The organism is Pseudomonas sp. UBA3149 (genome assembly GCF_002364655.1).
GTDB lineage: Bacteria > Pseudomonadota > Gammaproteobacteria > Pseudomonadales > Pseudomonadaceae > Chryseomonas > Chryseomonas luteola.
In genome coordinates this window covers 114,843-171,406 of record NZ_DEYV01000006.1, presented here as the reverse complement: position 1 = coordinate 171,406, position 56,564 = coordinate 114,843, and the positions used below count along the sequence as shown (strand labels likewise).

Genomic DNA, 56,564 nt, shown 5'->3' with positions numbered 1-56,564 from the left:
CTCCGCGAACAACAGTACCGGCAATTCGTAGGGCTGATACTGGATACACGTAAGCAGCTTGAGTCGCTTTATGCTCAGCCGCTTGCAGCCGAGGCGATGCGACAAGCAAAGGGCAAGGTATTCGAGACGATGCGGCGTGACTATGCACAGCTGAGGGATACACAGTGGCGAGGCGATCACCGCTTTGATGCCTGGATGGCGGGTCCGCTAAATAACGCAAAGCTCTTACCGTTCGGGCTATATGAGCAGTGGGTGCCGGCCTTTGCTGCCTTGTATGCCGAGCATCCCGGAAACTGGCCAGCCTTTTATGCACGTGTCCGGACGTTGGCAGCGTTACCAGCCGCCGACCGCCAGGCTCGGTTGAAAGCCCTGGCGGAGCGGCAGGCAGAACAGAACGATTAGAGCGGTTCGCTCCAGAGCGTGGCGCTGATCTGACCGGTCTCGCCGGGAGCCAGCACCATCACATCGTCCATGACACGGGCGGTCTCGATGCACAGCATGCGCTGCCAGGCATCATCGGCGAACGGTGTCAGACGCTTGGATTTTTCGATCCAGGGGTTCCATAGCACAGCAGACGAGGTGTTCTTGGTCTCGATGAAAATACGGCGATTCCACTGAGGGTCACGAATCCCCAGGCGGGAGGGCAGACCTTGATAGACGCGGTCCACTTCCTGGTCGATGACCGGCTCGCCGTTCTGGCGCTTGCGTTCCCAGCCGTCGAGGCAATCGTAGTAGTCAGCGTGGGTAAAGCCCTCGATACCGACCTGACGGGAGTCGCTCACGGCAAAGTAGGTGTGCAGGGCCTGGCTCAGGGTCAGCGTCTGATCACCAATGTTGCGAGTAGTAAGCGCCATGGTGAGACGATCGCTTACCTCAACCGACAGGGTCAAATCGGCGGCGTGGGGCCAGCCGGGCATGTGAGCAGCAGAGGTCTGGTAGTGGAAGTCCAGGCGGACGCGGTCCACATCCACATCCATGTCACCGGTTGCCCACCCGGCCTGACGAACGAGGCCATGCTGCGGGGCGCCTTCTACCTCGGTCAGCATGTGCTGAACGGCCGGCGGGTTGCGCTTGATATCGCCAAACCAGGGCCAGCAGACCGGTACGCCGCCACGAATGGGTTGGCCATGAATGAATTCGGCATCCGGATTATCCCAGATGATCGGCTGCTCGCCATCAAGGCCGAAGCTGAGGATATGGGCGCCCTGGCAGGCAATCACGGCTTCGGCACGGCCGATACGGATACGCCAGCAGGGCAATTCGTCCTTCTGGATCTGTTCAACGAGGGGAGCGGCTTGGGTCATCAATAATTCCTTGGTCGTTATTATCAGTGAGCGCTGGGCCTGTTCGGTTTGGCCGCGTCAATCGGTTCCGGCAGGACATGACAAGACCTGCCGGATAAGGTGAGTAGAGTAGCGCTATCTCGCGCCACGATGTGCGTTTCGAAGGCTACGACTCATGAAGGTCGGGTGGGGTTTCCATTGAAGCTGCGTGCTCGGTCTCATATCCGGATTCCGCCTGCTCCAAGACGCCATAGGCGATACTGCAGAACAGCGAATTGAGACGCTTCATGTCTGATAGTAGGCCAAGGTGCAGCGAGCTGGTCTCGATGCTTTGTACGACCTGATGGTGCAGACGCTCCACATGGGCGTGGGCGTACCGCCGCTCCAGGACGCGAAAGCGCTGCTTGGCACGCCGCAGGCGACGGGCCGAGTCGGCATCGCCAGACAGAAAGACTGATAGGCATAGCCTCAGGTTGGCCATCAGGTGGCCGTGCAATGCGGCGAGTTCTTCAAGGCCTTGCTCGGAAAAGGAGCGATTGGCCGAGATTTTCTTGTTTTCCAAATCACTGGCCATGCGCTCGATGATATCTCCGGCCTGCTCAAGGTTGATGGCCAGTTCGATGATCTGCGCCCAGCGACGGCTGTCCCGATCCCCCAGATCTTCTCGCGGAATACGGGCCAGATAGAGCTTGATGGCGGTGTAGAGCGCATCAACATCATCATCCAGGCGGCGGACTTCCCGTCCCTGGGCCTTGGTGCCACCGCTTATCAAGGCCATCAGCTCCGTGAGCATATGCTCCACCACATCGCCCATGCGCAGCGCCTCACGGGCGGCGTTGGCAAGCGCCAGGGCGGGGGTATCCAGTACGGACGTATCCAGATGACGTGGGTTCATGGTGATGTCTGCCTGCGGCCGATCCGGCAGGACGAGTGTGCAGAAGCGCGCCATCGGACGTGTCAGGGGCAGGAACACCACACAGCGGACGAGGTTGTAGAGTACATGGAAGCCGATCACCAGCTCTGCGGCCGCCAGTTCCCAGTTGTCCATCCAGTCGGCCACGGTGTCGACCCACGGCAGTACCAGCGCGCAGCCGGCCAGCTTGAACAGCAGGCTGCCCAGGGCTACCCGTCGACCGGCCGGTGTCTGGCGAGACGCACTCAGCATGGCCAGAAGACCGCTGCCCAGATTGGCACCCACCACCAGGCAGAGAGCCACTTTCAGCGAAATGACGCCTGAACCGGCCAGCGTTGCCGTCAGCAGGACAGCCGCAAGACTGGAATAGGAAATCATGGCGAACAGAGCCCCGGTCAGGGCGTCGAGCATTTCGTCTCCGGTCAGTGAGGAGAACAGCACCTTGACGCCCGCAGCCTGGGTCATGGGTGTTGCGGCCGCTACGATCAGCTCCAGCGCCAGAATGATCAGTCCCAGCCCGATCGCCACCCGGCCCAATTGTCCGGGGCGGGACTGCTTGTGACCAATGAAAAGAATGACGCCCACCAGGATCAGCAGCGGAGAAAGCCACGACAGATCAAAGGTGAGCACACGGGCCATTAGTGCCGTTCCTACGTCAGCGCCCAACATGATCGCAAGGGCAGGCCTGAGGGTCATAAGCCCCTGGCCTACGAAGGACGTTGCCAGCAGCGCCGTGGCATTGCTGCTTTGCACGAGTGCGGTAACGCCAATGCCAGCGGCAAAGGCTAGCGGGGTGTGACGTACGCTGCGGCTGAGTACGCGACGCAGGTTCGCCCCGTAGACCCGCATGATGCCGGTCCGGACGATGTGCGTTCCCCATACCAGCAGGGCCACCGCAGAAAGAAGGTTCAGTAGTGTCAGCATTCAGGCGCCCTCCCGGCGCAACTGCTTCCCGGCTGCCTGGCCAGGCTGTAACAAAAGTTTCACATTCATATGCCATGCAGGCCGCAGCGGCTGCTGAGACGGCAGGACAGTAGTCGGGGCTATACAGGGTTAGTCGCCTGTAGGGAGGATATGTTCACCCTGCAGTAGAAGCGCTTTGCTTCTCCACAGTGCCTGAAGGCGGCGTAGACGCTCTGGCTCGACAGGCGGAGCGGTCCATGTCGGGAGCGTTTTCGCTGAACATGGCGTCTGACTGATTGTGACTCGACACAAGGTAAGGTGTTCGCGGCAGGGGTGCGTTATAGTCCGCCGCCGCGTTCATATGCCAATTTTTACTGCTGCATTTAGAAAACAAATATTAAGAAGATATAAACAGCCGCGGTAAACTGTGCGTTTATGTGGGCGCTTTGCCAGCGTCATATCGATAAATCAGGAGGCACAGCCGCTTATCAGGGCTGACCACGCCTACAGCAATACCCACAAGGTTTCGCGTTAAGTGATCGAATTTCAGAACGTTCAAAAGACCTACCTCGTTTCAGGTCGCCAGGTGCCGGCGCTCCAGTCGACCAACCTGCGCGTCGAGGCGGGCGAAGTCTTCGGCCTCATCGGCCACTCCGGGGCCGGCAAGAGCACCATGCTGCGCCTGATTAACCGGCTGGAAGCACCCAGCGGCGGCCGGATCATTGTGGATGGCGAAGACGTCACCGCGCTGGACAGCGCCGGTCTACGTGCCTTCCGCCGTCGTGTCGGCATGATCTTTCAGCATTTCAATCTGCTGTCGTCCAAGACCGTGGCGGCCAACATCGCCATGCCGCTTGAGCTGGCAGGCGGACATTCCCGCGCAGAGATCAACGCGCGCGTGGATGAATTGCTGGCCCGTGTTGGCCTGACTGACCATGCCCGCAAATACCCGGCACAGCTCTCGGGCGGCCAGAAACAGCGGGTCGGCATTGCCCGTGCGTTGGCGACGCGGCCAAAGATCCTGCTGTGCGACGAGGCCACCAGTGCTCTCGACCCGCAGACCACTGGACAGGTGCTGCAGCTGCTGGCGGAGATCAACCGTGAACTGGGTCTGACCATTGTGCTCATCACCCATGAAATGGATGTGATCCGTCGCGTCTGTGACCGTGTGGCGGTACTCGATGCCGGCACAGTTGTCGAGCAGGGCACAGTGGCGGATGTCTTCCTGCATCCCAAGCATGCCACCACTCGGCGCTTTGTGTTCGAGGCCGAACACGTGGACGAGGGCGATCTGATGTCGTCCTACAGCCATGTGGAGGGACGTATCTTGCGCCTGACCTTCCGTGGCGAAGCCACCTATGCGCCTCTTCTGGGTCAGGTAGCCCGGGAAACCGGCGTGGATTACAGCATTCTGAGCGGTCGAATCGACCGTATTCGCGAAGAACCCTACGGCCAGCTGACCATTGCCCTCGTGGGAGGGGATCTGGACGCCGCTCTGGCTCGTTTCGACGCCGCTGATGTAACCGTGGAGGTCATTCGTTGATGGACGCTTTTCTCGCCTTTTTTGCCGATATCGACTGGCCTGAAATCTGGCAGGCTACCCTCGACACCCTGCAAATGCTGGGCTGGTCGATGTTGTTTACCGTACTGCTCGGCTTGCCGCTGGGCGTTCTGCTCTTTTTGACCGGCAAGCGCCAGTTGCTGGAACAGCCCATCGTGTATGGCCTGCTGTCGTTCCTGGTGAACGTCCTGCGTTCGATTCCCTTCATTATCCTGTTGATTCTGATGATCCCGATTACCGTATGGCTGATCGGCACCTCGCTGGGCGTCGAGGGTGCTATTCCGCCGCTGGTGGTGGGGGCTGCGCCCTTCCTGGCACGTCTGGTCGAGACGGCGCTGCGCGAAGTGGATCGTGGCATCATCGAGGCAACCCAGGCCATGGGCGCAAGCCTCTGGCAGATCGTGACCCGTACCCTGCTGCCCGAGGCCCTGCCTGGCCTGATCGCCGCTGCAACCGTTACAGCGATTGCGCTGGTGTCCTACACGGCCATGGCGGGCGTGATCGGTGGCGGTGGTTTGGGTGATCTGGCGATCCGCTTCGGATACCAGCGCTTCCAGACCAATGTCATGGTGGTCACCGTCGTACTTCTGCTGATCCTGGTACAGGTGCTGCAGATGGTCGGTGACCGCCTGGTTGTAAAGTTCAGCCGCCGCTAACAGGCTGTCCGCCGGGTCTCAAGGTCCGGCGGAAAACACTAGCATTACACGCTGTTCCCTCTTATTTTCGAAAGGAATCCGCTATGTCTCTGAAACGTACCCTGCTTTCCGTTGCGCTTGGTTTTGGTCTGGTGACAGCGGCTCATGCCGAGACCCTGAAGGTGGCAGCGAGCCCTATTCCCCACGCGGAGATCCTTGAGCTGGTCAAACCCCAGCTGGCAAAGGAAGGTGTAGATCTGGAGATCAAGGTCTTCAACGACTATATCCAGCCGGATCGCCAGACCGACCAGAAGCAGGTCGATGCCAACTATTTCCAGAGCAAGCCCTATTACGAGTCCTACCAGAAGAGCAACAAGGACAGTAATCAGGTGCCGGTCGTAGCCGTACACGTCGAGCCGTTTGGCGCCTATTCCCAGAAGATCAAGTCGGTTTCCGAACTGAAAGACGGCGCGACCATTGCCATCCCCAACGATCCAACCAACTCTGGTCGCGCGCTGCTGCTGATCGCTAAGCAGGGTTTAATCACCCTGAAAGATCCGAACAACATCTCTGCCACCCAGCGCGACATCGTGGATAACCCCAAGCACCTGAAGTTCAAGGAGCTTGAAGCTGCTACGCTGCCGCGTGTACTGAACCAGGTGGACCTGGCGCTGATCAACGCCAACTATGCGCTGCAGGCCAAGCTGGTACCGACCAAGGATGCGCTGTTCATCGAAAGCGCCGAGTCGCCCTACGCCAACTACCTGTACACCCGTGCGGAAAAAGCCAACGATCCAGCCATCCAGAAGCTGGCCAAGGCCCTGACCACGCCTGAAGTGAAGAAATTCATTCAGGAGAAATATCAGGGTGGCGTTGTTCCCGCGTTCTGATCGTAATGACCTGATCGGGTATGAGGAGAGGGGTTGAGGGGTAGACCTTGAACCCCCATCTCCTGGACTGATCCGCGTGTCGTTGACATGCTTTTGAATCTGCCGAGGAGTTTGACCATGAAGAAACTGATTGCCGCTGCTGCCCTGCTGGCTGCCGCCGTCACTGCCCATGCGGCAGAAAAGCTGAGCGTGGCGGCAACGCCTGTTCCGCATGCCGAGATTCTGGAATTCGTAAAGCCCCAGCTGGCGAAGGAAGGCGTGGACCTGGACGTCAAGATTTTCACTGACTACGTTCAGCCCAACCTGCAGGTGGCCCAGAAGCGTCTGGATGCCAACTTCTATCAGCACAAGCCTTACCTGGACGAATTCAACAAGAGCCGCGGAACCGATCTGGTACCGGTCGCTCAAGTGCATGTGGAGCCGTTCGGTATCTACTCCCAGAAGGTCAAAAGCCTGGATGAGGTCAAGGAAGGCGCAACCGTTGCCATTCCCAGCGACGCCACCAATGGCGGCCGTGCCTTGCTGCTCCTGGAAAAAGCCGGTCTGATCACGCTCAAGGATAACTCCAATATCCTGGCGACCCCGCGTGACATCGCCACCAATCCCAAGAAGCTCAAGTTCAAGGAGCTGGAAGCCGCTACGCTGCCGCGTGTGCTGAACCAGGTGGACCTGGCGCTGATCAACACCAACTATGCGCTGGAAGCCAAGCTGAACCCGACCAAGGATGCGCTGCTGCTGGAAGGCAAGGAGTCGCCTTATGCCAACCTGCTGGTTGCCCGCCCGGACAACAAGGACAGCGATGCCATGCAAAAGCTGGCCAAGGCCCTGACCAGCCCGGAAACCAAGAAATTCATCGAAGACAAGTACAACGGTGCGGTTGCTCCGGCGTTCTGATCGCTTCGATAACAAAAAGCCCGCCCTGAACCGGTGGGCTTTTTTATGGGTACGATCCGGATTAGCCGGGCTGCATCAGCTCAACCACAACCTGATCGGGCCCGTGGATCGTCACGACTTGCCAGCCCTCACGGGGACCCTGGGTAATAATCCGGGGCGCTGGCGCCTCATATCCTGCCTTGCGAATGTGCACCAGTCGCGCCTCAAGGTCATGGACCTGAAACAGGAGGGGAACGACCGCAGGGATTTCAGGCTCCGGTAGCTGATGCACAGGAATAGGCTGCTCGATCAGCAGCACACGGTAGTCATGAACTTCCAGCTCGGCAACAGCGGTCGCCTGGGTGCCCGCAAGCGCTTCATCACAGGGGGACTTGCTCTGGCGGATGAGCGTAAAGCCAAGGGCAACCGCCCAAAAATTCAGCGACTCAGCCAGTGACGGAACAACAAGTCTGAGGTGATCGGAACGGCGTAAGACGGTAAGAGGCTCGCTTGAAAACATCAAAAATATCCATGGCTAGTCACCTAAGGGTATCTCGTTGAGCCTGCTAGGCTGAGGCTGGGTAGGTAAAGATTGAGTAAAGCCTGTCTCATTTTGAACCTTCGAAGGACTCAGCTTCGGGCACCGGTAAAGCGCCGCGAATCTGCACGATAATGATCATGACCAGCGCCCCCGCAGCCAGCAGCAAAGGCATGGCGTGGCCGGTCAGCCATTGGCTGGCGGCTCCAGTGGTTAAGGGGCCGAGCAGGCAGCCGAAGCCCCAGAGCTGGGCGATACGGGCATTGGCCTGGACCAGCTCGGCGTCCCGGTAACGTTCGCCAATCAGGATCAGGGCGAGGGTGAAAATACCACCGGCGCTGGCACCAAAGATCACCAGTAACGGCCAGATGTAGGTGGTGTGCAGCAGGAGTGGCATGGCGAGGCTGGTCAGCAGCAGTGTGACACCACATGCCTTGAACAGGCCGGTGCGCGAAACGCGGTCAGCCAGTGCGCCCAGCGGCAGTTGTAGCAGGGCGTCTCCGGTCACGACCGTGCTGGCCATGAGCAGGGCGGTACGCTGGTCAAAGCCCTGGTTCAATGCGTACACCGGCAGCAGTGTCAGCATCATGGCCTCGAAGGCGGCAAATAGCACAACAGCCCAGGCGATGGCGGGGAGTTGCCGGCAAAAGCGCAAAAGGCCGCGGCCAATGGAGCCATGATCGCTGGCTTTGGGCGCACCGCTGCGGCCTACAAGCGCAAGGGAGCCCATGATGAGCAGGGCGGTACTGATCCAGAAGCCGCCGTTGCCTTCAGTGCCAATCAGGGTCAGAACCAGGGGGCCGGTCAGCTGGCTTAGCGCATAGGCGCTGCCATACAACGCCACCAGTTTACCGCGCCACTGTTCAACGATGATCTGGTTGATCCAGCTTTCACCGAGCACGAAGATCATGGTCAGAATAATGCCCAGCAGTAACCGGAGCAGTACCCAGACGCTGTAATAGGGCAGGAGGGACAGCAGCAGTACGGACAGCGCACCCGCCAGAAGGCAGAGCTGCATCAGCCGCGGCGTACCGATACGAGCGGCCAGGCGTCCGGTTATACCGGCCCCCACGAAGATGCCGATGGCCGGCGTGGCCGCCATGAACCCAATGGCGAACGGGCCGTAGCCCCAGTTTTCCAGCCTCAATGATACCAGCGGCATGGTGATGCCCAATGCCAGACCCACACTGATGATGGCGCCCAGCACGGCAAAATAGGTCCCCCAGCGCATGAGCGCTCCTTGTGGTGCAGAGGGTAATAGGACAGCACGTACCGGCGAGAGTTACGCCTTGTTCAGCTTGCCGAAATGCTCGCAGGCGGCATCGCAGAAATGCTCCAGCCGGTCGACGATATCCGGCGTCAGGCTGACCCAGCGCACCCGACGGTCAACATCGCCATTGGTTTCAGTCAGATAGCCCCGGTCGATCAGATGCTGGACATATTTGACGGCGGTGCGCCGGCTGATGCTGGGCATGAAGGCATAGAGATCGGTTTTGCGCAGGGATTGATCCTGCCGCTGCCACATGTTGATGAACAGGTCGGAGTAGCTGAGATCGCTTAGCCCCAAATCGCCGAAATGAGCAATCCAGCTGTTGTCCATGGCCAGAATGGCGTGTGCAACAGCGCGGCGTTTGGTTTGACTGAAGCGACGGGTCATGTTCGTTACCGGTAAGTGCAGACAGGCAGGGCCTGTTTGTTGGCTTTCTTGTCTCGGTGGCTAACGCTTGGCACCCACCGTTTACAGGGCAACACAGGTTAAGCGGCTCGCGGCAGCTGACGAGCACGCGCAGTGTAATGGCTGGACGATATCCGCCGGTAGCGTTTGTATACAGGCGCGCGCCTGTTGTGCGCTAGTGGTCATGCGTGACACGCAGGACAGATGAACTAGAGGAGAAAATACGTTTCCGATAGGCTGAGAAGAACCGGTGACATGTGTGATGCCCAGAGCCTCACCGGATCACCAGCCCTGATGAGTTTTTAAGGACACGATAACGATGCGTAAGTGGCAATGTATTGTCTGCGGTTACATTTATGACGAAGCGGCAGGCTGGCCGGATGATGGTATTGCGCCTGGGACCCGTTGGGAGGATGTTCCGGAAGACTGGATGTGTCCGGATTGCGGCGTCGGCAAATCCGATTTTGAAATGATCGAGATCGCCTGATCCGCTCCTTCCCAAGCGGCCGACCGGTTGCTGTCTTCGTCTCGGGTCTGCGTTGATGACAGGCCCGGTGACACATTCAATAATGCGTGAACCTATCTGAGCGGGGCGCCCGGTGACGCCACGCCTGAACCAACGCAGAGAGAACGTTATGAGCGAAATTTTACCCCTGGTCATCATCGGCACAGGGTTGGCGGGCTACAACCTGGCCAAGGAATGGCGCAAGCTCGATAGCCAGACGCCTCTACTCATGATTACGGCCGATGACGGGCGTTCCTATTCCAAGCCCATGCTGTCCAACGGCTACGCCAAGAACAAGCAGCCGGATGAGCTGGTCATGGCGGAGCCGGGGGCAATGGCTGATCAGTTCAATGCCCGAATCTTTACCAATACCCGCGTCACGGCTATCGACCCTGGCCACAAGCGAATCTGGCTGGGTGAGGAAGAGGTTCGCTACGAAAACCTTGTCCTGGCCTGGGGCGCAGAACCTATTCAGGTGCCCGTTGCAGGAGGGTGCGAGGACGCTTTCTTCCCAATCAACGACCTGCAGGACTACGCCCGTTTTCGTCAGGCAGCTGAAGGCAAGCAGCGCGTGCTGATTCTGGGGGCCGGGTTGATTGGCTGTGAGTTTGCCAATGACCTGCGAAGCGGCGGCTATGACGTGGATGTGGTCGCACCGTGTGAGCAGGTCATGCCCAATCTTGTTCCTGCCCAGGTGGCAGCAGCCGTTCAGAGCGGGTTGGAAAGCATTGGCGCGCGGTTTCACCTGGGGCAGACGGTGACACGGCTGGAGCGCGAAGGGGATGGGTATCTGGCGCACCTTTCCGATGGTGCGACTCTACCCTGCGACGTAGTGGTGTCGGCTGTAGGTCTCAAACCACGGGTTGATCTGGCGCAGGCGGCAGGCCTTGAGGTCGAGCGCGGCATTGTGGTCAATCGCGAGCTGCGTACCTCCCATGAAAACATCTATGCCCTGGGAGACTGCGCCGAAGTGGAAGGGCAAAGCCTGATGTATGTGATGCCGTTGATGGCCTGTGCCCGTGCTCTGGCCCAGACGCTGGCCGGAAAGCCCACGGCAGTTACTTATGGTCCGATGCCAGTAACGGTAAAAACGCCAGCCTGCCCGCTGGTTGTCGCATTGGTCAACAAAGGGGCCAAGGGTGAATGGCGGGTTGAGGGAAGTGGAGCGGATATCAAGGCGTTGTGCATTGATAGTGAAGGTAAATTGCTGGGTTATGCCTTGAGCGGAGCAGCCGTCAGCGAAAAATTGGCGTTAAACAAGCAATTACCACCCGTTCTGGCGTAATGACTGAAATACAGCGTTACATTCAAGACGCGTCAGTCGTATGGAAAAAGCGCTGAATGCGACTGGCGCGCGGGTTTGGGCCGTGCCATGCTCAGAGTGCCTGCTTAAACGCGGCTGCTCCGCTCCAGACAAGGGGTGGAGAGTACGGATACAACAACAATAAACACCTACAAGAGGCATCTTTATGCGCAAACCGGAACTCGCCAGCGCCATCGCTGAAAAAGTCGGTCTTTCCAAGGAACAGGCCAATACCGTTCTCAATGCCGTGCTTGATGAAATTGCCAATGCATTGCACCGCAAGGATAACGTCACGTTGGTAGGCTTCGGTACTTTCCTTCCCCGCCATCGCGGAGCCCGTACAGGCAAGAACCCGCAAACCGGTGAACCGGTCAAGATTCGCGCTAGCAATACCGTGGCTTTCAAGCCCGGCAAGGCCTTGCGCGACAGCATCAGCTGATCCCTTGCGCACTGCCTGTATCGGCGTGCTGGGTATGAACTGTCTGGCCCTCTCCCGCCTTCCAGACCGCCATACCCGAACCTCACCGCTACAGGGCATCTGCGCCTAACTATCCGGCGGGCACCTCTGTACCCGCCGGACACACAGGCTAGGCGGCCGTCTGCACGGCGCCTGTCGAGGGTGATCCGCCCAGCGAAGCCGCTTTATGGTAGCGACCTTCCAGACGACGCTTGAGCGCGCGAGGCTCAATGATCAGCTTGACGCCATTGGACTCGTTGGTCCGTTCCCAGTCTGCCAGCAGCTCCATGCAGGCATGATCGATATAGCTCACGCGATCCAGTGGTACATGCAGGGTCGTGCCCGGCTTAACGCCTTCCAGCACCTGGGTGATCTTGGGCACCTTCAGGAAGGTGGCCGAACCACTCATGCGCAGTTCTGCCTGGGTCTCGTCTTCCTTGTCATAGACCAGAGCCACTTTAAGGCGTGAGGCCTTGAACGCTAGGGTGGCTACCGACAGGGCAAAGCCTAGAACGACACCCGTGAGCAGGTCGGTAAAGACAATGGTCAGCGCCGTCACGGCATAGATCAGGATAGGCGTACGTCCATACTGCTTCAGGCCTTGCAACGCCGAAGGACTGGCCAGTTTTACACCGGTATAGACCAGGACGCCTGCCAGGCTGGCAATCGGGATTTGCTTGAGCACGAAGGGGAGCGCGGCGACGAACGCCAGCAGCCATGCGCCATGCATAATGGCCGATGCACGTGTTTTAGCGCCGGCCTGGACATTGGCCGAGCTACGAACGATTACCCCGGTCATAGGCAGCGCACCGACGATACCGCACAGCAGGTTACCGACGCCCTGGGCTGACAGCTCACGATCGAACTGGGAACGGGGCCCCTGGTGCATCCGGTCAACCGCTGCGGCGGACAGCAGCGTTTCGGCACTGGCAATAAACGCCATGGCAACCGCTGCCATGAACAGTGTCGGGTTGGTCAGCATGCCCATGTCGGCAAAGGTGATCCAGTCAATGGCATCGCCGAGGTTGTCCGGCACGTTGACCCGGTTGACGTCCAGATTCATCCACAGGCTGGCCATCGTAGCTGCCGTTACGGCGATCAGCGCGCCTGGCAAAAAGCGTAGCGAATGTGGCCGTTTCTTCTCCCAAAGCCACATGATGGCGATGGTGGCGATACCCAGCATGGCCGCATAGGCACCGCTGCCCTCGTGTCCGCCCCATTCACTGGCTGCCTGTACGGCCGCCTTCGGAAAACCGACCAGGTTGGAGAGGCCCGACGCTTGCGGTGAGGCGTCGAGCATCACATGGACTTGGGACAAGACAATCAGAATACCGATACCGGCCAACATGCCATACACCACGGCAGGCGAGGTGACGCGGAACCAGGCGCCCAGCCGGGCAAAGCCCGCTGCGACCTGAATGATCCCGGCCAGGATCAGCACCGGCCCGAGGGCCTTCATGCCATGCTGGTTGACCAGTTCAAATACCAGTACGGCAAGCCCTGCGGCCGGGCCGCTGACCTGCAAGGGGGAGCCGGCCAGAAAGCCGACGATGAGGCCACCAATGATGCCGGTCACCAAGCCCTTGGCTGGCGGCATTCCAGAGGCGATGGCGATGCCCATGCACAAGGGCAGGGCAACGAGAAAGACTACCAGCGAGGCCAAGGCATCGCGTGGAAAGGTCTGCTTGAGTGATGCTGCAGAAGTGTTTCCGAGCATGGTCCTATCCTCCGTAAAAACGCATAGCAACCTGTGCCAGAGCCCTCCCTAACCGGATCTGGCAAAGTCGTTTACCCACACGAAGACGGACAGCGCCCATAACTGCAGGCAGCCATGGGCCTCGTCTGAAAATGACCAGCTATGTTGTTTTTATTGAGTTGCTGGCGACTTCGGCGCGCAAGGCGCGCCGAAGGCTTGGATCAGTTTGAGTTCAAACGGGGACGTGGCGTGGCGATTGGCATCGGACCTTCTCCATCCAGGGGACGGAAGCGGCCTTCGATAGCGTCGTATGCCTTGATTTCACTGGTTTCGATCGAGTAGACCCAGCCGTGAATGAACAATTGTCCACTTGCCAGACGCGAAGCCACGGATGGATGCGTTTGCAGGTGAGTCAACTGCGCCACAACGTTTTCCTCGGTGAGGAAGTTCAGCTCTCCATCATGAGTGTGTTCACACATCTGGTGGTCGGCAACAACCGTTCTGGCAATTTCAGCATGGCGTAGCCAAGCTCTCACAGTAGGCATTTTTTCCAGCGAGGCCGGATTCAACACCGCTTTCATGGCGCCGCAGTCGGAGTGACCGCAGACAATGATGTGCTGGACACCCAGTGCCGATACGGCGTATTCGATCGCCGTCGAAACACCGCCGTTCATTTGCCCATAGGGCGGAACGACGTTGCCAACGTTACGGGTAACGAACAGATCGCCTGGGGAGCTCTGGGTGATCAGCTCAGGCACGATGCGCGAGTCGGCACACGTAATGAACATGGCGCGTGGCGATTGTGCATTGGCCAGCTTTTTAAATAACTCCTCCTGTTCTGGAAACACTTCCTTTCGGAAGCGCTTGAAGCCATCGACAATTTGTTGCAAGGCGTCATCCGCACAAGGGACGTTCATGTTTTTCTCGTTCATGGTCCAACCTCTTTACGTGGACGAAACAACTAACCATTGTCCGATCGGGTACTGCTTGAAGCAGACGTTGCCCACCAACGTCTGGTTACAGCTTAATCCCGAAACCCTCCGGACCACGTAGCGTTGGGCATATGCCCCAGGCTCGAAACAAGCCTAGAGCGCGAAGCTTAATTCACCCTGAAGAAAAAGTAGTGAAAGGAACGGTTTGAAGATATTTCCAAATTTTATTGCGATCAAATAGCCATCATGTGGTGGCTAATTGCTTAAAAGAGGTTTTTGGAGCTATTGGATTTTTTAGGGCAGGATTCAAATATGGAATAGTTCACAGATAGAACATTTTTATTCAATGCTGAAGTGAGCAAATGTCTATTGCGCCACATTGCACGGCTTGAAGTGAGATAAAGGTGTAATGGGTTATCAGGTAAAGCAGTACGTCAGTACCAGGATACCGGGCAGGTAGATCATCAACCTGCCCAGCGAAATCCGATCAGCGGATACCGATTCCGCGCATGGCCACGTCCAGCGCGTTAGCACTCAGGTACTGATGATCGGCGCCCAGACCACTCTGAAGGGCCTCTTCCAATGCAGGACGCAGCCGATTCCACTTGTGCTCATCCTCCATCCACTCGAACAGCTCTTGCCCCAGCGGCTTGATACCTCTGACTTCCGAATCCTTCTCGAACGGATAAGGCGCGTCGATAAAGCCGTTGCGGACCAGCTCATCTGCTGCCTTGAGAATAGCTTCGATGACTTGAGGGTCATCGGCAGATGTGTCCTGACGGCGGGCAACGTCTACCGCAATGGTGCGTACCGAGACGCTGTCCTCGCGGGTGCCTGCTCGTAATACGTCACGGGTGGTATCCCAATCAACCTTCAGCTTTTGCATGATTCCTCCTGTAATTCAGGTAGTGGCTATAACTCCTGACCACAGAAAGAGGCCTTCGGCTCGTTCCAGCGATCGGCAGTCCACCATTAGACCGGCGGCATGGGCAGGGGTGAGTGTCAGGTGGAACGCAAGGTCCAACCGTTTACACGCCTGGTTTTTCTGGAGGCCCTATGCCGTTGCCTGACATCCAGCTGATCGAGTCGGCTGCCTTGCCGTACCTGCTTTCCGTGCCCGAGGGCCTTCCACCCACGGAAGGTTGGCCGGTGCTCTGTTTCCTGCATGGCTACGATGAGGGCGCGCCCATGCCGATCCATAAGGCATTGACGGTGCATGGTCCGCTCAACCCAGGTAATCCGGGGCAGGTAAGGGAGACCTTTATCGTGGTGGCGCCACAGATGCCATCCAAGGGTGATCGCTGGCATCGCTTTGCTGATGAGGTCAGCCGCCTTGTGGCAGACGTACAGACAGTTCATCACGGCGACCGCAGGCGAACCTACCTGACCGGCTTTAGCTTTGGCGGAAACGGCGTATTCGATCTGGCGCTCTCCCAGCCTGACTTCTGGGCAGCGTTATGGCCGGTAGACCTGACGCGCTTGCCCCAATCCGATCCGCAACGACCGGTCTGGATCAGTGTCGGCGAGGTGACGCGCCGGGCAACGCCCGCCTTTATCAGCCGCCTGGGCCTGGCCTCGGCTGAGACCTCCCAGGAGGGAGACCGCCTGTATCTGGATCAAGGGCAGGACCATGTAGGCGCTGCTCGCCTGGCTTATCGGGACATGCGAATCTATCAGTGGCTGCTGGCCAGGCAGCTGTAACAGAATACATCCTGGCTTGCCGACAGGAAGGATGCTCAAGGCTGAACTACGCTGTGCAGAGGGCTTGATGTGCCCTTCAAGGAGAACCCGCAGTGAGATTTGCCCGACGTATCGCTCTTGCCCTTCCGGCTTGCCTGCTAGCCACACTGACCTTGGCGGCCGAGCCGTCACAGCCACCGTCCAGCCCTGAAAAGACCCCGCAACCGATGCCTGCATCGTCACCAGCCTCGCCAGCCGATACAGGCGCGTCGGGGAGCACGGCTTCAGGCTTGCTGCTGACCATTATCCTGCGGCACGACCAGTCCAAGCCGCTGACCGAAACCAAGCAGGAGCTCAGGCGTCAGGGATTTTTTGACAATTTTCCGCCCCTGGGCACGGAGGTGGTGTCCTGGTATGTGGTGATGGGAATTGGTCAGATCGTGACCCTGCGCGTACCGCCGGACAAACTGCCGGACGTGAACATGGCGGTGGAAAAGGGCGCCTGGGGCTCCTTTCATACGGAGTTCTATCCGACCTATGACTACCGCGAGGCTGCCAAGGGCGAATACAAGTCACTCAAGTAGACAGGGCGGGAGCCGGTGGGCTCCCGCTGTCGCCCATTAGCCGGGATGCGGATGCAGGTCTTCTCCACGCTCCTGGGTGGGCAGGCCCAGCTCGGTAAACATGCCTCGGGCAATCTCGCGCTCGCCCATGATGACAACGTTAGCGCCACTTTCTTGCAGGTGCTGCACCAACTCGTCGTAATGGGCGCGGGAAACGATATTGAGGGACGCATTCAGCTCTCGCGCACGCCTCGAGACCTCGCAGGCCTCAATCCCGTTCGGGATGGCGATCAGCAGCGTATGCGCCTGCTCGATATGAGCCTTTTGAAGCACGTTCGGCTGCGCAGCATTACCCAGCACGGCACTGATCTGATCTGCCCGCAGCTCCTCAATATGATCGCGATCATTCTCGATCACCACGAACGGCATGTGTTCACGGCGCAGGCGAGCACTGACCAGCCTGCCAACCCGACCATGGCCGACCAGGACCACATGATCGGTTTCGGTAATGGGTGGCGGCTCTACCACTTCGGGCGCATGGAGCGCCTTGGCATTGGGAAGTGCCTGCCCTTCGCGTCGCTCGAGCCATGGCTGGAGACGGTCGATAATGCTGAACAGCGCAGGGTTCAGAATGATGGAAATGATCGCACCGCCCAGAATCAGGTCACGGCCTTCCTCAGGCAGCAACTCCAAGCTGACGCCCAGGCTCGCCAGGATGAATGAAAACTCACCAATCTGGGCAAGACTTGCTGAAATGGTCAGGGCTACGCTGAGTGGGCGCCGGGCCAGCAGTACGATGATCAGCGCCGCCAGGGACTTGCCAACGATGATGATCAGTACCGTGGCCAACAAGTGCAGCGGGTGCGAGAGCAGCACCTCCGGGTTGAACAGCATGCCGACGGAAAAGAAGAACAGCACGGCAAAGGCTTCACGCAACGGCAGGGAATTGTCGGCTGCCTCGTGACTGAGTTCCGACTCGTTCAAGACCATGCCGGCAAAAAAGGCACCCAGCGCAAAGGACACGCCGAACAGGACCGATGAGCCAAAGGCAATCCCCATGGCCAGTGCCAGTACGGCGAGGGTAAACAACTCCCGTGATCCGGTGCGGGCAACACGCTTGAGTAGCCACGGGACGACTCTCCGGCCCACGATCAGCATCAGCGCTACGAAGGCACTCACTTTCACCAGCGTCAGCAGGAGTTGCATGCTCAGGCTAGTGTCGCTTTCGGCGGCCTTGCCGCCCAGCATGCCGGAGAGCGCCGGTAGCAGAACCAGCGCCAGCACCATCATCAGGTCTTCCACAATCAGCCAGCCGACGGCGATGCGACCGCGGCGACTTTCCATCATTTGTCGTTCCTCCATGGCCCTGAGCAGCACCACGGTACTGGCGACCGAAAGTGACAGGCCAAAGACCAGCCCTGCACCTAACCCCCAGCCCAGGAGGTGCGCAAGGCCCATCCCCATAAGCGTGGCTACGGCAATTTGTCCAATGGCACCGGGAATCGCGATTTTGCGGACCGACATCAGGTCCTTGATGGAAAAATGCAGGCCTACGCCAAACATCAGCAGAATCACACCGATTTCGGACAGCTCATGGGCAATATCACTGTCGGCTACAAAGCCTGGCGTAAAGGGGCCGGCCAGTACGCCGGCCAGAAGATAGCCCGCCAGAGGAGGCAGGCGCAGGCGGTTGGCGAGGAGGCCCAGAAAAAAGGCCAGAACCAGGCCGGCGGCCAAGGTAGTAATCAGGGGCATTTCATGCATGCGGTGGCTCCATGTGGGGCTGGGGCAAAAAGAACCCGCAAGGCTTGGAGACCCAGCCTATGGACTGGCCTCACCATGGCGCTCAGATATTCAAGGCATCATGCACGCAGCGATAAAGTACGCACCGTATTGGAGTTATAGCTACAAAAATGCTGGCGCCAAACCTTATAAGGCCAGGCAGGGTGTAGTAAGGACAAGCGGTAAAGGCTGAAAGTTGCCGTTCTCTTTTCAGCGTGTCTGAATAAAGCGTTTTCAGGGTTATCTCAGATATTTCCCGATATTACGCACGCTTTACCAGCAAAGGTCAGAAAAGTGGCATCTGCTGACCGGGAGGGCTGAACTGAGTGCAGTCCAGTGAGATGCGTGCTTCGCGACGGTTCAGGCCCAGGCGGCGCAGGGCGATACGAAATCGCTGCTCAAGCAGATCGGCAAATACCCCTTCGCCATGCATGCGCGTGGTAAAGCGATTGTCGTAGACCTCACCACCTCGACTCTGGCGAATCAGGCTCATGACGTGGGCCGCACGCTGCGGATAGTGAGCTTCAAGCCATTCCTCGAACAAGGGAGCCACTTCCCGCGGCAGGCGCAGCAGAACATACCCTGCCGAGCGGGCTCCGGCGTCATGGGCCGCTTCAAGCAGATGCTCCAGTTCGCGGTCGTTGATCATTGGAATAATCGGGGCGCACATGACACCAACCGGAACCTCGGCCTCACGCAGGGTGCGAATAACCTTGAGCCGCGCGGACGGGGCCGCTGCCCTGGGCTCCAAGGTACGTTTCAGCTCATCGTCCAGTGTGGTCAGGCTGATTCCGACCTTGATCAGGCCACGGGCCGCCAGCTCGCTTAACAGGTCAAGGTCACGCAGGATAAGCTTACCCTTGGTAATAATCGTGGCCGGATGCCGATACCGGAGGAGTACCTCAAGCGCCTGGCGCGTCAGGCGCTGCTCGCGTTCGATGGGCTGATAGGGATCGGTATTACCCCCGATGGCGATGGGCTTGCAGACATAACCCGGTTTGGACAGCTCCCTCTCCAGAGCTTCGGCCAGATTGGTCTTGGCAATCAGCCGGGTCTCGAAGTCGAGGCCGGGCGAGAGGTCCCAATAGGCATGGGTTGGACGGGCATAGCAGTAGATACAGCCATGTTCGCAGCCGCGATAGGGATTAAGAGACTGCTCGAAGGGAATGTCCGGCGAGGTATTGCGCGAGATAACCGTCTTGGCCGTTTCTAGCCGAATCTCGGTTGCCTGGGTGGGAGGAAGATCCTGGAACCAGCCATCGTCATAGGCTTCCGACCGGGTAGGGGCATAGCGGTTGTGCGGATTACTACCGGTCCCCCGACCGCGTGGAGGCTTTTGATGGGTCATGACCTTGTCTCAGAATATATACTGTTTGAATATACAGTATATCTTGAGCAGGCATTAAGCCAGAGGGTACGGCAGAAAAAGGCAGGACGGCGCGGGGCGCCGTCCTGAAGGTCTTACGCGACCGGCGTGAACTGGATGATTTCTACCCAGTAGCCATCGGGGTCCTTGATAAACGCGATGTCTTTCATGCTGCCGTCGGTCAGGCGCTTCTGGAAGGTAACGCCCAGCTCTTCGAAGCGCGCGCAAGCAGCGTGAATGTCCGGTACGGCAACGCACAGGTGGCCAAAGCCACGTGGATCGCTGTTGCCGCTGTGATAGGTGAAGTCCGGATCATCTTCAGTGCCGTGGTTATGCGTCAGCTCCAGAAGCCCGGAAAGGGATTTACGCCAGCGATGACGCTCTTCCGGATCTGTCGGGATCTGGGACTTGTCAGCAATCAACGCCAGGAAGTACAGGCTGAACTTGCCTGCCGGGAAATCCTTTTTCTCCAACATGGTGAAGCCCAAGACACGGGTATAGAAGTCCAGGGTCTTCTCAATGTCCTTCACACGGATCATGGTGTGGTTGTAGACATACTCGGCAGTGGCTGCGTCAGGCTGGGCCGTAACGCCCGGCAGGTTGTTCAATTCATTCAAGGTCATCGTAGTTCTCCAGATGATAAATCCAGATGGTATTTAAATAGCCAGCTTATCACTTTTGCGTGTCGTTTAGGCTGAGTAGACCCTGGCTGTGGCAAATGGCCACGAAGGCCGTTGAGGTTCAGGACGATTCCAGCAAGGCCTGCTGCTTCACCTGCCAGACTATTTCATAGGACCGCAGGCGCTCCTTAAAGTCATAGGTCTCGGTATGAATCAGGAGTTCATCGGCCTGGGTGCTTTCCAGCAATTTCTGCAAACCTGCCCGCACCTCATCAGGGCCTCCAATGATGGCCGCTGCATACTGGTCTTCCACGGCCAGCCGCTCTTGAGGCGTCCACTCCGTCGTTTCGGGCGGAGGCTTCAGCCGGCTGGAGCGGCCGCGCCCGACATCCAGCGCCTTTTGATACAGGGAGTGCATCAAACGCTTAGCTCTTGACCGGGTATCCGCCGCCATGACGGGAACAGCCACGATGACCCGCGGCCGCGGCTGGTGCAGAGAAGGTTTGAAATGCTCGCGATAGGCCGCTATCGCCTCATGCAGGCGGGCCGGCGAAAAATGCGCGGCAAACGCATAGGGCAGCCCAAGCTCAGCGGCCAAGCGGGCACTGATCAGGCTGGAGCCCAGCATCCAGATCGGAACGCTCAGCCCTTCGCCTGGGGCGCGGGTGAAGGGCTGCGTATTCAAGGCTGATTCCGTGCCCTCGTCGAATAGCGCAAGCAGTTCACGGACGCGCTCAGGAAACTCCCGGCTCGCCGTGATCATGTTGACCCGCAGCGCTTCCATGGTGGCGTAATCCCCGCCGGGAGAGCGACCTATGCCCAAATCGATGCGGCCTGGGTACAGGATTTCCAGCGTACCGAACTGCTCGGCCACGTATTGAGGGGTATGGTTCGGCAACATGACACCGCCTGCCCCCACACGGATACGGCGGGTGGCAGCCGCTACCTGCCCGATCAGCACGGCGGTGGCCGAGGCGGCTACACCGTCCATGTTGTGGTGTTCGGACAACCAGTAACGGTGATAACCCCAGCGATCGGCCTGCTCGGCCAGGGTAAGGGTGTTGCGAAGTGCCTCGCCTACCGACTGGCCAGCCGTGACAGGGGCAAGGTCAAGTATCGACAGGCGGGTCTTGGCTAATGTCCGCATGGGCCTCTCCTTGATGATCGGCAGCGCAACAGGCGCTTTCAGACAGAATCCGAGAGTCGCGTACGATGCGCTGCTCAGGCGGGAGAATCAAGGCGTGCAGGTGGTTGATGCCAAAAAGATCGCACACGTCTGGCATGTTCAGACCCGATGGAAACGGTTGGACTGAAGGCCCGGATCTGTCGAGCCTTCAGTTGGATCACACCTCGTCGAGTTCAGGATAATGACGGAAGATGCCGTTTTCGCTGAAGGGCAGGCGTCGATCAGAGGCTAGATAAGCCTTGATATTGGGACGCTGAGCAACTCGGGAGACCAGATCGACGACCTTGGGCATATCCGCCTCGATCCGCTGCATGGCCTTGGGCAGAGCATAACGCAGCCCGCTTACGACCTGAAAGAGCGACAGGTCGACATAGGAGAGTGAATCTCCAACCAGATAGCGATCTCCCTTGGGGTTGTCCTCTAGAACGTGCTCGAAATAGTCGAGAAACTTGGGGATACGTTCCTTGATAAACCCTTCCGCACGGCGCTTGGCTTCCGTCTTCTGGTCTTCGTAATACAGCGAAGAGCCTATGGGATGATGAATGTCGTGGGCTTCGGTTACAAGGTCGGCAAGGGTCAGCTGCAGACCATGGGCCCACAGGCGTAAGGCCTCATCTTCCGGAGCCAGCCCGAGGCGGGGTCCCAGGAACTGCAGGATATTGGCAACATGGGAGACGATCAGATCGCCCGCCTTGAGAAACGGCAGGGCGAAGGGGGGAAAGGGCGTTGCCTCACCGTTCAGATAGGATTCCATGGCAGGCATGCCCAGGCCATCCTCTTCGGAGCCATTGCCCACATCCACGTAGTCAGCGCCGGCTTCTTCCAGCGCGAGGCGGATGAACTCGCCTCGTCCCTGAATGGTGGGCCAGTAATGCAGTTCGTAACGCATTGCTCGTCTCCTTTCAATGAGGGTCTCCCTGTGGGACAGACGATCTCATCAGGAGTTGTTTGCCTGTTTTCACGAACGAACAGCCGTCACAGTATCGGATTGCTCGGCTTATGGCGGAAGGCGCGCGAACAGCCGTTTGATTCTTCTGCGGTGACATCTGCCGCTCAGTCCGGTCTACCCCCTACAAGGCTATGCCTTCACCTTTACAAACAGCCAAGTCCGGTTGCCTGTAGATAAAGTATGAGAGGAGATGGGGATGTTGGGATTCAGTCTTCGTGGGTTGGGCCCGCTGGACGTACTCAAGCGGGCAGTCAAGGAATTCAATGAAGACGATATGGCGACTTATGCTTCGGCATTGGCCTATCAGATGTTCTTTTCGATGTTTCCTTTCATTCTGTTCCTGATCTCGCTGGTGGGCTTTCTGCATCTGCCCGACTTCTTCAACTGGCTACGCGAGCAGGCCAACTATGTCCTGCCGGCGCAGGCACTGGAGCAAGTCAATCCAGTGATCGATCAGCTTCAGCAAAATCAGCAGGGCGGCTTGCTGTCGGTAGGGATCATCGTGGCGCTGTGGTCGGCTTCGGCGGCAGTGCGCTCGCTGATGACGGCCCTGAACATGGCCTATGATGTCGAGGAAGGACGACCCGTCTGGAAGCGGTTACCGCTGTCGGTGTTTTATACTATCGGGCTGGCGCTGATGCTCATCAGCGCTGCCGCCCTGATGGTTACTGGCCCGCAGTTCCTGAATTGGCTGACCAGCTACATTGGCCTTGAACAGGTCTTTATCACGGTCTGGACTTGGATCCGCTGGCCCGTTGCTGTGATCCTCCTGATGCTGGCCGTGGCGATCATTTATTACGCAGCGCCCGATGTGGAGCAGGACTTTCGGTTCATTACACCCGGCTCGGTGCTCGCTGTAGTGGTTTGGATTGCCGCCTCCTTGGGCTTTGCCTTTTATGTCCAGAACTTTGGCAACTACAACGCCATGTATGGCGGGATCGGCACGATCATCATCATGCTCCTGTACCTGTACATCTCATCGGCGGTACTGCTGTTTGGCGCGGAAATCAACGCGGTGATCGAGCACCACTCCAACGAGGGCAAAGAAAAGGGCGACAAGAAGCTGGACGAGTAAACCACTCTAAGTTAGGGGCGCTGCCAGTCCGCATGGGTGAGCCGGTACAGGCAGTGCCGGCGCAGGGGGTGGCCAGCAAGGACACGGGGATGATCGAAATCTTCCTGGGTATTTCGCATTCCGAGCCGCTCCATCACGGCTCGGGAGCGGTGATTGCCTAGGGCTGTAAAGGCGATGATCTCGTCTAGCGCCAGTTGCTCGAACCCGATGCGCAAGGCTTCACGCGCGGCCTCTGAGGCATATCCCTTTCCCCAATAGGCCCTGGCCAATCGCCAGCCAATTTCCACGCACGGCGAGCAGGGCAGACCTTCTGAAGCGTTCAGGCCGGTAAAGCCGATGAATGCGCCTGTCTCTTTCAGTTCGACTGCCCAGAAGCCCCAGCCCTGCTGTTCAATCCTGGCCTGGATACGCTCACGCTCGGCCTCGCTGCCGGCAAAATCCAGTACACCCGGAAAGTATTCACGTACCTCTGGATCGGCGTTCAGCGCGGCATAAGGGAGACGGTCTTCGTCACGCCATGGGCGAAGCCGCAGGCGGACCGTTTCGTAAAGGGCAGGCTCCAGAGGCGGGTGCATATGGCTACCTTTGTTGCAAGGCCGCCACGGTCAGGCCAGACGTGATGAAGGCAATACCCGCGCCCCAATTGAGACCGCCTACGACGCGTGGGCGATGCTTCAGCCAGCGGGCCAGCCGCGAAGCACAGGAGCCCATGATGGAAAAGCCGATAAAGGTCAGCAAGGCAAACCAGGCGCCGTAGGCCAGCATCTGGATCGTCACGGAGCCGCGGGCAGGGCTTACGAACTGGGGTAGAAAGGCCAGGACAAACAGGCCCGGCTTGGGGTTGAGCACAGCCGACAGCAGCCCGGTAAGGAAGATGGTTTTCAGCGGCTGGTGAGCAGCCGGGGTGAAGGTGATCAGGTTGCGCGAACGTAATACCTTGATCCCCAGCCACAGCAGGTAGGCGGCGCCCACCAGCTTGACGACCCAAAATGCCACGGCTGATGTTTTCATCAGTAGCGTCAGGCCGAAGGTGGCGGCTGTGACGTGAAACAGGATGCCAACGCCTGAGGACAGTCCGGAAACGATGGCGGCCCGGCTACCCTGGCTCAGGCCACGGCCAATGGCAAGCAGATTGTCCGGGCCGGGAGACAGGATCAACAACGCGCAGGCTGCGGTATAGGCGAGCCAGATATCGATTGGAAACATGATCAGTCCTTGGATATTTTTTTGTTCAGACCCAATAGTGATACAGGCGGATAAAGCCACGCCAGATCATACCCAGCCAACCGGGAAACAGGGTGGGCCAGATGAATGCTGCCAGCAAAAATAATCCCAGGCAGCCCCAGAAGTATCCTGCCCCGAGAAATCCGCCCGTGAAAGCCAGCCCCTGATTGAGCGCAAGCCATAGCAGCGCCGCTGTTACCAGGGTAAACGGCAGGGCGGCCAGGAGGCTGATAATGCGGGTTTCAAATGAGTGTCCGTCGTCCTTGCGGGCCATTGCAACTCCCTATCCATGAAAGGCACCTCCAGAGTATGGCAGTGTTCTGGTTGATCCAGCGTGCGGCAGTACCTGAATCGCGCCTATTCAGACGTTGCCCTTGTTGGCTCGATCAGGCTAGACAATAGCTCGATGGCCCCTTCAGGATGCTCGACTTCGATGATCAGACGTTTGTACTGCTCATCTTCCAGGTCGATGATGATCGCCCGTTCCGCATGGCTGACATCCCAGAATACCTGCTCGCCCTCAAGGTAGAAGGTCCCGGCCGTCAGAATATTCGGAATCTTGGTGCCCGGCGCCTTCCAGCCTTTCCAGCCCTGCAGGACCGTATCGTCCTGGCGAGCCGCCAGGATATGCGATTGGGGGATCGTCAGCTGGCTCTTGAGTGCCCACAGCTTGTGAATGCCTTTGACGGTGAAGACGACGTTATTGCCTTCGATTTCGATCTCGACCATCCGCTGCTCCTCTCATCAGCCCGTTCTACAGTAGGGCTGGCTAATACGTTTCTTGAATAGATAAGGAACAGCGTAGCCGCGGATCGTTCGCCGGGTAGAAAAGTGTCTATGCCGTTTCAAAACAGACAGGCTGGCCAGAGTGCTCAAGCGTCCGGCCCAGGCGGCGTTGGTGCTGAGTCAGCTCCGCCTGGCGGCTGATACCGTGAAACCAGAAAGCGGCCATCCGGCTGTAACACAACGCGATGAAGCTCATCGAAGCCTTCCTCGAAGCGTGGGCGCTCCAGCTGTTTAAGGGTTCCGAAGAGTCCCGCTGGCGGCACCTGGCGAGCCCGTGCCCGATTTCGCGCCTCGCAGCCGCGCGGGTCCGGCTCGAAAAAATAGCCGATCACAGTAAAGCCGGCCGCCCGAGCGGGCTCGATGTAGCGTGCCCGCTCGGCAGCAGTGGGATTGGTGTTATCGATAACCACCTTCTGTTTGCCTTCCAGGCAGGCCGTCAACAGGAGCCGCTCACGGTGGCGGGTGCGCAGCATGTCCCGGTTGATACGGACATGCGTGTCGAAAAAGCAGCGTTGGTAAAATGTTGATTTGCCTGCGGCCTGTATGCCGATAAACACGATCAGCTCCATGGATCAGGCGGTGCGGGCATATACGCGGGTGTTGCGCAGGGTGCCGTCCGGTGCCTTGCGCTCATGACGAAGCGTTCCTTCAAGGGTAAAGCCGGCTCGTTCGCAGACTCGACAGGAGGCTGTGTTTTCTTCATCCGTCAGGATCTGGATGCGCTCGGCCTTGAGGTCAGTGAGTGCCAGGTGCGTCATGGCGCTGACCGCTTCGGTGATGTAGCCCTGTCGGCACTGGCTGTCCCGGCACCAATAACCGATCTCCATGCTGGGTACGTTCCAGTCGATATGGTGAAAGCTGGCGCAGCCCACCAGCCTACCGGTGGTTTTGTCGATCAGCAGAAACGGCAGATCCTTGCGTACGATAAAGCTCGATGCCGCAAGGCGGCAGTAGGCTTCGGACGTATCGACTGATGGCTCTGTCATCACCCATGGCAGCGAGGCCGGAAAGCGGCGCAGCGAGGCAAGCGACTCCACCACGGCTGCGTAGACCATGGCACCATCACCGGCACGGGGAACCCGTAGCAGCAGACGTTCGGTTTCAAACTGTTCAGGAATGGTGCGTAGCAAGGGAGGAGTCATCGCAGTCCTTGGGGTATGTAATGGTTTAGACGCTGCTGGCCGGGTTGATCAAGGCGTTGAGGACGTGATCCTCCCAGACGCCATTGATCTTGAGATAGGCCCGTGCGTACCCCTCACGCTCGAAACCCAGACGCTTGAGCAGCCGCGCGCTGCGCTCGTTATGGGGAATATAGTTGGCCATGATGCGATGCAGCCTGCGCTGGGTGAACATGTAGTCGATACCGGTCCTGGCCGCTTCGAACATGAACCCCTTGCCCTGATGGCTTTCAGCGATGGAATAACCCAGGTGGCAGGCCAGAAACGAGCCCCGGATGATATTGGAAAAGTTGCAGCAGCCGATGATCGCCTCGGTGCGCTTGTCGACAATGCTGAAACAGCAGGAGGCACCGGCCATGAAATCCTGCAGGTTCAGGCGAATCCGCTGGCGAACCGTCTCGGGTGTATAGAAGGTCTCCTCCCGCAAGGGCTCCCAGATGCGCAGATGCTCGCGGTTTTCAAGCTCGAACCGCCGTCGCCGCACGACATCACGCTCGGTGGGGATGATCAGTCGGACCCGCTCTGCCTCTAACGTCAGGATGCTCATGGACTTTTATCTCTTATAAGCGCCTGAGCGTTATAACCGGAACATCACCCGGTTTTGTAGCGTTTTGGCAGATAAACCTCACCGGGCAAGCTCAAGTCGCATACGCTGTGGCTGATCTTCCCGTCCATCAGGCATGACGCGACCGGGCAGGTCGTGTTGCCACTCGAATCCGTGCGCTGCGTATACATGAATGGCCCGCCGATTGGATGTGTAGACATCCAGCTCAAGCGCGATAAAGCCGAAGGCCCGGCTGCTTTCGATAAGCGCGCCTAGCAGGCGCCTGCCAAACCCTTGGTTGCGAAAGGCTTTGTGAATCTGCATGCCCAGAAAGCCCACTGAATCATCCCGGTCCTTCTGACCACAAACGCTGGCCGGAAAGACTTCTCCCGAGCCGATAATCTGGCCCCCATGCTCGATGACTTGATTGGGCCAGCCATGCGCGAGAGCCTGAATCACGCTTTCCAGAATACGCTCCCGGGCAGGCGGCAGTTGCCGGTGAGTGTACAGCCCCTCCGCGCAGACGGAGGCGAAGAGGCTGTAAAAGCCATCAAGGTCGGCAAGCTCCGTCTGGCGTATCAGCATACGAGTCCTTTCAGACGCTGCCCTCGCGCTCCACTACCAGAATGCGCGCCTCGCCTTGAGGGTGTGCGACATGCTCGCAGCCGATTCCGGCAAAGAACACATCTCCTGTTTCCAGGCGTACGGATTTCTCCTCTCCGGCTTCGCGGTAATGCATGTCGACAACGCCGTCGAGAACAGCAAAGACTTCCTCGCCATCGTTGACATGCCATTTGTAGGGCTGATCCGTCCAATGCAGACGGGTAGTGATTCCGCCCATGTTGGCAATATCGAGCGCTCCCCAGGCTCGGCTGGCGGTAAAGTGCTTGCTGCGGATGATGTTCATGTAGACCTTGTATGCGGCTCAGGGGTGGAATTGGCCCAACGCGGCCATGAGTGACACGGCCAACGCAGCGATAGCCGTGGCTCGAACGCAGTTGGCTTGCATCGTCTCGTCCAAACATTTCTGGCCATGAGGATAGCGACCCAAGGTCAGAACCTTGACGATGGGCCAGCCGATCCAGAACAGAATGGCCGCGAAAAGGGTGCCGAAAACGAACTCCAGAATGAAGTTGCCAATGACATTCAGAAGTCCATCCATGGTTCGCCTGCCTCCATCAATCAGTGGTCCTAGACAAGGGCCGTTGCCTTGAACGCGTCGAGCGTTTCCGCCTGCGCCGACAGCTCGCGCAGGTGTGGAAAGCTGTCGGCAATAACGGCATTGGGCGTCATGTGCTGGGTAAAGCGCCACGCTACAGCCGTGGTGATGCCAGCCTGATTGATGTCGTCGGCGCCTGCCTTGAGCGGGCGGTTCGCCACTTCGGCTTCCAGCGTACCGTAGGCAGCCAGCAACTGCCCGGTTACGCGGTCAATCCAGGGTTCATGCACCTTGTCAGCCGGGCGCAGCTTGCGCTCGTAGACGATCTGGACGGTTTTCTCACAGGCGGTCAGGGCGAGCCCGATGATGCGCAGCGCATGCTGACGCTCTGCCAGATCGCGTGGCATGAGGGTGCGTCCCGACTCGGCCGCCAGCGCTTCCACGTAATCCAGGACCAATGTCGAGTCCATCAGCACCGTGCCGTCATCGCACACCAGTGACGGTGCCTTCACGACCGGGTTGATTGACCGGAACTCCTCGAAGGCGCTGAAGACCGAAAGGGGGTTGTGCTCGAAGGGCTGGTCCAGCAGGTTCAGCGAGACGGCTACGCGACGGACGTAGGGCGAGTCGAACATTCCGATCAGTTGCATGGTGGCTCCTGTGAGGTAGAGGCAAATCCCTTTCCTTATAACGGCTGCCGAGGCGGACTGCACGCGTTGTGCTCGTGCCTTGGATGTCAGGTGCAGGCCCCTGATGCATGGAGACCGCACTGTGCGCTGGGACAGGCGTTCAGAACAGCCATGGCCGTTCGTCGCCAGGACTCACTGGTCCACCAGAAGTGTATCCGCTCTAGCCTGCGGTTGCCTGGTGGCCAACGGCTGCCATTGATCCCCAGCCCCTTCAAAACCGCTGAAAATGACCTTCAGGCCGCTTCAGTCGGCATGATGTCAAGCCGATAGCCTGGAAGTGAAAAGCCGGAATGCCTTTGATTCTGGCGCCTCGCGCAGTGTTGTTGACCCCTGAATAACGATAAACGTACGGGTTACTATCATGACCATCCTCCAACGTGTGATTGGTGGTTTTGCGTTGCTATTGGTATTGCTGCTCTCCATTGTGGGCATCAGCTACCAGAGCACGCATTCCATCAGTGACCGGCTTTCCATCATTACCGGGCAATCGGCGCCGCTCAGTCAGGCCGCCAGTGAGCTCAACGTGCATATCCTGCGCGCCAATCAGGCTGTAATGGCCGTTCTTATCAGCCGTGACGGCCAACAGATTGCCGAAGGCAAGAAGCCCTTCGATGAGAGCCTGGGGCGTTTCAATGAGCTCCTGGGAACCACGGTGCGTTATATTGGCGATCGTCCCGAGCTCAAGGAAAATCTGACTCAGCAGCGTGAGCTGAGCACGGCCTATGCCGAGCAGGCTGCCACGCTGATGAAGCTGCACGGCCAGCAGGTTGCCCTGAACATCCAGGCCCGTACGCTGCAAGGTTTTGCGACTCAGGAAGGTACGCGGCTGTCCAATATGCTGCGGGATTACATGGCCAGGCAGCGTGCCAATGGGTCCACTGACAGTGCAGCCGCTGCCGAGGCGCTGCTGCTGGAAATCGGTAAGACCTATGACCATTTTTCCGCGCATGCGGCCGTTCCTGATATCGATAGGCTCAAGCGCGGCTTGACGCTTCAGGATGAAGTCATTCGTGATCGACTCAAGGCTTTTGTCGCACAGGATGCTCGGACTGGCCGGATCGTGACGGTGATGGTGAACCATCTGTTTAGAGATCTGACCGCTGATGATGGTCTGCTCAACGTCTATCAGCAGGATGCAGCGCTGGTGGAACAGGTTGCAACCCAGCGTCAGGCAATGGATGCCAAGCTGCAAGCCATGCTGACCAGGATCGCCGAGTTTGGTGGTCAGGCTGTAGCCGTAGCCAACAGTGCCAAGGCCGGTGCCGATTCGACCATTTCCACCAGCCGCAGCCTGTTGCTGGTCGCTTGCGTCCTGGCTGTTCTGGCTGCCGTCCTGATCGGTGGTTGGGTATCCCATAGCATTCGGCGTCCGCTGGCAACCTTCCGCGAGGTGCTCAAGCAGGTCACGAGCGGTGACATGCGCGTGCGCTTCGATGTTTCCCGCAAGGATGAGTTTGGCGAGCTGGGCGGCTATCTGAACGAGCTGACCGCCTCCCTGCAGGACACGCTGCGTGAGCTGACCCGCTCAGCCGACAGTCTGGCGCAGACGGCGGACAGCAATGCCGAGATCAGCGAGCGCACCACACGTGCTGTGGATGAGCAGCGTGATCGCCTCAACTCTGCCGCCTCGGCCATGACCGAGATGGAAAGTACCGTGCATGAGGTCGCCAGACGGGCGAACGACACCCGTCAGGCAGTGGACGATACCCACGAGCTGACCAGTAAGGTGCAGGAGCGCGTCGCCGAAACCATCAGCAGCATTCGTCTGCAGGCCGACCAGATCAACAAGGCCTCGCTGGAAACCGACGAGCTTCAGGGCTACGGCAAGCAGATCGATGGCATTGTGGATGCGATTCGCACCATCGCCGAGCAGACCAACCTGCTGGCCCTCAACGCGGCCATCGAGGCGGCGCGCGCCGGTGAGCAGGGGCGTGGGTTTGCCGTGGTGGCGGACGAGGTGCGCTCCCTGGCGAGTCGTACACAGACCTCCACCAGCGAGATCCAGAAGATGATCGAGCAGATGCAGGGCAAGATCCACTCGGTCGTGAAGGTCATGAACGAGAGCCAGACCCAGTCCAACGACTGTGTTCGCCTGGCCTCCGGCGCAGATGAGCTGCTGGGCTCCATGAGCAGCGCGGTGAACAGCATCCGTGACATGAACATCCAGATCGCGGCGGCCACTGAAGAGCAGAGCGCGACCGTGCAGGAAACCAGCCGCATGGTCACGTACATCAACGATGCGGCCCAGCTGGCCGCCGAGGGTGCCGAGCGTACCGCACAAAGCAGCCAGGACTTGTCCGAAATGGCTCAGGTGCAGCGTCGGCTACTTCATCATTTCAGCGTGTGAGGCGAACATGAAACACTGGATGACCTCTCTACTCGGTGCCGGCCTGCTCCTGAGCAGTCTGGCCCAGGCCGCCACGCCCCTGATCGGCGTGGGTGTCGCCAAGAACAACGACAACTTCCAGGTCCTGCTGCGCAATAACGTACAGCGCCACGCCAGCAGTCTGGATGCCGATGTCTTTATGGAGGATGCGCAGGATAACGGCACCTTGCAGATGCGCCAGATTCGCAACCTGATCGCCTCTAAGGTGGATGCCATTATCGTGACCGCAGTGGACATGAAGACCGCACCGGAAATGACCCGGCTCGCCAACGAGGCGAAGATCCCGCTGGTTTTCATCAACCGTAATCCCGAGCCAGCCGCCTGGGCGCCGCAGACTGCGTTCGTCGGTTCGAATGAGATCGAGTCAGGCACCTTGCAAATGGAAGAGCTGGCGCGCCGGGCCAACTACAAGGGCAACGTCGTTATTCTGGTTGGCGATCCAGGCAACAAGGCTTCGAAAATTCGTACCGAAGACGTAGAAAACGTTGTGGCCAAATACCCGAACATGAAGATCGTACAGAAGACCATTGCCCACTGGCAGCGTAGCGAGGCGGCGAGCACTGTCATGGACTGGCTCAAGCAAGGCGTGAGCTTTGACATCATCGCCGCAAATAATGATGAGATGGCTATCGGCGCTGTGATGGGGCTGGAGAAGGCAGGCAAGAATCCCAAGGACTACCTGATCGGCGGTATCGACGGCACACCCGATGCGCTCAAGTTGATGGATCAGGGCAAGCTGACCGTCAGCGTACTCCAGGATGCGGCAGGGCAAGCCAACGGTGCCGTAGAGGTTGCACTGCACATGATCCGGGGTGAGCGGGTCGAGCCTGTGAACTGGGTGCCTTTCAAGCTGATCACACCGGAAAACCGTAGTCAGTTCCAGTAACACAGACGAAAAAAGACCGGGCCAGGCCCGGTCTTTTGATATCAGTACCCTGCTGCCGCGCCGTTGCTACGGGGATCAAACGCGCCCTCGAACACACCGCTCGGATGGCGTACGGCCGCACCGGCATGGCCCATGGTCTCGCTGAAGGGGGGCAGGCTTTCCACGTCATGACCGCGCGCGCGCAGCGCTTCGAACACGTCTGCCGTAAAGCGGGACTCGAGCTTGAGCGTATCGGTGCTTTCGCCCCAGGTCCGGCCTAGTAGCCAGCGAGGCGCAGTGACTGCCTGCTGGAGCGGCTGATTGAAGACGGCGTAGCGGCTGAAAACCGCTGCCTGGGTTTGCGGTTGGCCATCGCCACCCATGGTGCCGTACACCAGGGTTCTTCCATCCTTGAGCCGTGCCGCGGCGGGGTTGAGGGTGTGAAAGGGCTTCTTGCCAGGCATGAGGGCCAGCAGATGGTTGGGGTCCAGACTGAACGATGCCCCTCGGTTCTGCCAGTTGAGGCCACTGGCTGGCAAGACCACACCGCTACCGAACTCATGGTAGATGCTTTGGATAAACGAAACGGCCAGCCCGTTCCCATCGATCACGCCCATCCAGATGGTATCACCCGGCCCTTTGCCTTCGCCCCAGGGCGCCGCTTTTTCCGGGTCGATGACCCTGGCCAGTTCTTCAAGATAATCCGAGGTGAGGCACGCCTGTGGGTCGATGGTCATATGCTCGGGGTCGGTAATGTGCTCATCGCGTACCCGGAAGGCCAGTTTGGTCGCCTCGACCAGCGTATGAATGTGCTCGGCGCTGTCGGCTGTGCAGCTGTCCAGCCCGGCGTGGTCGGCAATGCCAAGAATGAGCTGGGAGACCAGCCCCTGGGATGGAGGCGTCAGGTTGTAGACCATTCCGGCGCTATGCTGAAGCGCCAGTGGCTTTACCCGGCGGGCGCGATAGGCGGCCAGATCATTGCGCGAAACAGGAGAGCCCAGCGCCTCCAGGTCATGGGCGATACTGGCTGCCAGAGCGCCCCGGTAGAAGGTATCCAGTCCCTCTTCCGCCAGCTGATGCAGGGTGGCGGCCAGCCGTGGTTGTCTGAATAAGCTTCCGGCCACGGGTGCCTCGCCATTTTCTAGAAAGGTTTCGGCAAAGCCGGGAACGGATTCCAGCTCGTGCCGCTTGCTGGAGGTGGCAAGATGCTGGGACAGCGTGACCGGAATACCTTCTGCGGCGTAATGGATGGCATCAGCCAGAAGGCGTGGTAATGGCATCTTACCGCCCAGCTCCCCGGAAACCGCCAACGCCTCCTGCCAGCCACCAACTGTGCCCGCAACGGTAAGCGCGGCTTTCGGGCCGCGTGTTGGAATACGATCCATACCCGCGTAATGCTCGAGGGTGGCGTGGCTGCCTGCCGGGCCGCTGGCATCAATGGCAACCGGATCATCTTCAGGCGGAACGATCAGCCAGAAGCCATCCCCACCCAGGCTGTTCATATGGGGATAGACAACGGCAATGCTGGCCGCCGCGGCGACCATGGCCTCGATGGCATTGCCACCTTCACGCAGCACGGCCAGGGCCGATTGAGCAGCAAGACTGTGAGGAGCGACGGCAATTCCGCGGGCAGCAACAGTGGTATTAAGCATTCTTCTTTTCCTTGACGAACAAAGGGTCCCGCCGGGAGAGCAGAGGGGGAGACTCCGCTTATCTGGAGCCTCCCGGCCACTTCAGTTAAGCGACGCTGGAGTTCTTGGCGAGCCATTGACGGCGCATGCGTTTGAGCACGAACAGGGCCAGGGCCGCTGTAATCAGGTCAAAGCTGATGGCCACGGCGAACACCGGCATCCAGCTGTCTGTGGACTGGTGGAGCAGGGCGGCCATCGGGCCGCCAAAGATGGAGCCGATCCCTTGAGCCATGTACAGGAAACCGTAATTAGTCGTGGCGTTGCGGGTGCCAAAGGTGTCGGTCAGGGTAGAGGGGAACAGGGAGAAGATTTCGCCGCAGCCCAGGAAGACTACACCGGACAGCAATACGAACAGCACAGGGTTATCGCTGGTCAGCAGCCACAGGGTCATGGCAATGCCTTCTGCGAAAAAGGCGAAGGCCATAGTGTTTTCACGGCCATATCGGTCCGAGATCCAGCCAAACAGCGGGCGGGTCAGGCCATTGCAGACACGGTCGATGGTCATTGCGAGCGGCAGTGCAGCCATGCCAAAGACCATGACACCGGTCATGCCAAAATCCTTGGCAAAGCTGGCCATCTGCGACGTTACCATGAGGCCCGAGGTCGACATCATCGCGAACATGGCAAACATGAGCCAGAACAGCGGCGTCTTGAGCATAGCCTTGGGTGCAACGTCCGGTGCGGTGCTGGAGGCAGGGCTGGTGTCGGCAATCCGCTCTGCCAACTCGGCTGGCGGTTGGCGCAGGAACTGTGCGGCGAGCAGGCCGACAATCCCCAGGATCAGACCAAAGGTGACCAGGGTATTTTCCATGCCAGCCGCTGCGAGGCTATTGCTGATGGGAAAGGTCGTGATCATCGCACCCATGCCGTAACCTGCGGCAACCGCACCGGCTGCCAGCCCCCGGTGATCAGGAAACCAGCGAACCATCAAGCCAACGATGCCCACATACACGATGCCGGTTCCCAAGCCCCCCATTAGGCCGTAGGTCAGGTAGATCATGGCGAGTGAGTTGGCCTGACTTGCCAGAATCCAGGACAGCCCTGTGAGGGCACAACCAAAGGCGATCAGTTTGCGTAAGCCGAAACGGTCAATCAGAAAACCTTGTACTGGCGAGAAAAACGTTTGCAGGACGATCAGAATGGAAAAGGTAATCTGGATCTGAGCCAGTGAGACACCCAGCTTTTGGGTCAATGGCGCCGTAAACAATGTCCAGACATATTGCGGGCTTGAAATGGCCATCATGCAGACAACGCCTGCGGCCAGTTGAAACCAGCGAGTGCCCAGAGCGCTGCCTGGCGCGCGACTATCTACCAATATCTTCGTATTCATGGAAGTTTCCGAGGGCTATATAACGATATGAATACGAGAGCAATGGATATGCCAGCTTTATATATTCCTTATGTTTTAAGGCGTTGGCGTTAAAATATAAGGATATGTTCATCCATAAGTATAATTTGCTGCTCTAACTTGGTGCGCTTGGCACTTTTTTGAAGCTATTTAATATCTGTGTGAAATAAAAAAGCCCGCTTTAAGGGCGGGCTTTTTTATTCGAAATCAATGGGATGCAGACTTAATAAGTATGTAAGGTAAGTTTGCTCTGCTTCAGGATAAGTTAAGCATTGGTTTGAATAATATATTCAACTAAATATTTAATGCATACATATTAAATATCACAGGTTAGAACTTAACCCGATTATGCTTTTCGGGATAGCGCTAAAAAGCCAATGTATAGCGTGAAACGGACATCTTGCGGCTTGATGTTTTCCAGACGCATATAACCGCCCTGCCAATGGCGTTTTGCCCCGGCGTTCAACGGGCGAGCACAAGCCACTGGCCGGGCGGGGCGTAGGCATTATGGGGACGCATGAAGACCCACATCGGCTACGGCATTGCTCACGATAAGGTGTCGACAGGGATTGGTTCTGATCTGCGTGGTCGACCAATGCCACTATCGGCTCGAACGGCAAGGGCAGTGGCAGAAAATGTCTGGGTGGGCCTTGCCATCAGTTACCGATGCGCAATCGGCTATACGGACAACAGTCCAAGAGAAGCCAAGAGAAACTCCACGATTGAAGACGGGGCGGACTATAGGCCTGGAAAGGACCTACTCAGCCGCTTGGCTGGCTAACATATGGGCTTGTTCAGGTTTTATTCAGAGTCCTGGGTACGCTGTTGGACAAGGGGTAGTGACGGGGCGACAAAATAATAGGCGGTAGTATCAAGCCGGATCCGGCTCAGCCGATAGCATCGTTATCGCAAAAACCATAGGGCGGTTTTTTGCCCACGAATGCTACCGGAGAGAAATCCAATGAATGCCCCCCAAGACTTCAACGCTGACGCCCAGGCGGCGGAGTTCAATTCACTCTGGTCAGCGATTGATCGCTCCCAAGCCGTCATCGAGTTTAACCTTGATGGCACCATCCTGCGCGCCAACCAGAATTTCCTCGACGCCTTGGGGTATCGGCTTGAGGAGATCGCCGGGCAGCATCACCGGATCTTCTGCGATGCCGAATACGCCAGTAGCATGTCCTATCGCCAGTTCTGGGAAAAGCTTGGCCGCGGCGAGTTCGATGCAGGGCAGTACAAGCGCCTGGGCAAGGGCGGCCGGGAGGTTTGGATTCAGGCGACCTACAACCCGATTTTCAATGCCGAAGGCAAACCGTACAAGGTGGTCAAGTTCGCGTCCGATGTGACCGAGGCTGTATTACGCAGCACCGACCACCAGGGCAAGGTCAATGCTATCGAACGCGCCCAGGCGGTTATCGAGTTCGATCTGACCGGCCACGTACTGCGGGCCAACGATAATTTCCTGTCTGTGCTGGGCTATAGCCTGGAAGAGATCAAGGGCAAGCATCACCGCATGTTCTGTGACGAAGAACATGCCAACTCCACTGCGTACCATCTGCTTTGGGAAAAGCTTGGCCGTGGTAAGTTCGACACCGGTGTCTACAAGCGCATCAGCAAGGAAGGGCGTGAAATCTGGATTCAAGCGACCTATAACCCGATCCTGGACGCCGAGGGCAAGCCTTACAAGATCGTGAAGTTCGCTACCGATATCACGGCCTTGCAGATCAAGAGTGCCGAGTATGAAGGCAAGATTGCGGCCATTGATCGTAGCCAGGCGGTCATCGAGTTCGATCTGCTGGGCAACATTCTCCATGCCAACCAGAACTTCCTGTCGACCCTGGGCTATCGCCTGGAAGAGATCGTCGGCAAGCACCACCGCATGTTCTGTGAGGAGCATTACGTCACTTCAGCCGCATATCGGGACTTCTGGCAGCGTCTGGGGCAGGGGCAGTTCTTCAGCGACCGTTACATGCGCCTGGGCAAGTTCGGGCAGAAGATCTGGATCCAGGCGACCTATAACCCAATCTTCAATGCCGACGGCCAGCCATACAAGGTTATCAAGTTCGCGACGGACATTACCCAGCAGGTCGAAATGGAGCAGTTGGTCAAGGCCAAGACGCAAGCCATGAGCAGCTCCGTGCAAAACCTGACGCAATCGATCAACCACATTGCCCAGAGCACTGGTGAGGCAAACGGGCTGGCGCGCATGACGCAGGAAGAGGCCGCCCAAGGCGCCGAGACGCTCAAGCGCTCCGTTGAAGCCATGGCCGTTATTGCCAAGTCTGCCGAAGACATTCAGGACATCATTCAGGTCATCAGCGACATCGCCAGCCAGACGAACATGCTGGCCTTCAACGCAGCCATCGAGGCGGCGCGGGCGGGCGAGCATGGCCTGGGCTTTTCGGTCGTGGCGGACGAGGTGCGCAAGCTGGCCGAGAAATCATCCCAGGCGACCAAGGAGATCGACAAGCTGATTCAGGAGTCCTCCAAGCGCATCACGGTGGGTAATGAAATCTCCCGAAGCGTAGGCGAAGCCTTCGAGCGTATCGCCAAGGGTGTAGTGCGTACCACGCGCTCCATCGATGCCATCAACGCCTCGACGGGCGACCAGCTGACGACGGCAGGTGAAGTGAACGAGCTGATTCGTGACCTCAATAACGTCACGTCCGGTGTTGGACCGCGTGGATGACCGCCATCATGACTGGCAGCGCATATGGAGTAGTCCGTGTCGGTGGCATCGAGATCGCCATTCCGGCATCGATCCTGCAACAGGTGGTGCGCTGGCCTGACCAGATACAGCCACGTCCGCCGGTAGCGCCTTACATGCGCGGTGTGTTCAGCCTGCGGGGTCGCGCGGTCCCGCTGGTGGACCTACACGTGCTGCTCGGTCTCACACCGGCTGGGGAGGGCGGAATGCCCAGCGAAGTGGCCCTCCTGCATCATCAGGAAGGACGTTTCGGGATTGGGATTGACGCCGTGGCGGATGTCATCCACATCGATGAAAGGCAACTCAGCGAACTGGGCACCCACAAACGTGGACAGGGTTTGTTGCCGCGCCTTTTCATGGGCGGCAGCCAGGGCGAGCGCATCATCTACCTTCTTGATATCGAGGCGCTGGCGTCGCTGCCGGAGTTGTTCATGGCCTTCGATCATGCACAGGAGTTGCGTGAGCGCGGCCGTACGGCTCGCTTCAAGCTCAAGCATTACATACTGCTGGGCTGTGATGGTCGCCGGTTCTGCCTGGAGGCTACGGCAGTCAGTGAGCTGGTCGAACATCCCCGGATCGATACCACGTTCTTTCAGAGCGAGTATTGCCTGGGTGTCACGGAGCTGCGGGGCACCCCGATTCCAGTGCTCAATCTTTCCCGCATCCTAGGGCTTGAAGAGGTCCCTGGCGAGACCAAAAAACAGCTGCTGGTCATGACAGCCAACGGCCATGCTTTTGGTTTTGCCTTTACCGAACTTCTGGCCATGATGCGGCGCAACCCGGACGATCTTGTGCCTATGCCGCGTTTCGGTCTGCAGCACCCCGCCATGTTTTCCGGGGTCATAAGCGGCGAAGATGGCCATGATGCATTACTGCTCAACCATACGGCGCTGCTGCGTCGCAAGGATATCCAGGCGTTCTCCAAGATCTTTGAAAACGCCAAGGGCCGCAGCAGCGAGGCCTCCAGTATTGTGCCCAAGGCGCGATCCCGGCAGGCTTGTCTGGTGTATGAGGCCGGTATCCAGTTTGCATCGCCGCTGCATCAGGTGGATGAGATCCTTCATATCCCCACGCAGTTCATGCGTCTCAAGCAAGCTCAGGGACATCTGATTGGGATGATCAACGTCCGGGGGCAACAGGTCTCGCTGATCTGCCTGAGCAGCCTGATCAATTCGTCGCCGCGTGAGGCAACCGAAAGCTCGCGTATTCTTTTGGTGACTGGCGAGGCAATGACCTTTGGCTTTGCGGTCTGCCAGATTGATGCAATCGAGACGTTCAACGATTTCGATCCCGGCATGCTCGAAAAGGGTTGGCAAACCCCGACAGGTGATTCCCTCTCCGTTGGGCAGCGGGCGCGAACGCTGGTAAGCATCGGCTCCGGCCTCAATCGCTGGCGCGCTACATTGCTGGACCTGAAGGCTGTGGCACGCGAACTGGAGGCAGAATTAGCCAGCCAGGAAATGCTGCCGGCATAGGACTGGTGCCTGAGGACGAGGTGATCGACAATGCGGCGATTACCTTGTCCGGGAGTTGCCCATGTCCATCCGCTGGATCGCCACACCGCAAACCGATCTCACCGTTCAGACCCTGTATGCCATTCTTGCGCTACGTACCGAGGTCTTCGTGGTAGAGCAGAAGTGTCCTTATCAGGAGGTGGACGGCCAGGACCTGACCGGCAATACCTATCACCTCATGGGCTGGGAAGGCGATACGCTGGTGGCTTATCTGCGAGTACTGGATCCGGTACTGCATGACGGGCAGGTAGTGATTGGCCGCGTCGTAACCGCGCCCGCCGCACGGGGTCGCGGGCTGGGGCATGAGCTGATGAAGCAGGGCCTGACCTTTTGCGAGGCGCACTGGGTCGATCTTCCCATTTATCTCTCTGCCCAGGCGCACCTGCAGGATTACTACGGCCGCTATGGCTTCGAGCCGGTTACAGACATCTACCTTGAAGATGACATCCCGCATATCGGGATGCGTCGTCGGACGTAACCCAGGCGTGTTTAGAGCGATTTAGAAATCGAATCCGATCTGAGTCCGATTCGGTTCGGCCTTTCTATGGGGTTTCCGGTGGGGGGTAATCACGTTGTTTTGGGCCTTGGGCGCCTTGAAGACAAGTGTGGTGAGGCGGACTGTTCGCATCGGGTCATCAGGCAGGCGGAGCGTTACCTCGCTACCGTGCTCAGGCTGCTCTTCCGGCGCCTCCTGATAAGCGGGATGAGCGTGGTTTTGTGCGCGGACATCGTTGATCGTTCGGGTCAGCCGTTGACCTCTATGAAAAACCAGAAGGATAAGCCGGGCTTCCCGGCTCAACGGATGGGCCAGCAGGTAGTCAAGTTGCTCCCGATACGCCTCGGCACTCTTCCAAAACAGGCAGTCGGCTAGACAGGCGATCCGCTCCCCATGACGCAGGCCAAGTGCGCTGTAGCCGATGGGCACAAAGGGCTCGATTGTTTCCGGGCGCTCGAACTGGCCGTTCAGTGCAATACCCAGGTAGTTTCTTAACGGCGCCTCATTCCATGTGGCGAACAGTGATGGACTGTAGGCCAGCAGCGTAATGGCGCTTTGCAAGGTTTCCACGATCTGCTCATGCTGATCACGGCTCAGCGTTGGCTCCGGCAAGTCGGGCCCATGGCCCATGGGCGGGAGCTCAGGAAACAGCTGCCCCCGCGAGGCAGGCGTAAGCCGTGCCAGTGGGCCGTCGGAGCGCTTGTGCAGTGGAATACCCAAGGTTTGCGCCAGGGCCTGATGAGAGAGCAGCCGCGTGCGGCGGGTGTTGATGACTGTTTCCACGATAGCCGAGAGGCTGTCGTTATAGGCCGCTACCTCCTGTCGAATCCAGGCGAGCGCTTTTTCGATCTCGTTGACTTCACGGTCGATCAGCGTGCGTGCGGCCTGCTCCGCGCCGCGCTTGATCTCGAAGGTCAGAATCAGAGATTGCCCGCTGATCCGTACGGCACCTGACGTACCCGCCCAGGGACCGGCCTGTGCGCCAAACCACTCCGCGTCGCCATAGAAGGGTATGTCGATATCGAGTCGATGGCTGGCCGCATTGCCCTCGAAATCCCCATGGTCATCGGTTTCAGCCTGCCACTCATGGCGGCGCAGCGCTGGCGGCTCGATCCGATAGGCCGCGATGAAGTAATCGATCAGCGCCTTTGGCGCCGTGTTGAGCAGGCGGTGTTCATCCAGCGCGGCCAATGCCTCGTCGAGGCGGCTCCGCTGGTTATCGAGTCGCTCCCTGGGGTCGAAAGTGGAAAACAGCTCGTCCTGCAACACGTGTGCACTCATTCGCCTGTCCCGGTGACTACCCGTCAACATCGTCTTTTATTGGAGCCGGAGAAGGCAAGGGAATATCCCGGACCGACCGTCAATAAAAAGGGACCATATAGGCCCCTTGTGAGCCTTTCGTATCAGGCCTTCTTGAACTCCTCCTCAATGGCTTCCAGTGTCTTGTTCCGGGTCTCGGGCAGGTAGCGGACCACGAACGCAATGGCCAGCAGGCCGAACGCAAAGAACATGAAGAACGTCGTGGAGATACTGAACCACGCTACTAACTGCAGGAAGAAAAAGCCTACCAGGAATGTGGTCAGCCATAGCACGCCGCCGGTAAAGCCTAGGGCCAGGCCCCGGATACGCATGGGAAAGATCTCGGACAGCATCAACCAGGTCACTGGTGAGATGGCCCCTTGCTGGAAAGCCAGAAAGCTGACCGTAAGGCCCAGGATAATAAACGCGCGCTCCGTGCCTGGCGCCATGCTCATCGAGACCAGACCAATCAGCAGCAGGCACGTAGTCGTGCCGATCAGGCCGGTGATCAGCATCGGCCGACGGCCGACCCGGCCCAGTAGCCAGATGCCCAGAAAGGTAGCCAGTACGGAGATCACACCGTTGGCGATGTTGGCTGTGAGCGCCGCCTGCGTATCAAAGCCGGACTCCTTCAGGATCTGGGTGCCGTAATACATGATCGAGTTGACGCCGGTGATCTGCTGCACGACGGCGATACCTATAGCAATCAGAAAGATCTTGCGAATCCAGGGCGTTTTCAGGTCTTCCCAGCTACCCTCTTTGGTCTTGGAGTCCTCCTGCGCGGCTTGGCGTACTTCCTTGGCCTCCTTATGTGCCTGATGCTCGGCGCGAACCTCTTTAAGCGTACGCAGCATTTCGCCGAAGCGGCCTTTGGACGCGAGCCAACGGGGACTTTCCGGCATGACCAGCATGCCCAGCCAGAGCACCACGGCTGGAAGCGTGGCAATGACCAGCATCCAGCGCCAGATATGGCTACCCTCGAAAAAGTGCGCAATCGCAGCGTTGCAGGTAAAGGCCAGTAACTGGCCCGACACGATCATCAGTTCATTGCGCGTCACCATCTGCCCGCGCTTGTGCGCAGGCGACATCTCCGCCAGGTAGACCGGAACGGTGACCGAGGCACCACCAACGGCAAGCCCCAGGATGAAGCGGGCCAGCACTGATCTCGGCGTTGGGCGCAAGGGTGCTGCCCAATGTGCCAAGGATGAAAATGATCGACAGCAAGAGGATGATCTTGCGTCGGCCACGGGCGTCGGAGAGGCGGCCGCTGATAGCGGCACCGATGGCACCGCCAAAGACTAGGGAAGACGCCACCAGACTTTCAGAAAAAGGCGTGAGGCCAAAGTCTTCCTTGATGAAGGGAAGCGCGCCGTTGATGACGCCAGTGTCATACCCAAACAGCAAGCCGCCAAAGGTTGAGATCGTGGTGATGATCTGCATCTTGCGCTTGTGGTTGGTAGGCGAGGAGTCTGTTGTCGAAGGCTCTGCATTTGCAGGCGAGGCGAGGGATGATGGGGTTTTTATCATAGATTTCTCTTTGCACGTTAAGCCGTGACGCTCATCCATCCCTGGTTGATCACGAGGCAGTCCAAGGTGCCTTGATACTGGGCGGGTCCGCTAAATGCACGTGCTTCGGCCGGGAGATTGATTGCCCGTGCGACGCTATCGATGCGTTTGGAACCCACGTTATCGAGCGTATGGGGCTCATAGGGATAGACTGGCGTGCTTGGAGAGTGGTTTCAAAAAAAGCCACTGAGGAGTATCTGCATCACAGAATCCTGAGTGAAAGGCTGACGAACTCCCAGGCGGTGGGCGTCAGTGATGGCTGCCAGAGCGCGGCCTGAAGAAAATCCGTAGCCGGTAGGGTAAACATCGTCATAAAGAGGCGATTACTTGATACCGAGTCGGTATCGGGCCAGGCAGGTTAGCCAGGCGGCAAAACCGCCTGGCTGGCTTGACTCAGTTAAGGCTGACCATTTCCGCCGGAGGCGCCAAAGACTTGACCTGTGACATAGCTGGCCTCGGTGGAAGCCAACTGCACGTAAAGCGGTGCGATTTCCACAGGCTGGCCGGGACGCTTGAGCGGGGTGTCGCCTCCAAAGCTCTTGAGCTTTTCCATCGTCTGGCCACCGCAGACTTGCAAGGGTGTCCAGAACGGGCCGGGCGCTACGGCGTTGACGCGAATACCCTTGTCCGCCAATTGTTTGGCCAGCCCCTTGCTGAAATTGGCAATGCCGGCCTTGGTCAACGCATAATCGACCAGATTGGCCGAAGGATCGTAGGCATTGACCGATGATGTGTTGATGATCGAAGCGCCTTCCGGCAGATGCGGAATGGCAGCCTTGGTGATCCAGAACATGGCGTACAGATTGGTCTTGAGCGTCCAGTCGAACTGCTCATTGCTCAGGTCAAGAATCGAATCGTGGCTCTGCTGGCGCGCAGCATTGTTGACCAGGATATCCAGTCCACCCAGCTCCTTTACGGCGCGGTCCACCAGCTCGCGGCAGAATGCTTCGTCGCGAATGTCACCGGGAATGGCTACCGCCTTGCGGCCGGCCTGCTGGATCAGCTGAACCACTTCCTTGGCATCGGGTTCCTCATCCGGCAGGTAATTAATGGCAACGTCCGCGCCTTCGCGGGCAAAGGCGATGGCTGCGGCACGGCCGATACCCGAGTCGCCCCCGGTGATCAGGGCCTTGCGGCCGGCGAGGCGGTTATTGCCTTTGTAGCTTTCTTCACCGTGATCTGGCCGAGGCGTCATCTTGCTGGCCAGCCCTGGCCAGGGTTGGGTTTGCTCCTGAAACGGAGGGCGGGGATGGCCGCTCTTGGGATCGCTCAACGGGGCCGGGTCGGCTACAACCTTGCCATTGGCCGTCTGAGCAAAGGCGGGGGCCGCTGCGGCGGCGGCAATCGTGACAGCCGCACCCTGCATGAGTTTACGGCGAGACGTGGAGAGGTCGTTCGGATTCATGGCTGGCTCCTGAGAATGGGAATAAGCGGTGATCGAAACGGCAAGGCAGCAGCGCCCGTCGGGGCATCTGCCGGGTAAGCACCTGATGCGATGCTTGAATCATTGTGACCGGGGTAGACGTACAGACCGTGCGCATCGTTCCCCAACCAAGGCAATAATGGGCGAATGGTCTGTTAGGTAAGAGCCTGGGGCTAGAGCGGATGACAGTTGACGCGGATAGGGCAGGGCCTTTGCAGATAGGGCCCGTTCATGACTAAGGGTTGAACAACAGACAGGCAGGCCTGCCTCGCGCCTGAAAGGCGCAAGCCAGGGTGCAGGGAGGCTTACAGCGTTGGGTCTACTTCACGTACCAGCACATAATGGCGACCGGTTTCGTCTTCACAATAGTCGTACACATAGAACATCTCGACCACTCCGGCTCCTGGCATGGCAGCCACGAGGTCACCCGGCTCAGGTGTAAAAAAACCTGCCGTGCCCGGCTCGGCCTCGCTCTCGATGCGGGCGGTGGAAAACAGGTCGGGGTCCATGTCGCCAAAAAAATCGTCGCGTGTTTCCTGGTCCCAGTCCTCGGGCACCTTGAATTCACCCGTAAACAGGATCTTGGCGTCACCCAGATCGTCGGCATCAACTTCCGGATTTTCGTCCGGGCGGTAGACCGTGCAGTCCAGAACGTTGCTGTCGCTCAGGATGGTTTCCCGTGCGGCAAGACGCTTTTTCGAGCCAAACGAATCTGCCGTATAGGATACGGAATCCGGGCCGTTGGTTATGCGATCGTTGGGACTCATAGCACTCTCCATGGTCATGGTTCTGCCTTCATAGCAGATAAGGCGAAAATTTCCGTGTCTTCCAGTCATTTTGGCGCTTTTTCGTGCCGCAGAACCATCTTTTTTATGTAAGCGTCTGTCTTATGACTGCATATTGATGGGGTTTACGCCTGAGGCTCTTCAATGACCGTTCAGGCACCGGAGCGGCGAGGGGCAATAAGGGTTGGGATACAAACGCGAACCGGCGCAGTCCAAGTTACAAATTCACTGTTCAGGGTCCGATATGACAGCGCCAGACACAGAAGAGCAGGTAAACGCGCCTGATCCAGAATACGTTCAATGGTTAGTCAACCAGTCGATGCTCTACAAGGCTCGTCAACGTGCCAAGGCGTATGGCGGTCAGGCGCGGCTCTGGATGCATCCCTATGCTGAAACGCGTCCGCGTCGGGCCACGGCCATTGCCTCCGTCTGGTTCACGGCCTACCCCAGCTCAGTGATCACCGGATCAGGCGATTCCGTCATCAAGACACTGGGGAGCGCTCCGCTATGGAATGCGTTGTCTTCCATTGGCGTGCAGGCGATCCATACGGGGCCGACCAAGCTGTCCGGCGGGCTCAAGGGACGGGAGATTACGCCTACCATCGACGGCAACTTCGACCGGATCAGTCTCGACATCGACCCGCTCTACGGAACGGAAGAAGAGTTCATCGCCCTGAGCCGAATGGCCTCTGCCCACAACGCGGTAGTCGTGGACGACATCATCCCGGCTCACACTGGCAAGGGCGCCGATTTTCGGCTCGCCGAATTAGGCTATGAAGATTATCCGGGCCTTTACCATATGGTGGAGATCAAGCCGGAGGACTGGGAATTGCTGCCGGAGGTGCCGGAAGGACGCGATGCAGTCAACCTGTCGCCCGAGGTCGTCGATGCCCTGAAAGAGAAGTGCTATATCGTCGGCCAGCTCCAGCGCGTCATCTTTTTCGAACCGGGTGTGAAAGAGACTGACTGGAGTGCCACACCGGTCGTTACCGGTGTGGATGGCAAGAACCGGCGCTGGGTATACCTGCACTACTTCAAGGAAGGTCAACCTTCCCTGAACTGGCTCGACCCCAGTTTCGCTGCACAGCAACTGATCATTGGCGATGCGCTGCATTCGCTGGATGTGCTTGGCGCACGCGGGCTGCGTCTGGATGCCAACGGCTTCCTGGGTGTTGAACGGCGCGCCAACGACAAAGCCTGGTCTGAAGGGCATCCCTTGTCCATCGTCGGCAACCAACTGATTGGCGGCATGGTCCGCAAAGCTGGCGGCTTCAGCTTTCAGGAGCTCAACCTGACCGTGGACGATATCGCGGCCATGGGGCAGGGCGGGGCAGATCTCTCTTACGACTTCATCACCCGTCCGGCCTACCATCACGCCGTGCTGACGGGCGATACCGAATTCCTGCGCCTGATGCTGCGTACCATGCATCAATTCAACATCGACCCGGCGTCACTCATCCATGCCTTGCAGAACCACGATGAGCTGACCCTGGAGCTGGTGCACTTCTGGACCCTGCATGCCGACACCAATTTCGTCTACCAGGGCCAGACCTGGCGCGGCAGCATCTTGCGCGAGCATATTCGTGAGGTCATGTACGAGCGTCTTAGCGGTGAGCATGCGCCCTACAACCTGCGGTTTGTCACCAACGGCGTAGCCTGCACCACGGCGAGCGTGATTGCCGCAGCCCTAGGCATCCGCGAACTGGACAGCATGACCGACGAGGACAAGGAACGGGTCAAGCGGGTCCATCTGCTCCTTGCCATGTATAACGCCTTGCAACCTGGCGTATTCGCCCTGTCCGGGTGGGATCTGGTAGGGGCATTGCCCTTGCCGTTCGGTCTGGTGGAAGACCGCATGCGCGATGGCGATACACGATGGATTCAGCGCGGTGCCTATGATCTGGCAGATGCCAATAACGAGGCGACCCATTCCGGTGAAGGTCTGCCCAAGGCCGTCAACCTTTATGGCAGTCTGACCCAGCAGCTGGCCGACCCGGACTCCTTTGCCAACAAGCTCAAGCGTATCCTTTCGGTACGCCAGGCCTATGGCATTGCGTCCAGCCACCAGATTGCGGTGCCGGATGTCACCTCGCCGGGGCTTCTGGTCATGGTGCACGAGCTGCCCGCCGGGCGTGGCACCCAGATTACCGCGCTAAACTTTGGCGCCACCTCGATCCAGGAAACCATCACCCTGACCAACGTTACGCCGGGGCCGGTCGTGGATATGATCAACGAGACGGTTGAAGGTGATCTCACCGACAACGGCGAGCTGACGATCAATCTGGAAGGGTATGAGGGGCTGAGCCTGCGGATCGTAGGTGCCCTGCCCAACACGCCGTTCGACGTTTAAGGGCTGAAAAGGGCTGCGAAGCAAAATGTATTTGCTCGCAGCCCTTTATAGATTCAATCGTCCCGGGTGAGGACTTCCAGCAGCTCGATCTCGAAGATCAGGTTCGAGTTCGGTTTGATATGCGCGCCAATCTGGCGCTCACCATAGGCCAGGTGCGCCGGCACGAACAGCCTGCGTTTGCCGCCCACCTTCATCCCCATTAACCCGATATCCCAGCCCTTGATGACTCGGCCCGTGCCGATGACGCACTGGAACGGCCGACCCTTTTCGTATGAAGAGTCGAATACGGTGCCATCTTCCAGAGTGCCTCGGTACTGGGTCGTGATCAGGGCACCTTTGACAGCTTCCTTGCCTTCGCCCAGCTGGATATCTTCAATCGTCAGTTCGTTGCTCATGGGGTGTTCTCTGTGTTCGTTGGATTCTGCGGCTTTTCAGGCGTAACCGCAGGTTTGGGCGCTGCGTCCGGCAGGGGAGCGCCTTTTGGCCAAAGCATCCAGATTCGGCCGTCCTGCTTCATATGGCCGGCCAGCTCGCCGGCATCATCACCTGTGCCCCAGAAAAGATCGGCCCGGACCTCTCCCGTAATGGCGCCACCGGTATCCTGTGCGGCCACCGGGCGAATCACGGGGCTGCCATCCGGGCGGGTGGTGGACAGCCAGAGCAGGCTGCCCAGCGGAATCACCTTGCGATCAATGGCTACGCTGTAGCCAGGCGTCAATGGAACGTTCAACGAGCCGCGGGGTGCTTCGTTGCTGTCCGGGCGTTGGCTGAAAAACACATAGCTCGGGTTACTGCCCAAGAGCTCCGGCACACGATCCGGGTTGGCCGTGGCCCACTCGCGAATCTTGCTCATGCTGACCTCTTCCTTTTGCAGCAGCCCCTGCTCCACCAGCCAGCGGCCGATAGGCTTGTAGGGATACCCGTTCTGATTTGCGTACCCGATACGCAACTGGCGACCATCTTCCAGTTCAACACGGCCCGAGCCCTGGATCTGTAAGAATTGCAGGTCCATCGGATCACGCAGCCAGGCCAGTACAGGGGCATCTACACCCTGCTGCATGATGGTGGCGGCGTCATCATAGGGTTTGAGCGTCTGGCCTTCGAGTCGGCCTCGCAGGCGTTTCCCCTTGAGTTCAGGGTAAATGCTGGCCAGATCGACGGTAATCAGGTCGGTAGGTGTGCCATAGACCGGCACAGGATGGGCTTCATCCTGCACAAGGCTGCCGCGATAGACCGGCTCGTAATAGCCCGTGATAAGGCCATGCTCGCCCTTCAGAGAGCGCAGGCTGTAGACCTGTAGCTGGCTTTTGAGAAAGTCCCGTACGGCGCGTGGGTCATACGGGACCTGCGCAGCTGCCTGACACGGTTCACTCCAGGCCTCGTTGTTCTTGAGCTTCTCGCAGCCTGCCTGCCAAGCCTTGAAGCCTGCCATAAGGTCGGCGTCACTGGTGACAGGAAGATCCTCCCAGCGGACAGGAGTGTAGGTGGCAACTTCCGGCGGTTTGGGCGGCGGCTTTTGCTTGAACTTGGAGCCGTCGTCACAACCGGCCAGCAAGGCTAACAGAGATACGGCGGCACAGGCCATGAGCCGCCAGGGGTAACGATAGGCAAGCACGTCAACTGTTCTTGTCGATGAGTGAGCCGGTAGCTTGGTGAAATCAGACCGTGACGTCAAATGCCGATCCTGACTTTCCCACCTACTGAATCATGTTGCAAAACAGTCAGGTAGGCCTGCCGAGGCTGGTTAAATTATAACCAACTCTATGCGGAAGATCATGGCGTTACAGTGCTTGGAATGCGTTCCAGCGGCATGCGCTGATGTTCTTTCCAGACGCCATTTTCCAGGGCGATACGGCCAGTGACATCCAGTGTCGGACAGCAGGACGCATCGGCTGCCTTGAAGGTGAGCCCCTGATACCAGAGGTCATCGTTTCGGATGAAAAGGCTGCTGATGTGCTTGGGAAGCTCTGTTGAGCTCTGCTTGGGCATCGAGTAATCGGCATCGATGAAATAGTCGCCGCCCGGGCTCTGGCGCAGGATGGCCATGAGCGGCCGAGTGGCGGTAGGTGTGCCGCTGCAGCCGACATCCAGCTCGTACACCGCCAGGAAAACCGCTTTTCCCTCCAGCTGGTAGGGGATGATATTGCGTGGGTCCATCGAGAAGGAGCAGCCCAGCGACTTGCCGAATTGCTCAATGATAGGCGGCAACTTGGCTAACGTCTCGGTCCGCTTGGGTTCCGAGGCCTGCACAATGTAATCGGTCAGGTCAACCTTGATATCTGCCAGGCAGCTCAAGGGCAAAAGTGACAAAGCCATCCAAAGGGCCATAAAACGCATTGGGCTTCCTCTCCGTGGAACAGAACGCAAGGATCATTTCAATTGGTCGATATTGACGTGCATAAAGGGCATCGGTTCGCCCGGTGTACAACTATTGTTCAATTTGGAAGCGGATTCGCCTTTTGAAAATGCCGTGCCTGTCGATTGCTCTATCGACAACGGCCACTAAAACGCTCGGGCGCACATAATGCCTTGCATACAGGCTTACATACAGCGAATGTGCTCGCTGAGTAGCCTATCCATTAGGGCGTGCTCTGGTTATCAGAAGGCGTTGCGCTCTTCCAGGCAGTCGTCCCCACCCATTTCGAATTCGCGGCAGATCAAAGGGCGATTCTCATAGATGCTGCATCGCATGGTTTTTCGATCCAGCGCGGCGCACCAGCCGTCGTCCAGGCGCGCCATGGTCATCGAGCCCCATTGGTCCTCCTCGATAAAGCGCATGGGAACGCCGGTATCCGTAATCAGCATGACTTCCAGACGGCAGCACTTGGCCGCACAGGTGTCACAAGTGACACTGGGTTCGGGCTTGGCGGGCGGCGCAGAGGCAGGCAGGTTATGGAGCGGAATCACGTGATCACCGGCGTAAAGGCAGGCTGCAAGATTACCGACAGTTAAGGCCTGCTCAAAACGAAGAATGATCCATCAGGAGGAAAACTGACGGACCGCAGGCCTCTCATGTCTGCCTGCGTTCCGTCAGCGATCGATTACCGGGGCGTTGGATTCTGCTCCGGCTGATTGCCATACGCCGTTTGTCCGATGTCATCGCCCGAGGTGGTGCGATTATCGCTGTTGCGCAGTTTGGCGACGGCATCGGCATCCACCGGACCGCCCTTGTTGCCCCAGCTGGTCCGGATAAAGGTCACCACATCCGCTACCTGCTGATCACTCAAACGCCAGCCGAAGGCAGGCATGACGATTGTCGAGGGCGCACTCTTGAGACCCGGCAGCTTGCCCCCTTCCAGCACAATGTGGATAAGGGACGTCGGGTCTTCCGTCTGCACCACGGTGTTACCGGCCAGTGCCGGGAACGCCCGGGTGTAGCCCAGGCCATCCGAGCGGTGGCAGGCGTTGCAGTTGTCGATGTAGACCGCTGCGCCGCGCTTGCTTTCATCCCCTTTTACCAGCATCTCGGAAACGGCATTGTTGCGCTGATAGGGCGGGGCGTCCGGATGGACCGGCGAAAGCGTCTTCAGGTAACGGACGATTGCGGTCAGATCCTCGTCGCTCATGTACTGCAGGCTGTGCTCGACCACCTGCGTCATGCCGCCAAAGACGGCCATGTCATCCGAGCGGCCTGTCTTGAGGAATTCCACCAGCTGTGCCTCGTCCCACCGGGCAATGCCTTCCTTGTGGTCATTGCGCAGGCTTTTGGCAACCCAGCCTTCCAGCGGGGCGCTACCCGCGAGGAAGTCCTTGCCGTCGGCATCGCTGAGGGCTTTTTCCTGCATGGCAATGCCGCGGGGTGTGTGGCAGGCACCGCAATGGCCCAGGCCCTCCACCAGATAGGCGCCACGGGCAACCACTGGGTCCATGCCCTGCGCCGGTTTGAAGTCGGCAACCTCCGGCGCGAACAGCTTGCGCCAGACAGCCAGGGGCCAGCGCATCGACAGCGGCCAGGGAATCGCCACGTCCTGGTTGGGCTGAGTCACCGGCTGAACGCCGTGCATGAAGTAGGCGTACAGGGCGCGCATGTCCTCTTCGGTGACGCGTGCATAAGAGGGATACGGCATGGCCGGATAGAGCGAGTGCCCTTCCTTGGCGATGCCGTGACGTACGGCCTTGTCGAAATCCTCGAAACTGTAATTGCCGATGCCGGTTTCCTTATCCGGCGTGATGTTGGTCGAGTAAATGGTGCCGATGGGTGTGCCTATGGGCAGGCCGCCAGCGAAGGGCTTGCCGCCGGCTGCTGTATGACAGGCCACACAGTCACCGGCGCGAGCCAGGTATTCGCCCTTCTTGATCAAGGACTGATCCAGGCCGGTTTCCTGAGCGAGGGCGGGCAGGGCGATCAGGCCCAGGGCCAGTGCAGAGATGAGTGCTTTCATGGTCGACGTCCTCATGCCTGCACCAGTGGGCCAGGGTTTTTCAGGTACTGCTCGCGAATGGCGCGTGCCGACCAGTAGGTGAGGGCTGCCACAAGGCCTGTCGGGTTGTAGCCCAGCCCCTGTGGGAAGGCCGAGGCGCCCGGAACAAACACGTTGTGCACATCCCAGCTCTGCAGGTAACGGTTGAGGGCGCTGGTCTTGGGGTCGGTGCCCATGATGGCGCCGCCGTTCAGGTGGGTGGTCTGATAGCTGACCGTATTGAAATGCGTTCCCGGCGCCTTGACCTGTACGTTGATGGCCTTGGGATTCATGGCTTCGGCGATGCGCTTCATCTTGTCGACCATGAAGTGCGTCATCTTGATGTCGTTTTCCTTCCAGTCGAAGGTCATGCGCAGGAGCGGCATTCCATACGCATCCTTGTAGGTCGGATCGAGGTCCAGGTAGTTGTCGCGGTAGGACTGGTGCGCTCCGTGGGCATCCATGGACAGTTGATGGTTGTAGTAATCGGCCGCTGCCGCCTTCCACTGGCTGCCCCAATTGGGTGTGCCCGGAGGATTGCTTACACCGGCGATGGGGCGCGTGCCCGCTTGGTTCACCCAGAACGGCGAGCCACCTACAAAGCCGTGAGGGCCGTGGTCGAAGTTATCGGCATTGAAGTCATCCACCGCCACGCCATTACCGCCCGCACCGATAAAGGGGTTGGTGAAGTGCTGGTCCTTGTCGAAGTAGGCCTTGATGGTCGCCATGTTCTGGTAGGCGAAATTTTTGCCGACCACACCTTCGCCGGTTTTCGGATCATAGGGCTTGCCGATGCCTGAAAGCAGCATCAGCCGCACGTTGTTGAATTGGAAAGCGCCGAGAATGACGATATCGGCCGGCTGTTCAATCTCGTTGCCTTGGGCATCCACATAGGTCACGCCTGTGGCGAGCTTCTTGTCGTCGGTCAGGTTGACCTTCAATACGTGGGCATCGGCGCGCAGTTCGAACTTGGGTTCCTGGCGCAGCGCCGGCAGGATGTTCAGGTTAGGCGAAGACTTGGAGTACATGTAGCAGACGTACCCACTGCAATATCCGCAGAAATTGCACGGCCCCATCTGGCAGCCGTAGGGATTGGTGTAAGGACCGGAGGTATTAGCCGAGGGCAGGTCATAGGGGTGGTAGCCCACATCCCAGGCGGCCTTCTGAAACAGCTGCGCTGACACCGTATTCTTTTGCGGCGTGAGCGGAAAGTGATCGGAGCGGTCCGGCGCAAAGGGGTTGCCGCCTTTGCCTTTGCCAACCAACTCACCCTTTACCGTCCAGGCCTGACCGGAGGTGCCGAAGACTTTTTCGGCAAAATCGAAGTACGGCTCCAGCTCCTCGTAGGTCACGCCAAAGTCCTGGATGGTCATACCATCCGGGATGAAATTCTTGCCGTACCGTTCTTCATAGTGACTGCGCAGGCGCAGCTCTACCGGGTCGACCCGCAGATGCACGCCGGACCAGTGCAGACCTGCACCGCCTACGCCATCGCCGGGCAGAAAGGCGCCGAGCTGACGATAGGGCAGTGCCGTCTGGCTCACGTTGTGGCGAATGGTGACGGTTTCCTTGGATGTGTCCACGAACAGCTTGCGACGGATGCTGTAGGTCAGCTCGTCGATCACCTGTGGGTAGGAACCATCTGGATAGGTATCACGCATCGGGCCACGCTCCAGCGCGACCACGGAAAGGCCCGCCTCGGTCAGCTCCTTGGCCATGATGGCCCCGGTCCAGCCAAAGCCCACGATTACCGCATCGGCTTTCTGCATCACTTTTGCCATGGATCAAGCCCTCTCGCCACGGATGGAAACCGGCGGGAAGGGGTACGCCACGTCGCGCTCCACCCAATCCATGAAGTCGGCACGGGCGCCGGGAAAGCCCACCAGCTTCCAGCCCACCATGTCCTTGTTGCCACCATGAATCGGATCGCAGAAAAAGCCTTCTTTGGTGCTTTGCAACAGGGCGGCAAAAAAGGTCTTGGCAGGAAGCGGGTCGAACTCGGCCTCACCGGCTTCAAACTGACGAAGTACGGCATCCTGGATGCCGGTATCCAGTTCGGCAAACGGCTTGCCGTGTTGCTGGCGCGACCAGTCATCCGCGGCCTTGATGCCCAGGCGGAAAACCTGCTGCGGATTGAGCTTGAGCTGGTATCCCATCTCTGAAGGTGCATCGGGTTGGAAAGGCCCCTGCATGTACCACTTCGCCCCTTGGGCATAGGGGGTGTTCATCTGCCGGTCGATGTATTCGGGTACGCCAGCTTCTATCGCACCGGGGCCGCGATCATCAGCGGGAATCAGCCGGGCGACGGCGGCGTGGATAAACGTCCATTCTTCCGGCGCGAAAAAGGTAGGCTGATAGGCGTCTGCGCGGGCGCTCTGTCCCGGCTTGTCCTCGTCACGCTGTCGCTCCTTCGTCTCGGCCAGAGCCAGGCTGGCGCCGCCTGTAGTGGCAAGTGTCACCACGGGGATCAGGGTTAGAGACTTACGTAGAAAGTCGCGGCGGGCGTTAGACGTATCATCAGCGGACATGAGGGTTCCCATCAGCCATCAGGCTTTAAATGTTAGTAAGCTAAGCATTTAAGTGTAACAATTTGTGCGGATCTGCGACAGATTGCCTCATCATCGACCGGCGTGCCGCGGGCAGGTTCCTGATGACCCTTTAATACGTATGGATAAGGACGTATAGCCCGTCAAGCCTGGGTATGCTCGAGTGCTTCCAAAAACCGCTGGAGGATCAGATTGGAGCGACGGCCCTTGCGCATCGCGGCACAGAGCGGAATGGAGTAGAAGAAGCGCTCCGGCTTGAGCGGCCGCAGGACGCCCTGCATCACCCAGCTGGCGGCATAATGATCTGGCAGATACCCGATGTAACTGCCGGTATGCAGCAGAAAGGCAATCCCTTCGCGGTCTGACGCGGTGGCCGTACAGTTGAGCGTCTGGTGCCGCTCCAGCGCCTCGGCCGTCAGCCGATAATTCGGCGCCACAGCATCGGCCATGCGCAATGTCTCGTCCGGGATCTCTTCATCGGGCCGGTGGAACAGAGGATGCTCATGACCACAATACAGCTGCGAGCGCTCCTCATAGAGCGCGGTGTATTCCAGGCCGGACAGCGGGTTGATCAGCGGAACCACGCCAATATGCAGCCGTCCGTCCAGTACCCCGCGTTCGATCTCGCCCGGCGTCATCATGCCAATGTTTACCCGCACACCCGGTCCTAATGCCTTCAGTTTGCGCAACGCATGGGTCACGCGCATTTGCGGCAGCGTGACGAGGTTGTTGATGATGCCGATGTTCAACTCGCCTCGCAGTTGCTGGTGCAGGGCGTTTACTTCACTGCGAAAGCCTTCCAGCGCGGCCAGTAGGCTCTGGCTGGCCCGCAGCACTTCCCGGCCTTCATCCGTGAGTGCAAATCCGGCGCGACCGCGCTGGCACAGCCGCATCCCCAGCCGCTTTTCCAAATCGCCCATGTGCAGGCTGATGGCCGAGCGGGTGATGCCCAGTGCACTTTCCGCCGCGGCAAAGCTCCCGCATTCCGCCACCGTCTTGAACAGACGCAGGAGGCGGATATCAAAATCGCTGACTTGGCCAAGCGGGGCTTTGCGAGGTGCGCTCATTAGGTGAGTTTTTTCTTGAGTAAACATAAGAAGAATACGCTTTAACTCATCCAAGGTCAGGCTCAAGCTGAGGCTTTCGTCGGGACGACTCCTATCGCCCCGTCCAGCTCATGTCTTGTACCCCGAGGCCCTGCATGAACCAGCCCCTGACCGTATCGCCACCGCTTGCCAGCGAACTCGACCTGATCCACCACTGGATGCCCTATACCGCCAACCGCGCCTTCAAGAAGGACCCACGCATTCTGGTGGCGGCCGAGGGTGCGTATCTGACCGATGATCAGGGCCGCAAGCTGTACGACAGCCTGTCTGCCTTGTGGTGTGTGGGTGCGGGGCATGGTCGCAAGGAAATTGCCGAGGCGGTAGGTAAGCAAGCGCTGCAACTCGACTATTCACCGGGCTTCCAGTACGGCCATCCGCTGTCCTTCAAGCTGGCCGAGAAGATTGCCAGCCTGACGCCGGGCGACCTGAACCACGTGTTCTTTGTCAACTCAGGCTCCGAATGCGCCGACACGGCTGTGAAGATGGCCCGTGCCTACTGGCGTCTGAAAGGGCAGGCCACCAAGACCAAGATGATTGGCCGTGCCCGTGGCTACCACGGGGTGAACATTGCCGGCACTAGCCTGGGTGGCATTGGGGCTAACCGCAAGATGTACGGCCAGTTGATGGACGCAGACCACCTGCCACACACCCTGCTGTCGGGCAACGAGTTCACCAAAGGCATGCCCAAGACTGGCGTCGAGCTGGCCAACGAAATGCTCAAGCTGATCGAACTGCACGATGCCTCCAACATCGCGGCGGTCATCGTCGAGCCCATGTCCGGCTCGGCCGGCGTGATCGTGCCGCCGGAGGGCTACCTGCAACGCCTGCGCGAGATCTGCACGCAGCACAATATCCTGCTGATCTTTGACGAGGTGATTACCGGCTTTGGCCGCACCGGCTCCATGTTTGGTGCGGACAGCTTTGGCGTTACGCCCGACATCATGAACCTTGCCAAGCAGATCACCAACGGTGTGATCCCTATGGGTGCGGTGGTGGCAACCAGCGAAATCCACGACACCTTTATGAGCCAGGGCACGCCGGATTACGCCGTCGAGTTTGGTCACGGCTACACCTACTCGGCGCACCCAGTGGCCTGTGCGGCAGGTCTGGCTGCGCT

57 protein-coding genes and 1 pseudogene (2 of these 58 cut by a window edge) are annotated in these 56,564 nt (G+C 58.7%); 19 read left to right on the top strand and 39 right to left on the bottom strand.

What is annotated here, in order from left to right:
• Positions 1-402, top strand: partial view of an aminopeptidase gene (locus tag B3729_RS04445; RefSeq protein ID WP_286787232.1) — the end only. It extends 687 nt beyond the left edge of the window; 402 of the gene's 1,089 nt are visible here — the last part of the coding sequence; the start codon falls outside the window, past its left edge; the stop codon is at positions 400-402.
• Here B3729_RS04445 and B3729_RS04440 read toward each other — a convergent pair.
• Both B3729_RS04440 and B3729_RS04435 read right to left on the bottom strand, forming a co-directional pair.
• The gene (locus B3729_RS04440; protein ID WP_286787231.1) at positions 399-1,304 is read right to left on the bottom strand and encodes a D-hexose-6-phosphate mutarotase; all 906 of its coding nucleotides are present in this window, start codon (positions 1,302-1,304) and stop codon (positions 399-401) included. The two genes, B3729_RS04445 and B3729_RS04440, sit on opposite strands and share 4 nt — an antisense overlap.
• 145 nt (positions 1,305-1,449) lie before the next feature.
• Positions 1,450-3,120 carry a Na/Pi cotransporter family protein gene (locus tag B3729_RS04435; RefSeq protein ID WP_010796573.1) on the bottom strand — a complete coding sequence of 557 codons (1,671 nt, stop codon included), beginning with the start codon at positions 3,118-3,120 and terminating at the stop codon, positions 1,450-1,452.
• A 514-nt stretch (positions 3,121-3,634) separates the two neighbouring features.
• On the opposite strand from B3729_RS04435, the gene B3729_RS04430 reads away from it, so the two are divergent.
• The 4 genes from B3729_RS04430 (at position 3,635) to B3729_RS04415 (ending at position 7,079) form a co-directional block, all read left to right on the top strand.
• Positions 3,635-4,642 (top strand): methionine ABC transporter ATP-binding protein, encoded by a 1,008-nt coding sequence (locus tag B3729_RS04430; RefSeq protein WP_286787230.1) that lies wholly within the window; start codon positions 3,635-3,637, stop codon positions 4,640-4,642.
• Positions 4,642-5,316 carry a methionine ABC transporter permease gene (locus B3729_RS04425; protein ID WP_010796575.1) on the top strand — a complete coding sequence of 225 codons (675 nt, stop codon included), beginning with the start codon at positions 4,642-4,644 and terminating at the stop codon, positions 5,314-5,316. The genes B3729_RS04430 and B3729_RS04425 overlap by 1 nt, the downstream gene beginning before the upstream one ends.
• Before the next feature lie 89 nt (positions 5,317-5,405).
• Positions 5,406-6,185 carry a MetQ/NlpA family ABC transporter substrate-binding protein gene (locus B3729_RS04420; protein WP_122044678.1) on the top strand — a complete coding sequence of 260 codons (780 nt, stop codon included), beginning with the start codon at positions 5,406-5,408 and terminating at the stop codon, positions 6,183-6,185.
• Between the two features lie 117 nt (positions 6,186-6,302).
• On the top strand, positions 6,303-7,079 hold the full coding sequence (locus tag B3729_RS04415; protein ID WP_125888148.1) for a MetQ/NlpA family ABC transporter substrate-binding protein: 777 nt from the start codon (positions 6,303-6,305) through the stop codon (positions 7,077-7,079).
• A gap of 61 nt (positions 7,080-7,140) precedes the next feature.
• Here B3729_RS04415 and B3729_RS04410 read toward each other — a convergent pair whose 3' ends face one another.
• From B3729_RS04410 to B3729_RS04400, 3 genes are all read right to left on the bottom strand, one after another.
• Complete coding sequence (locus B3729_RS04410) at positions 7,141-7,578, bottom strand: VOC family protein (protein ID WP_286787229.1); 438 nt, start codon at positions 7,576-7,578, stop codon at positions 7,141-7,143.
• 88 nt (positions 7,579-7,666) lie between these two features.
• Positions 7,667-8,827, bottom strand: coding sequence for an MFS transporter (locus B3729_RS04405; RefSeq protein ID WP_286787225.1), 1,161 nt, complete (start codon positions 8,825-8,827; stop codon positions 7,667-7,669).
• 51 nt (positions 8,828-8,878) lie between these two features.
• Entirely contained in the window at positions 8,879-9,253 is a 375-nt protein-coding gene (locus B3729_RS04400; protein ID WP_286787222.1) for a hypothetical protein, read from the bottom strand.
• Between the two features lie 337 nt (positions 9,254-9,590).
• On the opposite strand from B3729_RS04400, the gene B3729_RS04395 reads away from it, so the two are divergent.
• From B3729_RS04395 to B3729_RS04385, 3 genes are all read left to right on the top strand, one after another.
• Positions 9,591-9,758, top strand: coding sequence for a rubredoxin (locus tag B3729_RS04395; protein ID WP_010796583.1), 168 nt, complete (start codon positions 9,591-9,593; stop codon positions 9,756-9,758).
• A gap of 148 nt (positions 9,759-9,906) precedes the next feature.
• On the top strand, positions 9,907-11,061 hold the full coding sequence (locus B3729_RS04390) for an NAD(P)/FAD-dependent oxidoreductase (protein WP_286787221.1): 1,155 nt from the start codon (positions 9,907-9,909) through the stop codon (positions 11,059-11,061).
• Positions 11,062-11,245: 184 nt separating this feature from the next.
• Complete coding sequence (locus B3729_RS04385) at positions 11,246-11,518, top strand: HU family DNA-binding protein (protein WP_010796585.1); 273 nt, start codon at positions 11,246-11,248, stop codon at positions 11,516-11,518.
• A gap of 148 nt (positions 11,519-11,666) precedes the next feature.
• On the opposite strand, the gene B3729_RS04380 is transcribed toward B3729_RS04385, so the two are convergent.
• From B3729_RS04380 to B3729_RS04370, 3 genes are all read right to left on the bottom strand, one after another.
• Entirely contained in the window at positions 11,667-13,253 is a 1,587-nt protein-coding gene (locus B3729_RS04380) for a SulP family inorganic anion transporter (RefSeq protein ID WP_286787218.1), read from the bottom strand.
• A gap of 200 nt (positions 13,254-13,453) precedes the next feature.
• Complete coding sequence (locus B3729_RS04375; RefSeq protein WP_074821361.1) at positions 13,454-14,164, bottom strand: carbonic anhydrase; 711 nt, start codon at positions 14,162-14,164, stop codon at positions 13,454-13,456.
• A 487-nt stretch (positions 14,165-14,651) separates the two neighbouring features.
• Complete coding sequence (locus B3729_RS04370; RefSeq protein ID WP_286787217.1) at positions 14,652-15,050, bottom strand: hypothetical protein; 399 nt, start codon at positions 15,048-15,050, stop codon at positions 14,652-14,654.
• Between the two features lie 170 nt (positions 15,051-15,220).
• On the opposite strand from B3729_RS04370, the gene B3729_RS04365 reads away from it, so the two are divergent.
• The gene (locus B3729_RS04365) at positions 15,221-15,865 is read left to right on the top strand and encodes a hypothetical protein (protein WP_286787216.1); all 645 of its coding nucleotides are present in this window, start codon (positions 15,221-15,223) and stop codon (positions 15,863-15,865) included.
• A 92-nt stretch (positions 15,866-15,957) separates the two neighbouring features.
• Positions 15,958-16,428: a hypothetical protein gene (locus B3729_RS04360; RefSeq protein WP_286787215.1), complete on the top strand. Its 471-nt coding sequence runs from the start codon at positions 15,958-15,960 to the stop codon at positions 16,426-16,428.
• A 36-nt stretch (positions 16,429-16,464) separates the two neighbouring features.
• Here the strand turns inward: B3729_RS04360 and ybaL are convergent, their stop codons facing one another.
• The 5 genes from ybaL to B3729_RS04335 all read right to left on the bottom strand — a co-directional run bounded on the left by ybaL (position 16,465) and on the right by B3729_RS04335 (position 22,250).
• Positions 16,465-18,171, bottom strand: a complete 1,707-nt coding sequence (gene ybaL, locus B3729_RS04355) for a YbaL family putative K(+) efflux transporter (protein ID WP_286787214.1) — start codon at positions 18,169-18,171, stop codon at positions 16,465-16,467.
• 304 nt (positions 18,172-18,475) lie between these two features.
• The gene (locus B3729_RS04350; RefSeq protein WP_286787213.1) at positions 18,476-19,537 is read right to left on the bottom strand and encodes a PA0069 family radical SAM protein; all 1,062 of its coding nucleotides are present in this window, start codon (positions 19,535-19,537) and stop codon (positions 18,476-18,478) included.
• 113 nt (positions 19,538-19,650) lie between these two features.
• Entirely contained in the window at positions 19,651-20,178 is a 528-nt protein-coding gene (gloA, locus tag B3729_RS04345) for a lactoylglutathione lyase (RefSeq protein WP_150348254.1), read from the bottom strand.
• Positions 20,179-20,296: 118 nt separating this feature from the next.
• Positions 20,297-21,322 (bottom strand): LLM class flavin-dependent oxidoreductase, encoded by a 1,026-nt coding sequence (locus tag B3729_RS04340; protein WP_150348253.1) that lies wholly within the window; start codon positions 21,320-21,322, stop codon positions 20,297-20,299.
• 196 nt (positions 21,323-21,518) lie between these two features.
• Entirely contained in the window at positions 21,519-22,250 is a 732-nt protein-coding gene (locus tag B3729_RS04335) for a glutathione S-transferase family protein (protein ID WP_150348252.1), read from the bottom strand.
• Positions 22,251-22,506: 256 nt separating this feature from the next.
• On the opposite strand from B3729_RS04335, the gene B3729_RS04330 reads away from it, so the two are divergent.
• Positions 22,507-23,385 carry a YihY/virulence factor BrkB family protein gene (locus B3729_RS04330; protein ID WP_010796596.1) on the top strand — a complete coding sequence of 293 codons (879 nt, stop codon included), beginning with the start codon at positions 22,507-22,509 and terminating at the stop codon, positions 23,383-23,385.
• Positions 23,386-23,396: 11 nt separating this feature from the next.
• Here the strand turns inward: B3729_RS04330 and B3729_RS04325 are convergent, their stop codons facing one another.
• The 11 genes from B3729_RS04325 to B3729_RS04275 all read right to left on the bottom strand — a co-directional run bounded on the left by B3729_RS04325 (position 23,397) and on the right by B3729_RS04275 (position 28,926).
• The gene (locus B3729_RS04325) at positions 23,397-23,948 is read right to left on the bottom strand and encodes a GNAT family N-acetyltransferase (RefSeq protein WP_409438739.1); all 552 of its coding nucleotides are present in this window, start codon (positions 23,946-23,948) and stop codon (positions 23,397-23,399) included.
• A 16-nt stretch (positions 23,949-23,964) separates the two neighbouring features.
• On the bottom strand, positions 23,965-24,591 hold the full coding sequence (locus B3729_RS04320; protein WP_286787211.1) for a LysE family translocator: 627 nt from the start codon (positions 24,589-24,591) through the stop codon (positions 23,965-23,967).
• A 25-nt stretch (positions 24,592-24,616) separates the two neighbouring features.
• On the bottom strand, positions 24,617-24,883 hold the full coding sequence (locus tag B3729_RS04315) for a hypothetical protein (protein WP_150348250.1): 267 nt from the start codon (positions 24,881-24,883) through the stop codon (positions 24,617-24,619).
• Between the two features lie 83 nt (positions 24,884-24,966).
• Positions 24,967-25,338 carry a hypothetical protein gene (locus B3729_RS04310; RefSeq protein WP_286787210.1) on the bottom strand — a complete coding sequence of 124 codons (372 nt, stop codon included), beginning with the start codon at positions 25,336-25,338 and terminating at the stop codon, positions 24,967-24,969.
• A gap of 143 nt (positions 25,339-25,481) precedes the next feature.
• The gene (locus B3729_RS04305) at positions 25,482-25,952 is read right to left on the bottom strand and encodes an AAA family ATPase (RefSeq protein WP_286787209.1); all 471 of its coding nucleotides are present in this window, start codon (positions 25,950-25,952) and stop codon (positions 25,482-25,484) included.
• 15 nt (positions 25,953-25,967) lie between these two features.
• Positions 25,968-26,537, bottom strand: a complete 570-nt coding sequence (locus tag B3729_RS04300) for a GNAT family N-acetyltransferase (RefSeq protein WP_286787208.1) — start codon at positions 26,535-26,537, stop codon at positions 25,968-25,970.
• A gap of 25 nt (positions 26,538-26,562) precedes the next feature.
• A complete protein-coding gene (rimJ, locus tag B3729_RS04295; RefSeq protein WP_010796603.1) occupies positions 26,563-27,120 on the bottom strand; it encodes a ribosomal protein S5-alanine N-acetyltransferase in 558 nt (185 codons plus the stop codon).
• Between the two features lie 78 nt (positions 27,121-27,198).
• A complete protein-coding gene (locus B3729_RS04290; RefSeq protein WP_286787207.1) occupies positions 27,199-27,702 on the bottom strand; it encodes a GNAT family N-acetyltransferase in 504 nt (167 codons plus the stop codon).
• Positions 27,703-27,712: 10 nt separating this feature from the next.
• Entirely contained in the window at positions 27,713-28,024 is a 312-nt protein-coding gene (locus tag B3729_RS04285) for a cupin (RefSeq protein WP_197872971.1), read from the bottom strand.
• Positions 28,025-28,042: 18 nt separating this feature from the next.
• Positions 28,043-28,279, bottom strand: a complete 237-nt coding sequence (locus B3729_RS04280; protein WP_286787204.1) for a hypothetical protein — start codon at positions 28,277-28,279, stop codon at positions 28,043-28,045.
• A gap of 29 nt (positions 28,280-28,308) precedes the next feature.
• On the bottom strand, positions 28,309-28,926 hold the full coding sequence (locus B3729_RS04275) for a glutathione S-transferase (RefSeq protein WP_286787193.1): 618 nt from the start codon (positions 28,924-28,926) through the stop codon (positions 28,309-28,311).
• Between the two features lie 400 nt (positions 28,927-29,326).
• Here B3729_RS04275 and B3729_RS24715 point away from each other — a divergent pair.
• From B3729_RS24715 to B3729_RS04265, 3 genes and pseudogenes are all read left to right on the top strand, one after another.
• Positions 29,327-30,457: pseudogene (locus tag B3729_RS24715) on the top strand (HAMP domain-containing protein); the annotation flags it as partial.
• Positions 30,458-30,598: 141 nt separating this feature from the next.
• Positions 30,599-31,312 carry a methyl-accepting chemotaxis protein gene (locus B3729_RS24710; RefSeq protein WP_414704021.1) on the top strand — a complete coding sequence of 238 codons (714 nt, stop codon included), beginning with the start codon at positions 30,599-30,601 and terminating at the stop codon, positions 31,310-31,312.
• A gap of 7 nt (positions 31,313-31,319) precedes the next feature.
• On the top strand, positions 31,320-32,237 hold the full coding sequence (locus B3729_RS04265) for a substrate-binding domain-containing protein (RefSeq protein WP_286787183.1): 918 nt from the start codon (positions 31,320-31,322) through the stop codon (positions 32,235-32,237).
• Between the two features lie 41 nt (positions 32,238-32,278).
• Here the strand turns inward: B3729_RS04265 and B3729_RS04260 are convergent, their stop codons facing one another.
• Together B3729_RS04260 and oxlT are read right to left on the bottom strand one after the other, a co-directional pair.
• Complete coding sequence (locus tag B3729_RS04260) at positions 32,279-33,868, bottom strand: gamma-glutamyltransferase family protein (protein ID WP_286787180.1); 1,590 nt, start codon at positions 33,866-33,868, stop codon at positions 32,279-32,281.
• Between the two features lie 85 nt (positions 33,869-33,953).
• Positions 33,954-35,237 carry an oxalate/formate MFS antiporter gene (gene oxlT, locus B3729_RS04255; RefSeq protein WP_286787178.1) on the bottom strand — a complete coding sequence of 428 codons (1,284 nt, stop codon included), beginning with the start codon at positions 35,235-35,237 and terminating at the stop codon, positions 33,954-33,956.
• Positions 35,238-36,195: 958 nt separating this feature from the next.
• Here oxlT and B3729_RS04250 point away from each other — a divergent pair.
• From B3729_RS04250 to B3729_RS04240, 3 genes are all read left to right on the top strand, one after another.
• Complete coding sequence (locus B3729_RS04250) at positions 36,196-37,944, top strand: methyl-accepting chemotaxis protein (protein ID WP_409438595.1); 1,749 nt, start codon at positions 36,196-36,198, stop codon at positions 37,942-37,944.
• An 8-nt stretch (positions 37,945-37,952) separates the two neighbouring features.
• On the top strand, positions 37,953-39,437 hold the full coding sequence (locus tag B3729_RS04245) for a chemotaxis protein CheW (protein WP_286787172.1): 1,485 nt from the start codon (positions 37,953-37,955) through the stop codon (positions 39,435-39,437).
• Positions 39,438-39,498: 61 nt separating this feature from the next.
• Positions 39,499-39,954 carry a GNAT family N-acetyltransferase gene (locus B3729_RS04240; RefSeq protein ID WP_286787170.1) on the top strand — a complete coding sequence of 152 codons (456 nt, stop codon included), beginning with the start codon at positions 39,499-39,501 and terminating at the stop codon, positions 39,952-39,954.
• A gap of 21 nt (positions 39,955-39,975) precedes the next feature.
• Here the strand turns inward: B3729_RS04240 and B3729_RS04235 are convergent, their stop codons facing one another.
• The 5 genes from B3729_RS04235 to B3729_RS04215 form a co-directional block, all read right to left on the bottom strand.
• The gene (locus B3729_RS04235) at positions 39,976-41,253 is read right to left on the bottom strand and encodes a hypothetical protein (protein ID WP_286787166.1); all 1,278 of its coding nucleotides are present in this window, start codon (positions 41,251-41,253) and stop codon (positions 39,976-39,978) included.
• A gap of 122 nt (positions 41,254-41,375) precedes the next feature.
• The gene (locus tag B3729_RS04230; protein ID WP_286787164.1) at positions 41,376-42,431 is read right to left on the bottom strand and encodes a sugar porter family MFS transporter; all 1,056 of its coding nucleotides are present in this window, start codon (positions 42,429-42,431) and stop codon (positions 41,376-41,378) included.
• Positions 42,316-42,798 (bottom strand): MFS transporter, encoded by a 483-nt coding sequence (locus B3729_RS04225; RefSeq protein ID WP_286787157.1) that lies wholly within the window; start codon positions 42,796-42,798, stop codon positions 42,316-42,318. The genes B3729_RS04230 and B3729_RS04225 overlap by 116 nt, the downstream gene beginning before the upstream one ends.
• 436 nt (positions 42,799-43,234) lie before the next feature.
• Complete coding sequence (locus B3729_RS04220) at positions 43,235-44,242, bottom strand: SDR family oxidoreductase (protein WP_286787149.1); 1,008 nt, start codon at positions 44,240-44,242, stop codon at positions 43,235-43,237.
• A gap of 323 nt (positions 44,243-44,565) precedes the next feature.
• Positions 44,566-45,027, bottom strand: coding sequence for a hypothetical protein (locus B3729_RS04215; protein WP_244322521.1), 462 nt, complete (start codon positions 45,025-45,027; stop codon positions 44,566-44,568).
• 262 nt (positions 45,028-45,289) lie between these two features.
• Here B3729_RS04215 and treS point away from each other — a divergent pair, with 262 nt between their 5' ends.
• Complete coding sequence (gene treS / locus B3729_RS04210; protein ID WP_286787148.1) at positions 45,290-47,395, top strand: maltose alpha-D-glucosyltransferase; 2,106 nt, start codon at positions 45,290-45,292, stop codon at positions 47,393-47,395.
• Positions 47,396-47,448: 53 nt separating this feature from the next.
• Here treS and B3729_RS04205 read toward each other — a convergent pair whose 3' ends face one another.
• The 8 genes from B3729_RS04205 to B3729_RS04170 form a co-directional block, all read right to left on the bottom strand.
• A complete protein-coding gene (locus tag B3729_RS04205) occupies positions 47,449-47,790 on the bottom strand; it encodes an FKBP-type peptidyl-prolyl cis-trans isomerase (protein ID WP_286787146.1) in 342 nt (113 codons plus the stop codon).
• On the bottom strand, positions 47,787-48,980 hold the full coding sequence (locus B3729_RS04200; protein ID WP_286787356.1) for a murein transglycosylase A: 1,194 nt from the start codon (positions 48,978-48,980) through the stop codon (positions 47,787-47,789). Before B3729_RS04200 ends, B3729_RS04205 begins: the two co-directional genes overlap by 4 nt.
• 188 nt (positions 48,981-49,168) lie before the next feature.
• Positions 49,169-49,732, bottom strand: a complete 564-nt coding sequence (locus tag B3729_RS04195) for a hypothetical protein (protein WP_286787144.1) — start codon at positions 49,730-49,732, stop codon at positions 49,169-49,171.
• Positions 49,733-49,993: 261 nt separating this feature from the next.
• Positions 49,994-50,284, bottom strand: coding sequence for a YkgJ family cysteine cluster protein (locus B3729_RS04190; protein WP_404626940.1), 291 nt, complete (start codon positions 50,282-50,284; stop codon positions 49,994-49,996).
• Between the two features lie 152 nt (positions 50,285-50,436).
• Entirely contained in the window at positions 50,437-51,777 is a 1,341-nt protein-coding gene (locus tag B3729_RS04185) for a cytochrome c (RefSeq protein ID WP_286787142.1), read from the bottom strand.
• Between the two features lie 11 nt (positions 51,778-51,788).
• Positions 51,789-53,576: a GMC family oxidoreductase gene (locus tag B3729_RS04180; protein WP_010796628.1), complete on the bottom strand. Its 1,788-nt coding sequence runs from the start codon at positions 53,574-53,576 to the stop codon at positions 51,789-51,791.
• A 3-nt stretch (positions 53,577-53,579) separates the two neighbouring features.
• Positions 53,580-54,323: a gluconate 2-dehydrogenase subunit 3 family protein gene (locus B3729_RS04175; RefSeq protein ID WP_286787141.1), complete on the bottom strand. Its 744-nt coding sequence runs from the start codon at positions 54,321-54,323 to the stop codon at positions 53,580-53,582.
• 161 nt (positions 54,324-54,484) lie between these two features.
• Complete coding sequence (locus B3729_RS04170; RefSeq protein ID WP_286787140.1) at positions 54,485-55,408, bottom strand: LysR family transcriptional regulator; 924 nt, start codon at positions 55,406-55,408, stop codon at positions 54,485-54,487.
• Positions 55,409-55,542: 134 nt separating this feature from the next.
• Between B3729_RS04170 and B3729_RS04165 the strand changes: the two genes are divergently transcribed.
• On the top strand, positions 55,543-56,564 hold the 5' portion of the coding sequence (locus B3729_RS04165) for an aspartate aminotransferase family protein (protein ID WP_286787354.1). The gene runs 322 nt beyond the window's last position; the window shows 1,022 of its 1,344 coding nt (coding positions 1-1,022); the start codon lies at positions 55,543-55,545; its stop codon lies beyond the right edge, outside the window.

Bases quoted from the DNA above. Each gene is read 5' to 3' on its own strand.
- B3729_RS04310 (WP_286787210.1), bottom strand. From the start codon at position 25,338: ATGGTCGAGATCGAAATCGAAGGCAATAACGTCGTCTTCACCGTCAAA.
- B3729_RS04435 (WP_010796573.1), bottom strand. From the start codon at position 3,120: ATGCTGACACTACTGAACCTTCTTTCTGCGGTGGCCCTGCTGGTATGG.
- ybaL (WP_286787214.1), bottom strand. From the start codon at position 18,171: ATGCATGAAATGCCCCTGATTACTACCTTGGCCGCCGGCCTGGTTCTG.
- B3729_RS04250 (WP_409438595.1), top strand. From the start codon at position 36,196: ATGCTACCGGAGAGAAATCCAATGAATGCCCCCCAAGACTTCAACGCT.
- B3729_RS04265 (WP_286787183.1), top strand. From the start codon at position 31,320: ATGAAACACTGGATGACCTCTCTACTCGGTGCCGGCCTGCTCCTGAGC.
- B3729_RS04410 (WP_286787229.1), bottom strand. From the start codon at position 7,578: ATGTTTTCAAGCGAGCCTCTTACCGTCTTACGCCGTTCCGATCACCTC.
- B3729_RS04240 (WP_286787170.1), top strand. From the start codon at position 39,499: ATGTCCATCCGCTGGATCGCCACACCGCAAACCGATCTCACCGTTCAG.
- B3729_RS04415 (WP_125888148.1), top strand. From the start codon at position 6,303: ATGAAGAAACTGATTGCCGCTGCTGCCCTGCTGGCTGCCGCCGTCACT.
- B3729_RS04425 (WP_010796575.1), top strand. From the start codon at position 4,642: ATGGACGCTTTTCTCGCCTTTTTTGCCGATATCGACTGGCCTGAAATC.
- B3729_RS04280 (WP_286787204.1), bottom strand. From the start codon at position 28,279: ATGGATGGACTTCTGAATGTCATTGGCAACTTCATTCTGGAGTTCGTT.
- B3729_RS04405 (WP_286787225.1), bottom strand. From the start codon at position 8,827: ATGCGCTGGGGGACCTATTTTGCCGTGCTGGGCGCCATCATCAGTGTG.
- B3729_RS04225 (WP_286787157.1), bottom strand. From the start codon at position 42,798: ATGATAAAAACCCCATCATCCCTCGCCTCGCCTGCAAATGCAGAGCCT.
- B3729_RS04220 (WP_286787149.1), bottom strand. From the start codon at position 44,242: ATGAATCCGAACGACCTCTCCACGTCTCGCCGTAAACTCATGCAGGGT.
- oxlT (WP_286787178.1), bottom strand. From the start codon at position 35,237: ATGAATACGAAGATATTGGTAGATAGTCGCGCGCCAGGCAGCGCTCTG.
- B3729_RS04385 (WP_010796585.1), top strand. From the start codon at position 11,246: ATGCGCAAACCGGAACTCGCCAGCGCCATCGCTGAAAAAGTCGGTCTT.
- B3729_RS04235 (WP_286787166.1), bottom strand. From the start codon at position 41,253: ATGAGTGCACACGTGTTGCAGGACGAGCTGTTTTCCACTTTCGACCCC.
- B3729_RS04440 (WP_286787231.1), bottom strand. From the start codon at position 1,304: ATGACCCAAGCCGCTCCCCTCGTTGAACAGATCCAGAAGGACGAATTG.
- B3729_RS04200 (WP_286787356.1), bottom strand. From the start codon at position 48,980: ATGGCCTGTGCCGCCGTATCTCTGTTAGCCTTGCTGGCCGGTTGTGAC.
- B3729_RS04290 (WP_286787207.1), bottom strand. From the start codon at position 27,702: ATGCTGATACGCCAGACGGAGCTTGCCGACCTTGATGGCTTTTACAGC.
- B3729_RS04335 (WP_150348252.1), bottom strand. From the start codon at position 22,250: ATGCGTTACGAACTGCATTACTGGCCCACCATTCAGGGACGAGGCGAG.
- gloA (WP_150348254.1), bottom strand. From the start codon at position 20,178: ATGACCTTGAATGAATTGAACAACCTGCCGGGCGTTACGGCCCAGCCT.
- B3729_RS04245 (WP_286787172.1), top strand. From the start codon at position 37,953: ATGACTGGCAGCGCATATGGAGTAGTCCGTGTCGGTGGCATCGAGATC.
- B3729_RS04195 (WP_286787144.1), bottom strand. From the start codon at position 49,732: ATGCGTTTTATGGCCCTTTGGATGGCTTTGTCACTTTTGCCCTTGAGC.
- B3729_RS04380 (WP_286787218.1), bottom strand. From the start codon at position 13,253: ATGCTCGGAAACACTTCTGCAGCATCACTCAAGCAGACCTTTCCACGC.
- B3729_RS04365 (WP_286787216.1), top strand. From the start codon at position 15,221: ATGCCGTTGCCTGACATCCAGCTGATCGAGTCGGCTGCCTTGCCGTAC.
- B3729_RS04375 (WP_074821361.1), bottom strand. From the start codon at position 14,164: ATGAACGAGAAAAACATGAACGTCCCTTGTGCGGATGACGCCTTGCAA.
- B3729_RS04320 (WP_286787211.1), bottom strand. From the start codon at position 24,591: ATGTTTCCAATCGATATCTGGCTCGCCTATACCGCAGCCTGCGCGTTG.
- B3729_RS04370 (WP_286787217.1), bottom strand. From the start codon at position 15,050: ATGCAAAAGCTGAAGGTTGATTGGGATACCACCCGTGACGTATTACGA.
- B3729_RS04180 (WP_010796628.1), bottom strand. From the start codon at position 53,576: ATGGCAAAAGTGATGCAGAAAGCCGATGCGGTAATCGTGGGCTTTGGC.
- B3729_RS04395 (WP_010796583.1), top strand. From the start codon at position 9,591: ATGCGTAAGTGGCAATGTATTGTCTGCGGTTACATTTATGACGAAGCG.
- B3729_RS04170 (WP_286787140.1), bottom strand. From the start codon at position 55,408: ATGAGCGCACCTCGCAAAGCCCCGCTTGGCCAAGTCAGCGATTTTGAT.
- B3729_RS24710 (WP_414704021.1), top strand. From the start codon at position 30,599: ATGACCGAGATGGAAAGTACCGTGCATGAGGTCGCCAGACGGGCGAAC.
- B3729_RS04350 (WP_286787213.1), bottom strand. From the start codon at position 19,537: ATGACCCATCAAAAGCCTCCACGCGGTCGGGGGACCGGTAGTAATCCG.
- B3729_RS04275 (WP_286787193.1), bottom strand. From the start codon at position 28,926: ATGCAACTGATCGGAATGTTCGACTCGCCCTACGTCCGTCGCGTAGCC.
- B3729_RS04300 (WP_286787208.1), bottom strand. From the start codon at position 26,537: ATGACTCCTCCCTTGCTACGCACCATTCCTGAACAGTTTGAAACCGAA.
- B3729_RS04285 (WP_197872971.1), bottom strand. From the start codon at position 28,024: ATGAACATCATCCGCAGCAAGCACTTTACCGCCAGCCGAGCCTGGGGA.
- B3729_RS04175 (WP_286787141.1), bottom strand. From the start codon at position 54,323: ATGTCCGCTGATGATACGTCTAACGCCCGCCGCGACTTTCTACGTAAG.
- B3729_RS04390 (WP_286787221.1), top strand. From the start codon at position 9,907: ATGAGCGAAATTTTACCCCTGGTCATCATCGGCACAGGGTTGGCGGGC.
- B3729_RS04185 (WP_286787142.1), bottom strand. From the start codon at position 51,777: ATGAAAGCACTCATCTCTGCACTGGCCCTGGGCCTGATCGCCCTGCCC.
- B3729_RS04340 (WP_150348253.1), bottom strand. From the start codon at position 21,322: ATGCGGACATTAGCCAAGACCCGCCTGTCGATACTTGACCTTGCCCCT.
- rimJ (WP_010796603.1), bottom strand. From the start codon at position 27,120: ATGAGCATCCTGACGTTAGAGGCAGAGCGGGTCCGACTGATCATCCCC.
- B3729_RS04215 (WP_244322521.1), bottom strand. From the start codon at position 45,027: ATGAGTCCCAACGATCGCATAACCAACGGCCCGGATTCCGTATCCTAT.
- treS (WP_286787148.1), top strand. From the start codon at position 45,290: ATGACAGCGCCAGACACAGAAGAGCAGGTAAACGCGCCTGATCCAGAA.
- B3729_RS04400 (WP_286787222.1), bottom strand. From the start codon at position 9,253: ATGACCCGTCGCTTCAGTCAAACCAAACGCCGCGCTGTTGCACACGCC.
- B3729_RS04330 (WP_010796596.1), top strand. From the start codon at position 22,507: ATGTTGGGATTCAGTCTTCGTGGGTTGGGCCCGCTGGACGTACTCAAG.
- B3729_RS04315 (WP_150348250.1), bottom strand. From the start codon at position 24,883: ATGGCCCGCAAGGACGACGGACACTCATTTGAAACCCGCATTATCAGC.
- B3729_RS04205 (WP_286787146.1), bottom strand. From the start codon at position 47,790: ATGAGCAACGAACTGACGATTGAAGATATCCAGCTGGGCGAAGGCAAG.
- B3729_RS04260 (WP_286787180.1), bottom strand. From the start codon at position 33,868: ATGCTTAATACCACTGTTGCTGCCCGCGGAATTGCCGTCGCTCCTCAC.